This window comes from Pseudoalteromonas sp. Isolate6, assembly GCF_022398435.1.
Lineage (GTDB): Bacteria > Pseudomonadota > Gammaproteobacteria > Enterobacterales > Alteromonadaceae > Pseudoalteromonas > Pseudoalteromonas galatheae.
Map to the genome: position 1 here is coordinate 1 of NZ_JAKEVK010000018.1, position 46,233 is coordinate 46,233.

At 43.4% G+C, this 46,233-nt stretch carries 54 protein-coding genes; 8 read left to right on the forward strand and 46 right to left on the reverse strand.

Annotated elements, in window-relative coordinates; genetic code table 11:
• Positions 1 to 385: 385 nt before the first annotated feature.
• The 18 genes from rplQ to L1D50_RS04370 all read right to left on the reverse strand — a co-directional run bounded on the left by rplQ (position 386) and on the right by L1D50_RS04370 (position 10,085).
• The gene (gene rplQ, locus L1D50_RS04285; RefSeq protein WP_128725676.1) at positions 386 to 784 is read right to left on the reverse strand and encodes a 50S ribosomal protein L17; all 399 of its coding nucleotides are present in this window, start codon (positions 782 to 784) and stop codon (positions 386 to 388) included.
• A gap of 39 nt (positions 785 to 823) precedes the next feature.
• A complete protein-coding gene (rpoA, locus tag L1D50_RS04290) occupies positions 824 to 1,810 on the reverse strand; it encodes a DNA-directed RNA polymerase subunit alpha (RefSeq protein ID WP_010378288.1) in 987 nt (328 codons plus the stop codon).
• A 24-nt stretch (positions 1,811 to 1,834) separates the two neighbouring features.
• The gene (gene rpsD, locus L1D50_RS04295) at positions 1,835 to 2,455 is read right to left on the reverse strand and encodes a 30S ribosomal protein S4 (RefSeq protein ID WP_017218390.1); all 621 of its coding nucleotides are present in this window, start codon (positions 2,453 to 2,455) and stop codon (positions 1,835 to 1,837) included.
• Between the two features lie 21 nt (positions 2,456 to 2,476).
• Entirely contained in the window at positions 2,477 to 2,863 is a 387-nt protein-coding gene (gene rpsK / locus L1D50_RS04300; RefSeq protein ID WP_010378285.1) for a 30S ribosomal protein S11, read from the reverse strand.
• A 13-nt stretch (positions 2,864 to 2,876) separates the two neighbouring features.
• On the reverse strand, positions 2,877 to 3,233 hold the full coding sequence (gene rpsM / locus L1D50_RS04305) for a 30S ribosomal protein S13 (RefSeq protein WP_010378282.1): 357 nt from the start codon (positions 3,231 to 3,233) through the stop codon (positions 2,877 to 2,879).
• A 131-nt stretch (positions 3,234 to 3,364) separates the two neighbouring features.
• Positions 3,365 to 3,478: a 50S ribosomal protein L36 gene (gene rpmJ, locus L1D50_RS04310; RefSeq protein ID WP_002959476.1), complete on the reverse strand. Its 114-nt coding sequence runs from the start codon at positions 3,476 to 3,478 to the stop codon at positions 3,365 to 3,367.
• 22 nt (positions 3,479 to 3,500) lie between these two features.
• Positions 3,501 to 4,829 (reverse strand): preprotein translocase subunit SecY, encoded by a 1,329-nt coding sequence (gene secY, locus L1D50_RS04315; protein WP_010606805.1) that lies wholly within the window; start codon positions 4,827 to 4,829, stop codon positions 3,501 to 3,503.
• 11 nt (positions 4,830 to 4,840) lie between these two features.
• Positions 4,841 to 5,275 (reverse strand): 50S ribosomal protein L15, encoded by a 435-nt coding sequence (gene rplO / locus L1D50_RS04320; protein WP_128725677.1) that lies wholly within the window; start codon positions 5,273 to 5,275, stop codon positions 4,841 to 4,843.
• A gap of 4 nt (positions 5,276 to 5,279) precedes the next feature.
• Positions 5,280 to 5,459, reverse strand: coding sequence for a 50S ribosomal protein L30 (gene rpmD, locus L1D50_RS04325; protein WP_010378276.1), 180 nt, complete (start codon positions 5,457 to 5,459; stop codon positions 5,280 to 5,282).
• Between the two features lie 6 nt (positions 5,460 to 5,465).
• Positions 5,466 to 5,972 (reverse strand): 30S ribosomal protein S5, encoded by a 507-nt coding sequence (gene rpsE / locus L1D50_RS04330; protein WP_010606806.1) that lies wholly within the window; start codon positions 5,970 to 5,972, stop codon positions 5,466 to 5,468.
• 9 nt (positions 5,973 to 5,981) lie between these two features.
• Positions 5,982 to 6,332, reverse strand: coding sequence for a 50S ribosomal protein L18 (rplR, locus tag L1D50_RS04335; protein ID WP_010378271.1), 351 nt, complete (start codon positions 6,330 to 6,332; stop codon positions 5,982 to 5,984).
• Positions 6,333 to 6,341: 9 nt separating this feature from the next.
• Positions 6,342 to 6,872 (reverse strand): 50S ribosomal protein L6, encoded by a 531-nt coding sequence (gene rplF, locus L1D50_RS04340; RefSeq protein WP_102057674.1) that lies wholly within the window; start codon positions 6,870 to 6,872, stop codon positions 6,342 to 6,344.
• Between the two features lie 13 nt (positions 6,873 to 6,885).
• A complete protein-coding gene (gene rpsH, locus L1D50_RS04345) occupies positions 6,886 to 7,278 on the reverse strand; it encodes a 30S ribosomal protein S8 (RefSeq protein WP_010378266.1) in 393 nt (130 codons plus the stop codon).
• Between the two features lie 20 nt (positions 7,279 to 7,298).
• On the reverse strand, positions 7,299 to 7,604 hold the full coding sequence (rpsN, locus tag L1D50_RS04350; RefSeq protein ID WP_095728862.1) for a 30S ribosomal protein S14: 306 nt from the start codon (positions 7,602 to 7,604) through the stop codon (positions 7,299 to 7,301).
• Positions 7,605 to 7,614: 10 nt separating this feature from the next.
• Positions 7,615 to 8,154, reverse strand: coding sequence for a 50S ribosomal protein L5 (rplE, locus tag L1D50_RS04355; protein WP_010378262.1), 540 nt, complete (start codon positions 8,152 to 8,154; stop codon positions 7,615 to 7,617).
• Between the two features lie 15 nt (positions 8,155 to 8,169).
• Positions 8,170 to 8,484, reverse strand: a complete 315-nt coding sequence (gene rplX / locus L1D50_RS04360) for a 50S ribosomal protein L24 (protein WP_010378260.1) — start codon at positions 8,482 to 8,484, stop codon at positions 8,170 to 8,172.
• Between the two features lie 10 nt (positions 8,485 to 8,494).
• Positions 8,495 to 8,863, reverse strand: a complete 369-nt coding sequence (gene rplN / locus L1D50_RS04365) for a 50S ribosomal protein L14 (RefSeq protein WP_010378257.1) — start codon at positions 8,861 to 8,863, stop codon at positions 8,495 to 8,497.
• A gap of 382 nt (positions 8,864 to 9,245) precedes the next feature.
• Positions 9,246 to 10,085, reverse strand: a complete 840-nt coding sequence (locus tag L1D50_RS04370; RefSeq protein ID WP_239965598.1) for a polysaccharide deacetylase family protein — start codon at positions 10,083 to 10,085, stop codon at positions 9,246 to 9,248.
• A gap of 167 nt (positions 10,086 to 10,252) precedes the next feature.
• Between L1D50_RS04370 and L1D50_RS04375 the strand changes: the two genes are divergently transcribed.
• Positions 10,253 to 12,805, forward strand: coding sequence for a serine/threonine-protein kinase (locus L1D50_RS04375; RefSeq protein ID WP_239965599.1), 2,553 nt, complete (start codon positions 10,253 to 10,255; stop codon positions 12,803 to 12,805).
• Here L1D50_RS04375 and L1D50_RS04380 read toward each other — a convergent pair.
• The 3 genes from L1D50_RS04380 to L1D50_RS04390 all read right to left on the reverse strand — a co-directional run bounded on the left by L1D50_RS04380 (position 12,802) and on the right by L1D50_RS04390 (position 16,331).
• Positions 12,802 to 13,266, reverse strand: a complete 465-nt coding sequence (locus L1D50_RS04380) for a hypothetical protein (protein ID WP_239965600.1) — start codon at positions 13,264 to 13,266, stop codon at positions 12,802 to 12,804. The genes L1D50_RS04375 and L1D50_RS04380 overlap by 4 nt on opposite strands.
• Before the next feature lie 433 nt (positions 13,267 to 13,699).
• Positions 13,700 to 14,158 (reverse strand): hypothetical protein, encoded by a 459-nt coding sequence (locus tag L1D50_RS04385; protein WP_239965601.1) that lies wholly within the window; start codon positions 14,156 to 14,158, stop codon positions 13,700 to 13,702.
• 229 nt (positions 14,159 to 14,387) lie between these two features.
• Positions 14,388 to 16,331, reverse strand: coding sequence for an AsmA family protein (locus L1D50_RS04390; protein WP_128725682.1), 1,944 nt, complete (start codon positions 16,329 to 16,331; stop codon positions 14,388 to 14,390).
• Between the two features lie 199 nt (positions 16,332 to 16,530).
• Between L1D50_RS04390 and L1D50_RS04395 the strand changes: the two genes are divergently transcribed.
• Together L1D50_RS04395 and L1D50_RS04400 are read left to right on the forward strand one after the other, a co-directional pair.
• Positions 16,531 to 17,697 carry a hypothetical protein gene (locus L1D50_RS04395; RefSeq protein ID WP_239965602.1) on the forward strand — a complete coding sequence of 389 codons (1,167 nt, stop codon included), beginning with the start codon at positions 16,531 to 16,533 and terminating at the stop codon, positions 17,695 to 17,697.
• Positions 17,698 to 17,965: 268 nt separating this feature from the next.
• Positions 17,966 to 18,637 carry a TorF family putative porin gene (locus L1D50_RS04400; RefSeq protein ID WP_239965603.1) on the forward strand — a complete coding sequence of 224 codons (672 nt, stop codon included), beginning with the start codon at positions 17,966 to 17,968 and terminating at the stop codon, positions 18,635 to 18,637.
• Positions 18,638 to 18,777: 140 nt separating this feature from the next.
• On the opposite strand, the gene L1D50_RS04405 is transcribed toward L1D50_RS04400, so the two are convergent.
• The 3 genes from L1D50_RS04405 to L1D50_RS04415 form a co-directional block, all read right to left on the reverse strand.
• On the reverse strand, positions 18,778 to 19,671 hold the full coding sequence (locus tag L1D50_RS04405) for an aldo/keto reductase (RefSeq protein ID WP_239965604.1): 894 nt from the start codon (positions 19,669 to 19,671) through the stop codon (positions 18,778 to 18,780).
• Positions 19,668 to 20,855 carry a formate-dependent phosphoribosylglycinamide formyltransferase gene (gene purT, locus L1D50_RS04410; protein ID WP_239965605.1) on the reverse strand — a complete coding sequence of 396 codons (1,188 nt, stop codon included), beginning with the start codon at positions 20,853 to 20,855 and terminating at the stop codon, positions 19,668 to 19,670. Before purT ends, L1D50_RS04405 begins: the two co-directional genes overlap by 4 nt.
• 147 nt (positions 20,856 to 21,002) lie before the next feature.
• Positions 21,003 to 21,665 carry a fumarylacetoacetate hydrolase family protein gene (locus tag L1D50_RS04415; protein ID WP_128725686.1) on the reverse strand — a complete coding sequence of 221 codons (663 nt, stop codon included), beginning with the start codon at positions 21,663 to 21,665 and terminating at the stop codon, positions 21,003 to 21,005.
• A 163-nt stretch (positions 21,666 to 21,828) separates the two neighbouring features.
• Between L1D50_RS04415 and L1D50_RS04420 the strand changes: the two genes are divergently transcribed.
• Positions 21,829 to 22,506 (forward strand): nitroreductase family protein, encoded by a 678-nt coding sequence (locus L1D50_RS04420; RefSeq protein ID WP_128725687.1) that lies wholly within the window; start codon positions 21,829 to 21,831, stop codon positions 22,504 to 22,506.
• 17 nt (positions 22,507 to 22,523) lie between these two features.
• Here the strand turns inward: L1D50_RS04420 and L1D50_RS04425 are convergent, their stop codons facing one another.
• From L1D50_RS04425 to L1D50_RS04435, 3 genes are read right to left on the reverse strand one after another with little or no spacing between them, the layout of a single operon-like run.
• Positions 22,524 to 23,570, reverse strand: coding sequence for an efflux RND transporter periplasmic adaptor subunit (locus L1D50_RS04425; RefSeq protein WP_128725688.1), 1,047 nt, complete (start codon positions 23,568 to 23,570; stop codon positions 22,524 to 22,526).
• Positions 23,560 to 26,865 (reverse strand): efflux RND transporter permease subunit, encoded by a 3,306-nt coding sequence (locus tag L1D50_RS04430; protein WP_128725689.1) that lies wholly within the window; start codon positions 26,863 to 26,865, stop codon positions 23,560 to 23,562. The genes L1D50_RS04425 and L1D50_RS04430 overlap by 11 nt, the downstream gene beginning before the upstream one ends.
• A 15-nt stretch (positions 26,866 to 26,880) precedes the next feature.
• Positions 26,881 to 27,186, reverse strand: a complete 306-nt coding sequence (locus L1D50_RS04435) for a metalloregulator ArsR/SmtB family transcription factor (protein ID WP_128725690.1) — start codon at positions 27,184 to 27,186, stop codon at positions 26,881 to 26,883.
• A 95-nt stretch (positions 27,187 to 27,281) separates the two neighbouring features.
• On the opposite strand from L1D50_RS04435, the gene L1D50_RS04440 reads away from it, so the two are divergent.
• Positions 27,282 to 27,473: a DUF2892 domain-containing protein gene (locus tag L1D50_RS04440; protein WP_045987806.1), complete on the forward strand. Its 192-nt coding sequence runs from the start codon at positions 27,282 to 27,284 to the stop codon at positions 27,471 to 27,473.
• Positions 27,474 to 27,510: 37 nt separating this feature from the next.
• Positions 27,511 to 27,855 carry a rhodanese-like domain-containing protein gene (locus L1D50_RS04445; RefSeq protein ID WP_128725691.1) on the forward strand — a complete coding sequence of 115 codons (345 nt, stop codon included), beginning with the start codon at positions 27,511 to 27,513 and terminating at the stop codon, positions 27,853 to 27,855.
• Positions 27,856 to 27,890: 35 nt separating this feature from the next.
• Here L1D50_RS04445 and L1D50_RS04450 read toward each other — a convergent pair whose 3' ends face one another.
• Entirely contained in the window at positions 27,891 to 28,517 is a 627-nt protein-coding gene (locus tag L1D50_RS04450; RefSeq protein WP_088532029.1) for an OmpA family protein, read from the reverse strand.
• 83 nt (positions 28,518 to 28,600) lie between these two features.
• Complete coding sequence (locus L1D50_RS04455; RefSeq protein ID WP_239965606.1) at positions 28,601 to 29,398, reverse strand: transporter substrate-binding domain-containing protein; 798 nt, start codon at positions 29,396 to 29,398, stop codon at positions 28,601 to 28,603.
• A 96-nt stretch (positions 29,399 to 29,494) separates the two neighbouring features.
• On the opposite strand from L1D50_RS04455, the gene chrA reads away from it, so the two are divergent.
• On the forward strand, positions 29,495 to 30,625 hold the full coding sequence (chrA, locus tag L1D50_RS04460; protein WP_138522828.1) for a chromate efflux transporter: 1,131 nt from the start codon (positions 29,495 to 29,497) through the stop codon (positions 30,623 to 30,625).
• Positions 30,626 to 30,649: 24 nt separating this feature from the next.
• Here the strand turns inward: chrA and L1D50_RS04465 are convergent, their stop codons facing one another.
• The 4 genes from L1D50_RS04465 to speA all read right to left on the reverse strand — a co-directional run bounded on the left by L1D50_RS04465 (position 30,650) and on the right by speA (position 35,678).
• On the reverse strand, positions 30,650 to 31,879 hold the full coding sequence (locus tag L1D50_RS04465) for a mechanosensitive ion channel domain-containing protein (protein ID WP_128725694.1): 1,230 nt from the start codon (positions 31,877 to 31,879) through the stop codon (positions 30,650 to 30,652).
• Positions 31,876 to 32,796, reverse strand: a complete 921-nt coding sequence (locus L1D50_RS04470; RefSeq protein WP_138522830.1) for an acetyltransferase — start codon at positions 32,794 to 32,796, stop codon at positions 31,876 to 31,878. The genes L1D50_RS04465 and L1D50_RS04470 overlap by 4 nt, the downstream gene beginning before the upstream one ends.
• A gap of 15 nt (positions 32,797 to 32,811) precedes the next feature.
• Positions 32,812 to 33,687 (reverse strand): acyltransferase, encoded by an 876-nt coding sequence (locus tag L1D50_RS04475; protein WP_138522832.1) that lies wholly within the window; start codon positions 33,685 to 33,687, stop codon positions 32,812 to 32,814.
• A gap of 110 nt (positions 33,688 to 33,797) precedes the next feature.
• Positions 33,798 to 35,678 (reverse strand): biosynthetic arginine decarboxylase, encoded by a 1,881-nt coding sequence (gene speA, locus L1D50_RS04480; RefSeq protein WP_017218363.1) that lies wholly within the window; start codon positions 35,676 to 35,678, stop codon positions 33,798 to 33,800.
• A gap of 220 nt (positions 35,679 to 35,898) precedes the next feature.
• On the opposite strand from speA, the gene speE reads away from it, so the two are divergent.
• On the forward strand, positions 35,899 to 36,759 hold the full coding sequence (gene speE / locus L1D50_RS04485; protein WP_138522834.1) for a polyamine aminopropyltransferase: 861 nt from the start codon (positions 35,899 to 35,901) through the stop codon (positions 36,757 to 36,759).
• Positions 36,760 to 37,060: 301 nt separating this feature from the next.
• Here the strand turns inward: speE and L1D50_RS04490 are convergent, their stop codons facing one another.
• From L1D50_RS04490 to L1D50_RS04550, 13 genes are all read right to left on the reverse strand, one after another.
• Entirely contained in the window at positions 37,061 to 37,759 is a 699-nt protein-coding gene (locus L1D50_RS04490) for a hypothetical protein (protein WP_138522836.1), read from the reverse strand.
• A 119-nt stretch (positions 37,760 to 37,878) separates the two neighbouring features.
• Positions 37,879 to 38,283 (reverse strand): molecular chaperone DnaJ, encoded by a 405-nt coding sequence (locus L1D50_RS04495; protein ID WP_138522838.1) that lies wholly within the window; start codon positions 38,281 to 38,283, stop codon positions 37,879 to 37,881.
• A gap of 112 nt (positions 38,284 to 38,395) precedes the next feature.
• Positions 38,396 to 38,767 carry a hypothetical protein gene (locus L1D50_RS04500; RefSeq protein WP_138522840.1) on the reverse strand — a complete coding sequence of 124 codons (372 nt, stop codon included), beginning with the start codon at positions 38,765 to 38,767 and terminating at the stop codon, positions 38,396 to 38,398.
• A gap of 117 nt (positions 38,768 to 38,884) precedes the next feature.
• Positions 38,885 to 39,361, reverse strand: a complete 477-nt coding sequence (locus L1D50_RS04505; RefSeq protein ID WP_138522842.1) for a YfbM family protein — start codon at positions 39,359 to 39,361, stop codon at positions 38,885 to 38,887.
• 428 nt (positions 39,362 to 39,789) lie between these two features.
• On the reverse strand, positions 39,790 to 40,086 hold the full coding sequence (locus tag L1D50_RS04510) for a hypothetical protein (protein WP_239965607.1): 297 nt from the start codon (positions 40,084 to 40,086) through the stop codon (positions 39,790 to 39,792).
• Positions 40,087 to 40,407: 321 nt separating this feature from the next.
• Positions 40,408 to 41,238 (reverse strand): transposase, encoded by an 831-nt coding sequence (locus L1D50_RS04515; RefSeq protein WP_235956586.1) that lies wholly within the window; start codon positions 41,236 to 41,238, stop codon positions 40,408 to 40,410.
• A gap of 120 nt (positions 41,239 to 41,358) precedes the next feature.
• Entirely contained in the window at positions 41,359 to 41,931 is a 573-nt protein-coding gene (locus L1D50_RS04520) for a transposase (protein WP_239965608.1), read from the reverse strand.
• A gap of 239 nt (positions 41,932 to 42,170) precedes the next feature.
• Positions 42,171 to 42,632 carry a hypothetical protein gene (locus L1D50_RS04525; RefSeq protein ID WP_138522846.1) on the reverse strand — a complete coding sequence of 154 codons (462 nt, stop codon included), beginning with the start codon at positions 42,630 to 42,632 and terminating at the stop codon, positions 42,171 to 42,173.
• A complete protein-coding gene (locus L1D50_RS04530; protein WP_138522848.1) occupies positions 42,629 to 43,054 on the reverse strand; it encodes a hypothetical protein in 426 nt (141 codons plus the stop codon). Before L1D50_RS04530 ends, L1D50_RS04525 begins: the two co-directional genes overlap by 4 nt.
• A 152-nt stretch (positions 43,055 to 43,206) precedes the next feature.
• Entirely contained in the window at positions 43,207 to 43,524 is a 318-nt protein-coding gene (locus tag L1D50_RS04535; RefSeq protein ID WP_138522850.1) for a HigA family addiction module antitoxin, read from the reverse strand.
• A gap of 10 nt (positions 43,525 to 43,534) precedes the next feature.
• Entirely contained in the window at positions 43,535 to 43,732 is a 198-nt protein-coding gene (locus L1D50_RS04540) for a type II toxin-antitoxin system RelE/ParE family toxin (protein WP_235956670.1), read from the reverse strand.
• A 684-nt stretch (positions 43,733 to 44,416) separates the two neighbouring features.
• On the reverse strand, positions 44,417 to 44,707 hold the full coding sequence (locus L1D50_RS04545) for a hypothetical protein (protein ID WP_239965609.1): 291 nt from the start codon (positions 44,705 to 44,707) through the stop codon (positions 44,417 to 44,419).
• A gap of 147 nt (positions 44,708 to 44,854) precedes the next feature.
• Positions 44,855 to 45,898 carry a lysozyme inhibitor LprI family protein gene (locus L1D50_RS04550; protein ID WP_138521483.1) on the reverse strand — a complete coding sequence of 348 codons (1,044 nt, stop codon included), beginning with the start codon at positions 45,896 to 45,898 and terminating at the stop codon, positions 44,855 to 44,857.
• Positions 45,899 to 46,233: the final 335 nt, after the last annotated feature.

The following is a 46,233-nucleotide window of genomic DNA, read 5'->3' on the forward strand; positions in this document are numbered from 1 at the left end:
CATTTATACCAGTTGTATTAAGTAAATGATCTATCTTGAAGCGGGGAAATAGCTTTAGTAGCAAGGCAAAAATTTTGCTATTTAGTTGTTCTAAATGAGAAATTTTTAACGAAGCTAATATGCTATTTCACCCTTCAAATTGATTAGATAATTAATTCAATTGGTATTAAATATACCCAATCAAAGCTTGAACTTAGATAGTGCTTGGTGGGAGGTTAATTTCGTAGAGTTTGAGTATTAAGGTGTGGGTCTACTTACTTCTGTTCATCCGCATCTTTACGAAGAGAATCTGTAGTTTAAACCTAAGAGAGATTGTACTGTGCGGGTTATGAAAAAGAAAAAGCCGAGCTGTGCTCGGCTTTTTTTGTGTCTTTAATAAGACTAATTACTCTGCAGACTGTGCGTCTTCTTGAACTTCTTCAGCCGCTGGGCGATCTAGTAGTTCAATGTAAGCCATTGGTGCATTATCACCTGTACGGAAGCCACACTTAAGAATACGAGTGTAACCACCTGGACGATCCGCGAAACGTGGACCAATCTCAGTGAACAATTTACCAACTACTTCTTTATCACGCGTGCGAGCAAACGCTAAACGACGGTTTGCTACGCTGTCAGTCTTAGCCAGTGTGATTAAAGGTTCAATTACACGGCGCAGCTCTTTTGCTTTAGGCAAAGTAGTTTTGATGATTTCGTGCTTCACCAAAGAACCAGCCATGTTGCTAAACATCGCTTTGCGATGGCTGCTGTTACGGTTTAATTGACGACCACTCTTACGATGGCGCATGACCCTATCCTTCTAACTAAACTAATATAGTAACTTAGATTACTCAGCCAGACTTGCAGGTGGCCAGTTTTCCAGGCGCATGCCCAGAGAAAGACCACGTGAAGCTAGCACGTCTTTAATTTCAGTTAGAGACTTCTTACCAAGGTTTGGTGTTTTCAGAAGCTCAACTTCAGTACGCTGTACTAAGTCACCGATATATTGAATTTGCTCGGCTTTCAGACAGTTTGCAGAACGTACAGTTAGTTCTAAGTCATCAACTGGACGAAGTAGAATCGGATCGAACTCCGGCTTCTCTTCTTTCTCTTCTGGCTCAGAAACATCACGTAGGTCTACGAATGCATCTAATTGCTCAGCAAGGATTGTTGACGCACGGCGGATCGCTTCTTCAGGATCTAAAGTGCCGTTCGTTTCCATATCAATGATTAGTTTATCTAAGTCTGTACGCTGCTCAACACGAGCTGACTCAACCGAGTACGCAATACGCTCAACCGGGCTGAATGATGCATCTAGCAACAAACGGCCGATTGGGCGCTCATCGTCATCAGAGGATAAACGACTAGACGCCGGTACATAACCGCGACCACGCTCAACACGAATGCGCATGCTGATTTCGCTATTGTCAGCAGTTAAGTGACAAATGACATGCTCAGGGTTGGCGATAGTCACATCTCCGTCGTGCTGGATATCAGCCGCAGTCACAGGGCCTACACCAGACTTAGTCAGGGTAAGAAAAACTTCATCTTTACCTTCTAGAGATACCGCTAGACCTTTAAGGTTTAACAGAATTTCAATGATGTCTTCTTGTACGCCTTCTTTCGCGCTGTACTCGTGCAATACACCGTCAATTTCAACTTCTGTCACAGCACAACCAGGCATAGATGAAAGAAGTATACGACGTAGAGCATTACCTAGTGTGTGGCCAAAGCCACGCTCTAGAGGCTCTAAAACAACTTTAGAACGCGTTGAGCTTACAGCGTCGATATCGACTAATCTTGGTTTTAGGAATTCGGTTACAGAACCCTGCATTTTATCCTCTCTTAACTCTTAACTTTACTTCGAGTAAAGTTCGACGATTAGTTGTTCGTTAATGTCCGCAGACAGATCAGAACGCTCTGGTAGACGCTTGAAAGTGCCTTCCATTTTCTTACCGTCAACTTCAATCCAAGTTGGCTTTTCACGTTGCTCAGCCAACTCTAGAGCAGCGATGATACGCGCTTGCTTTTTAGACTTCTCGCGAATTACTACTACATCTTCAGGAGTAACTACGAAAGAAGGGATATTAACAACACGACCATTAACCATAATCGCTTTGTGGCTTACTAGCTGACGCGCTTCAGCACGTGTGCTTGCAAAACCCATGCGATATACAACATTGTCTAGACGTTGCTCTAGAAGCTGTAACAAGTTTTCACCTGTGTTACCTTTAAGGCGAGCAGCTTCTTTGTAGTAGTTACGGAATTGCTTCTCTAGTACACCGTAGATACGACGAACTTTTTGCTTTTCACGTAGCTGTAAACCGTAATCAGATAGACGACCTTTACGTGCGCCGTGCTGACCAGGTGCTGTTTCTAGTTTACACTTAGAGTCAATTGCTCTTACGCCGCTTTTAAGGAACAGGTCAGTACCTTCACGACGACTCAGCTTGAGCTTAGGGCCCAAATATCTTGCCATGTTCTTTCTCCTAACCTATTGTTATACGCGACGTTTCTTCGGTGGACGACAACCATTGTGTGGAATTGGCGTCACGTCAGTGATGTTAGTGATACGGTAACCAGCAGCATTCAATGCACGAACAGCAGACTCACGGCCTGGACCTGGACCTTTGATGAATACTTCTAGGTTCTTAAGACCGTACTCTTGTGCAGCAACACCTGCACGCTCCGCAGCAACCTGTGCAGCGAATGGAGTAGACTTACGAGAACCACGGAAACCTGAACCACCTGCAGTCGCCCAAGAAAGAGCATTGCCTTGACGGTCAGTGATGGTCACAATCGTGTTGTTGAAAGATGCATGAACGTGAGCCATGCCGTCAACAACCTGCTTTTTGACCTTTTTACGACGAATTGGTGCTTTTGCCATAACTTACCCCACCTTATTTCTTGATAGGCTTGCGAGGACCCTTACGAGTACGCGCGTTAGTCTTAGTACGCTGACCACGTAGTGGTAGCGAACGACGGTGACGTAAGCCACGGAAACAACCAAGGTCCATAAGACGCTTGATGTTTAGTGTAACTTCACGACGAAGATCACCTTCAACAGTGTACTTGCCAACTTCTTCACGAAGGATGTCAAGTGTTTCGTCATTTAGCTCGCCGATTTTAGTAGTTTCAGCGATACCTGTCGCAGCTAAGATCGCCTTAGCGCGAGTTTTACCTACACCATAGATGCTTGTTAAACCGATAACAGCATGCTTATGATCAGGAACGTTAATGCCTGCGATACGGGCCACTAACATATCTCCTATAAATAAACTTGATTATCATCTTGCTGGAAAGCCCGTATAGGATACCCAACCGACATTCAAGTTTTACCAAAGAAACAGGCTAAGTAAAGTTACTCAGCCTGCACGACTTAATTTGCTTAGCCTTGCCTTTGCTTGTGCTTTGGCTCACTGCAGATCACACGTACAACACCTGCACGCTTGATTACTTTGCAGTTACGGCAAATTTTCTTAACGGAAGCACGTACTTTCATTACTCAACTCCGTAAACTGACCTTAACGGCCGTAGCCTTTAAGGTTCGCTTTTTTCAGCACAGAATCATATTGATGTGACATCATATGAGTCTGTACTTGTGCCATAAAGTCCATGATGACAACAACGATAATCAGAATCGATGTACCGCCGAAGTAGAATGGCGTTTGCCATGCCATAGTCATAAACTCGGGCACCAGACAGATAAAGGTTATATACAAAGCACCTGCCAATGTCAGGCGTGTCATCACTTTATCAATGTATTTAGATGTCTGCTCACCTGGACGAATGCCTGGAATAAAAGCGCCAGATTTTTTCAGGTTATCTGCTGTCTCACGCGGGTTAAATACCAACGCAGTATAGAAGAAGCAGAAGAAGATAATAGCCGCAGCTAATACCATCGCATACAGTGGTTGACCTGGAGTCAATACTGCTGAGATAGCTTGTAGCACATCAGCGACCGGACCTTCACCTTGGCCAAACCAGCTTGCTATTGTACCAGGGAACAAAATGATACTGCTAGCAAAGATTGGTGGAATAACACCCGCCATGTTAACTTTTAGTGGTAAGTGCGTGCTTTGAGCAGCAAATACCTGACGACCTTGTTGACGCTTCGCATAGTTTACAACGATACGACGTTGACCACGTTCGAAGAACACAACTAGGTAAGTTACAGCGAATACGATTACCGCAATCAATAACAATGCTAAAATATGCAGATCACCTTGGCGCGCCATTTCTGCTGTCGAACCAATTGCAGACGGCAGGTTAGCTACAATACCAACAAATATTAGAACTGAGATACCGTTACCGATACCACGCTCAGTGATTTGTTCGCCCAACCACATAAGGAACATCGTTCCCGTGACTAAGCTCACTACAGCTGTGAAATAGAAGCCGAAGCCTGGATTCACAACTAGGCCTTCCATCATATTAGGTAGACCAGTAGCGATACCTATCGATTGGAATGTAGCAAGCACAAGCGTACCATAACGCGTATACTGGCTGATTTTCTTACGCCCTTGCTCACCTTCTTTCTTAAGCTCTATCATCGCAGGATGTATGTGCGTTAATAGCTGCATAATAATCGAAGCCGAGATGTACGGCATAATACCTAGCGCCAATACCGATGCACGCTCAAGCGCACCACCGCTGAACATGTTGAACATCTCAACAATGGTGCCCTTTTGTTGCTCGAAGAATTCGGCAAGTACAGCGGCGTCAATCCCAGGGATTGGCACAAAAGAGCCCAGACGGTAAATAATGATAGCACCCAATACGAATAGTAATCGGCGCTTCAGTTCCGCAAGCCCACTTTGTGCACTTTGCATATCTTGACCTGGTTTAGCCATAGCGTACTTCCTTAGTCTTCTACCTTGCCTCCGGCAGCTTCGATAGCTTCGCGTGCACCTTTAGACACTTTCATGCCTTTAACAGTAACAGCGCGTGAAACTTCGCCAGATTTTACAACTTTTACGAACTGGATGTTCTTTTTAACGATACCAGCTGCCTGTAACGCGTTTAGATCTACCACATCGCCTTCAACTTTAACGATTTCGAATAGATTCACTTCTTTAGACACAAGAGACTTGCGTGAAGTGAAACCAAACTTAGGTAGACGACGTTGCATAGGCATTTGACCGCCTTCGAAACCAACGCGTACTTTACCGCCAGAGCGTGATTTTTGACCTTTGTGACCACGGCCACCAGTCTTACCAAGACCAGAACCGATACCACGGCCAACACGCTTACCAGCTGTTTTTGAACCTGCAGCAGGTGAAAGTGTATTCAAGTTCATCGAATTACCCCTCAACCTTAACCATGTAAGAAACTTGGTTGATCATACCGCGAACTGCTGGCGTATCTTCTAGCTCAACAGTGTGATTGATACGACGTAAACCAAGGCCACGTAATGTAGCTTTATGCTTCGGTAAACGACCGATTGAGCTACGTACTTGAGTTACTTTTACTGTGTTTGCCATGGTGTCTTACCCCAAGATTTCGTCAACGCTAAGACCACGCTTCGCAGCAATACCTTCTGGAGAATTCATATTCTCTAGCGCTGCGATAGTTGCGCGAACGATGTTGATCGGGTTAGTTGAACCGTATGCTTTAGATAGTACGTTCTGTACACCAGTTACTTCTAGTACTGCACGCATCGCACCACCTGCGATGATACCTGTACCTTCAGATGCTGGCTGCATGTATACTTTAGAACCCGCGTGGCGACCCTTGATTGGGTGCTGTAGCGTGTTACCTTTTAGTTCAACAGTGATCATGTTGCGACGTGCTTTTTCCATTGCTTTTTGAATAGCAGCAGGAACTTCACGTGCTTTACCATAACCAAAACCTACTTTACCAGCGCCATCACCAACTACTGTTAGTGCAGTGAAGCTAAAGATACGACCACCTTTAACCACTTTAGACACACGGTTTACCGCGATTAGCTTTTCAGCCAATTCAGGCTGTTGTGCTTTTGCTTCTACGTTAGCCATTGTCTACTCCTAGAATTGCAGACCGGCTTCGCGCGCAGCATCAGCTAGCGCCTTCACACGGCCGTGATATTTAAAGCCACTGCGATCAAAAGCGATTTTTTCAACGCCTTTGTCAGCTACGCGCTCAGCGATTGCTTTACCAACTGCTTGAGCCGCTTCGATGTTGCCTGTGCCTTTAACTGTTTCAACAATTGCTTTTTCAACAGTAGAAGCAGCAGCCAGTACATTACCCTCAGCATTGATTACTTGAGCGTAAATGTGACGTGGCGTGCGGTGGATAACAAGACGTGTTGTGCCTTGTTCGATAATATTTCTACGAGTGCGCTTAGCACGACGTAGACGAGCTGTTTTCTTATCCATCGTCTTACCTTACTTCTTCTTAGCCTCTTTACGACGCACGTGCTCATCAGCATAACGTACACCTTTACCTTTATAAGGCTCTGGTTCACGGTATGAGCGGATGTTAGCAGCTGTTTGACCAACTAACTGCTTGTCTGCGCCTTTAACAACAATTTCAGTCTGGCTTGGAGCTTCGATAGTGATACCTGTTGGGATCTCGAAGTTCACTGGGTGAGAAAAGCCAAGGGTTAAATCTAATGTATTACCCTTAACTGCCGCACGGTAACCAACACCTACTAGCTGTAGTTTCTTCTCATAACCATCGTTAACACCAACAATCATGTTGTTGATTAGCGCGCGTGCAGTACCAGCTTGAGCCCAAGCATTAGCAACTTCACGAGGAGCTGTAGTGATAACGTTGTCGTTTAGTGAAACTTCAACCGCATCGTTGATTGTGCGAGTTAATTCACCGTTCTTGCCTTTAACTTTGATGTCCTGGCCGTTAATTGTAACTTCAACACCGGCAGGAACATTGATTGGAGCCTTCGCTATACGAGACATAGTTCCCCTCCGATTAAGCTACAAAGCCAATGATTTCACCACCAACGCCAGCGGTACGCGCAGCGCGGTCTGTCATCAGGCCTTTAGAAGTTGATACGATAGCGATACCTAGACCACCCATTACCTTAGGTAATTCGTCACGTCTCTTATAGATACGTAGACCAGGGCGGCTAACACGCTGGATGTTTTCGATTACAGCTTTGCCTTCGAAGTACTTAAGTTCGATAGTCAATTCTGCTTTTACGTCACCAGATACTGCGAAGTCAGTGATATAACCTTCGTCTTTAAGTACCTTAGCTACAGCTACTTTCAGCTTTGAAGTTGGCATTGAAACAGATACCTTCTTCGCAGACTGACCGTTACGGATACGTGTGAACAAATCCGCAATTGGATCTTGCAAGCTCATGTCTTACTCCCGTGATTCTATTACCAGCTAGCCTTTTTAAGGCCAGGAATTTCACCGCGCATCGCTGCTTCGCGAACTTTGATACGGCTTAAGCCGAACTTGCGAAGATAACCATGAGGGCGGCCCGTGATGTTACAACGATTACGTTGACGTGAAGGGCTAGAATCGCGTGGTAAAGACTGTAGCTTTAACACTGCATCCCAACGCTCATCATCAGATGCATTAACATCGCTGATGATAGCTTTTAACGCAGCACGCTTTTCAGCATACTGAGCAACTAATTTAGCACGTTTTACGTCACGTGCTTTCATTGAATTCTTTGCCATAACCCTACCCTTACTTTTTGAATGGGAAGTTGAACGCTTCTAACAACGCACGGCCTTCGTCATCTGTTTTCGCAGAAGTAGTGATTGTGATATCCATACCGCGAACGCGGTCTACTTTATCATAATCAATTTCTGGGAAGATGATTTGTTCACGTACGCCCATAGAGTAGTTACCGCGACCGTCAAAAGACTTTGCGCTAACACCGCGGAAGTCACGAATACGTGGCATCGCGATAGAGACTAAACGCTCTAGGAAATCCCACATACGCTCGCCGCGTAGGGTTACTTTACAGCCAATTGGGTAACCTTCACGGATCTTAAAGCCAGCAACTGATTTGCGTGCTTTAGTCACTAGAGGCTTCTGACCAGAGATTGATTCTAGGTCTGCTACTGCGTTTTCTAGAATTTTCTTGTCAGCTAGGGCTTCGCCCACACCCATGTTAAGTGTGATCTTTTCGATCTGAGGGACTTGCATGACAGAGCTGTAACCGAACTTCTCTTGAAGCTCTTTTACCACTTTGTCTTTGTACACTTCATGCAGTTTCGCCATCGTCTACTCCAACTATTAAATAGTTTTACCGGTAGACTTGAAGAAACGGACTTTTTTACCGTCTTCAAATCTAAAACCTACACGATCCGCTTTGCCAGTTTCGGCATTGAAAATCGCTACGTTTGATACGTCGACTGACGCTTCTTTCTCAACAACACCGCCAGCTTGCTGTAGTTGTGGTACAGGCTTCTGGTGTTTCTTGATGATGTTAACGCCTTCAACAAATACTCGGCCAGTTTCAGTAACAACTGAAAGCACTTTACCGCGCTTACCTTTGTCTTTACCGGCTAGTACGATTACTTCGTCATCACGACGGATTTTTGCTGCCATGATCGACTCCTTATAGTACTTCTGGTGCTAGTGAAACGATCTTCATGAACTTTTCAGTACGAAGTTCACGAGTCACAGGGCCGAAGATACGAGTACCAATAGGCTGTAAGTTATCATTTAAGATAACAGCCGCATTGCTATCGAAACGGATTAAAGAGCCGTCTGGACGACGTACGCCTTTTTTAGTACGCACTACTACTGCGTTTTTAACATCACCTTTCTTCACTTTGCCGCGAGGAATCGCTTCTTTAACAGAAACTTTAATGATGTCGCCAACCGCTGCGTAGCGACGGTGCGAACCACCAAGGACTTTTATACACTGCACTTTGCGAGCGCCGCTGTTATCAGCAACGTCCAGCTGAGTTTGCATTTGGATCATCTTAATGACCTCCGGTGTAGTTACAACTCGCCTAGATTTCGTTCAAAATCAAGGCATTTAGGTTAAATTCCACTCAAAAAACTGTGATTATGTCTTTCAAGGGCGGGCAATTGTACCAGCAATGTCGCATCAAAGATAGTTCAATTTTTAATTAATTTAACGCGTTAACATGACGTACCAATTACAGTTTGGGGATATGGCGACAAGCAATCGAGAATTCAACCACTTGCGCATATATTGAACAAATTTTACAGCGGAAATTTTGTTTCGATTATTATTTACTCAGATGCTTTGAGCAAAAACATCTCGAATTTTATATCTGAGAAACTCAAAATTTAATCAAAAACGATATTTAAAGAAAATAGTCGAGATAAATCTCGACCTACGGCTCCCTCTTACTTTTGATGTAATCACTCACATTGCTTACGGTGTCTAGCCAATAACCATTTTTAGGGTCCTGTAAATAAGGAATAAGCTGGTCTAACATTTTGGTATCGACGGTGTACATGCCTTTTTCACCCACTTCATGTCCAGCAAGGATGATCCAACTGTTATTTGCCCTAAGATGCTCCAGCAGCCCTTTTAGTTCTTCAAAGCTAACGCCGTCCATCCTGATTCCGGTGAGTTGCGCAAAGTCAGTATAAGTTGGGTGGTTAGCGGTTTCATCTAACCACGTACGGCCACTGTCAAAGTGCTTCGCAATCACCGGTACATAACTTTTTACTTCAGCGCCGCGACCAACAAAGGTATTACCACAAGGGTATGCAAAGCTTCTGGGGGTTACGCCCAAATGCTTTTCAATATATTTTGTGGTGCTTACTACATCGCGTTCTATGTAGGCCAAATCAACTTGTTCCAGCCCTTTGTCCTTTTCCCTTAGCCAGGCAAAGTTACCCGTACATAAGTGTTCACTGGTGTGGTTGCCTATTTCATGCCCCTGCTTCACCGCCGCTTGCCACAATCCGAGCTTTTCCTCCACCTGTGATGGCATAACATAAAATGTGCCCTTCACCTTATGGCGATTAAGTAACGGCACTCCCACCTCAACTTGACTTGGCCTTGCATCATCAAACGTAAGGCTTATTGCGTTACGAGCATTATTAGGATAATTAAAGGTTTGGTTGCTATCAGCCGCTATACTAGAAGTATTTACGAGCAGAGCGCTTGCCATCATGGCAGCTAAACTGAAGTGAGAAACTAAATTAGAAGATAACTTTGCCATTTGTTTGTCCTTATTGTTATTTATCCTTATAACCTATATGAGGCTGTGAGTATGACAAAGTGTTAAATTTTCAACTTGTTATTTGCGACTAAGGCCAACGCAAATGGTACTAATTTAGTATTTTTAGCGATACACTAATCCCAATAATAAAAGAGAAAGACAGCGCTGTGTTGAAGTTAGAAGAATACTATCAGGACGTGATCTTGCTCGCCGAAGGCGGAATGAGCAAAGTGTACCTTGCTACCGACAAAAAATTAGGCCGCCGAGTAGCGGTAAAGGTGATATCACTAACTCAGCACACGCAATCAGATGCACTCAACGAAGCCCGCCTGTTAGCGCGTTTTAACCATCCAAATATAGTACAAATTTATGATGTATTTGAAAGCGATGGCCAAATGGCTTTGGAAATGGAGTATGTGCAAGGTGCAACTCTACAGCACTACACAAAAACACACGTATTAACTAGCGAGCAAAAAGTCGAACTATTAAGCCATATTGCCGATGGCCTGGCCTCAGCTCATGGCCAGAACATTCTTCATTTAGACTTAAAACCTGGCAATATACTGGTGAATGAACAGAGCATAGCCAAAATTGCCGACTTTGGTATTTCACAATTAGAAGACAACCAAGCCTCTCGTCCACATACCAGTTACGGTAGTCTTACAGCAATGTCACCAGAGCAACTGCGTGATGAAACACTAGACAGCCGCAGTGACTTATTCTCATTTGGGCTAATCGCTTATCAACTGTTAGCTGGGCACCATCCTTACTTCGAGCAAGCTGACGATGGCAGTGACAAGTCTATTGCTGAGCAGATCAAGTTCCAACCGTTAAAAGCAAGTGCTAAACGTATTTTAGATATTCCCCCTGCACTGGCACAGCTTATTGATCGCTTATTGCAATACGACAAAAACGCTCGTCCAAGCTGCGCGAATGAAGTCAGTCAGCAGCTAAAGCAAATTTTACACACCTTTAGCTACGATAACAGCGAAGCGACAGTGTCACTTGAACAAATAGAGCTACGAGATAGAGCTAGAGAGAAAGCCAAAGCACGTAAAAAGCAACTAGGTATTGCAGCATTTTTCACCTTTTTAGTGTGTTTAGCCGTTGGTGGGTATTGGTATTGGCAGGAAACCAAACCCAAGATCTATATTGCAGCGCTACCGATAAAATTCACTAACTCTTTTCAACTACTTGAAGCGCATCAACAAAACATCGAGCTAGCAATTAACGACGCACTTAAACAACATTTTTTAAGTAATAATGATTACGTTTTCATTTCAGACAGTGAAGTAGATCAAACACAAAAATTTATTGGTGTTGACGCACCATTAAAAGCATTGGGGCGAGCGTTAAATAGTAATGAGCTTATTACGATAAAACTAGACTGTAATATTCAAAGCTGTGACATCGTTATCGACTTAGTTGATGCGTCTAATGGAGCCTTAATTAATAGTGCGCGAACAATGACGTCGAGTGAAAACTACAGCCATGTTTTTGCTATTACAGCCTCGGCCTTCTCTTCATTAACCGGACGCTCAACTGATTTAGCCACTAGCAATAAAACATTACTGAATAACTACGCCACACTGCATGATGCTAGCTTAGTAAAAGGGGCTGACCGCGCTGCGATATTAAAAGAGTTAACAACGCTGATTGATACTGCGCCGGACTTCTTGCCGCTGTATTCACTTTACTCTGAACTCGCGCCGCAGTTATATAGAGATAGTTCGAATGACCAAGTACTTCAAAACTGGGAACAAGTATTACAGCAAGCCCCCAAGAGATTAAAAGGAAGTACAATTATTCAAGGGTCCTATCTCAAGTTTTATGCTCTTGTAAAAGACAAGAGCCATGCCAAAGAAACCTTTTTAGCAATTCAGAATTCAGCCAAGGACGAGTATCAAAAGCATGCTTTGATCAGCATCTACTATCATTTAATAGACGATTACGCTTCGGCACTTCATCACACTGAGCTTGCCTATAAACTTAGGCCAACCTTAAAAGTCATCCGCAATGCAGCCTTGTTCAATATGAAGCTTGGCCAATATGAAGAAGCCTTGCCGTACTTACGAGCAGCCAGCCACTACGGCCCAGATAACCTGAAAACACTAAAGGCCATTGCCGATATCTCTCTTCTACTTGGTAAACTCCATGAAGCTAACAAATCTTATCAAGCTTTAGTTAAGCGCTCATATACAAGTACGGCTACCTTTAACAATTATGCCATTGTATTAATGCTCTTAGGTGATTTAGAACGGGCACTCGAGTTTGCTGAGCGAGCCACTCAGTTGGCGCCCAGCAATGTAGAAATCTTACTTAACTATGCAGATATTTACTCCCTAATGGGTGAGAAGACGAAAGCCAGTGAAGTGTATCTGCAAATTTTAACCAGTGCTCCAACAAGCCAAGTTGAAGTCGTGCGTATTCAAGCTTTGGCACACCTAGGTCGGAACCAAGAGGCATTAATAGCAATTGATGAATATTTGGCAGAGTACCCCGATTCAGCTGAGGCTTTTTACGTAAAATCGTTAATTCAGACACTGATAGAAGAAAAGTATTCCGCAATGGCTTCACTGAAAAAAAGCATTGATTTAGGCTGGAGTCCGTCTTTTTATCGCTTGTCATGGTTCAAGACACTATGTCACTCGCCATCACTTGAATTAAGAATTGGCACAGAACACTTTACCTATCTGTGCCAAGTGCAAATTACGAATTAACTTGGAACATCTGGGTCGTCAATTATCACCCTTGGATCTTGAGAAAAATAGCGGATTACCCCATTAGCAGTCACATTCTCAGCAACCAGGCGGAAGTCCACTTTGGAATTATGGTCATGCGTCAACTCAATTGGCATGGCGATCGTTGGTTCTGCTATCAGTTTCTGTAATTGCTCTGATGAAATAGTGTGTTCGAGGTTTATTGCTTGGATTGTCACAGTCACAGAGAGTCTATCTTCAGAAACATCACTAATTAGATTGTAATTAAAGTTGTCTTGCGCCTCAGTAAAAAAAGTACCGTTTTCAGAAAAATTCCAACCATCAGGAACAATCTTATAAGTTATCTTGGCGCTTTCACCCTTAGCTAATTTAAGTTCAACTGGTTTATCTTCGTTAGAAAATACCCAATTACCATCCGCTTTTGGTGCCACTGTAATTTCTAGTAAAATAGGATCACTCATTATTTTATCCTTCGTTGGTTTGTAGAGCTGTTCGCATCTATCTAAGCACATGAATAGCAGTAATTCTATTACAGTTGGTTACAGCTTTTAGGCATAAGCCAGTCTTAAGCTCACTGATAGAACTTTTAGGCACCCCAAATAAGCCAATTGATAAGTTAATAAAAGTGCAGGCTCTTGTGCATCTAAGTTGTAGTACTGAGGCACTAAGGTTGATTCAACTCGTAAAATCAGAAGCTTCTGAGCTATATGAGCTGCCTTTTGTAAGCTCACTTATCATGACCTTAATAGGGGGGAGAGTTTAACAGTTATACAAATAGAAGCTAACTTGGATTCAAGCTGAGTTGTATAGTTTTTAATTTGAAGTGGTTTGATCCGTTGTGCGGGCTAGAGAATCACAACTATTCAGAGCGCTGCAGCGCTCTGAATCAGCTCTCTAGTTTGGCTCTGTATCCTCGATGACAATCGTTGGATCTTGAGAGAAATAGCGCACGGCACCATTTGCAGAATCATTTTGAGCAACAAGTCTGAACTCAATATTTGAGCTGTTATTTCTCACTAGTGTAACAACCCTCGCACCGGGGTCAGCTGAAAGCCCTTTGATATCATTTTCACTTAGCGTATTCGCAACATTCAATGCCTCAATCTTAACCTCAACTGTTAACTCATCTTTTAATGTGCTTGTAAGGTTATAATTGAAGTTATCTTGCGCCTCGATAAAGTAAGTACCGTTTTCAGCAAAGCTCCAGCCAGCTTCATCGGTAACGAGCTTATAAGTTAGAACAGCGCTTTCACCCTTAGCTAATCTAAGCCTAACTGGCTTATCGTCATATATCCAGTCACCCTCAGCTTTTGGGGTCACCGTGTATTCGAGCAAATAAGTAGGTGTACTCATTATTTTATCCTTCCTTTGTTTGTAGAGCTATCCGCATCCATTTAAGCACATGAATAGCAGTAATACTATTGCTGTAGATTACAGCTTATAGGCATAAGCTCACTATAACTGCATATAGATAATTAACTCGCGATGAATATAGAACAAGGGCTACCATCGGCAAGCTCTTGTTAAGCTGAAATTGATTTAAAACAAGCAGATGAGCTGTTTATTGAAGCGTCATAAAGATCTATCCACCAAACAAACCTTTAAGTTTGTCTTTTACCTTATCCTTAACCTTGTCTTTGGCTTTGTCTTTTGCCGCTTCTTTTAGGTCTAGGCTAGTTTCAACTTTGTGGAATGGGCCTTTGATACGCACCGGAATTTTAAAACCGGTACTGTCATCGCTACTGGCTTGCCCTTCAATGGTATCAACAATTCCAGTCACCACACGGTAATCAACTAAAGTTTGTGGTAAATTAACGGTGCCCTTGCCTGTCACTCGTAGTAACGGGCTTGCCAACGAGAAGTCATCGTTTTGACCTACGCCTTTGGTAAAGACAAAGGTGCCAGTCATGGCTGAGAAGTCGGTTTTTTGATCCGGGTCGAAATTAGCATTGAGTCCTTGCGATACCGAAGAGAAATCGCCTTTGAGCATCTCTTTGCCCTTACGGATCATCTCAGCAAGGTTTGCGCCTTTTACGCCACCATCTTTGAACTCAAAACCTAATTTACCATCAAGAGCATTCACAAATTGCTTTTGACTGACACCTTGTGTGTTTAACGCCCAATTAAGACTACCTTTACCCAATACTTTGTCAAAACCAATGGCATCGGTCAGTAGTGGCTCAGCGTTAATTGCCGTTAATGCAAAGTCAGTACTGATGGCATAAGGTTTTGCTGCTGCATTTACAACGACCTTACCTTTACCCTGGCCTTCATAGGCTTGGAACTTATCTAGGCTCAGTGTCGCCTTACCTGAGTTAAGTACTAAGCTGATTTGGTTTTCGCCAAGCTTAATTTCTCTCGCACGTAGCCCTGTTGAGGTGATCTTCACATTCGCATTGAGGCTATTAAGTGCTGACAAATCAATTGCAGTGTCATCCCACACGATAGGCTGTGCTGGTGCGTCTTCTGGCTCAGGTTGCGTTTGTGGCTTTTCCACAGGCTCTGGCAAATAAGGGTTAAGATCTAACATGCCAAGGTCAACGCTCGCGGTAATATCAGGCTTACCTGAGAGGGTGACTTTACTTTGACCTTTTATTACCAATTCGTCCAAGGTTGCCTCTAAGGCATTGAGAGTAAAGACTTGCCCTTGCATCGTCATTTTAGCGTTTAGGCCAAAGTCGTTGAACGCATTTTCTTTGGCTTTTAGGTCAACACCCTGCCACTTAGCTAGCGCTTTTACCGAGTCGCCAGTCAAGGCTAATTGACCGCGAATGGTTTTACCTTGCTCTGCAATTTCACCTTTATAGTCAAGGTTGAACAGCGCTGATTTTACTTGTTGTTCAACATTAAAGGTTTCACCTTCGATCGCCTTTGCGGGGTTATCGAGTGTAGTAACTAGGTTAAAAGTTTGACCTTGAAAAGTCAGCTTACCGTCGACTTCTAATGGTTGGTAAAGTGACGATAACATCACGCTAATGTCTAAATCAGTTACCTGATATTCAGCGCCTGTCACACCATCAAGATAAGTCACCGAGCCACCATAAATCGCCACTTCGCCAAGGCTAACATCTAAGCCCTCCGGTAACTGCATATTACCTTTTGAGCTGGTTTGCGCCGTTGGCGTGTTTTCTGCACTGGTGGGTAGCAACTGCCAATTAGCATTACCTTGTTTGTCGGTTTCTAGGATAATTTTAGGATTATTGATCACAAAGCGCTCAAGCTTAGCTTCACCAGACAACGCACTTAACCACGGAATATGCACAGCAAGTTGCTCCATGGCGAACATATCTGGGCGACTGCCCGTTGCCATGTTGGCAAATCGCACTTGGTTTAGCTCAATGTGCAGCGTTGGGAAAATACCGATGTCAGAGTCGCCATCAATCGACAGTTTTCTACCTGTCACTGACTCAACCTGTGACGTGACTTGGTCAATAATTGCCTGCTTAGGGATTAAAAAAGGGGCTGCGATAACAAGAATAATAATAAGCGCGACAATGGCGCCTACGATTTTAACTAGCCGGTTCATTGCTTTTCCTTCGTAAGGCTTGGTTCTCTTTATGATAACGGCTGTAATCGAATATACCATGAATAAAGGCAAATAATTTGTACTGAGCGATTGCAACCTTTTGACTAATCGGTATGATCCTCGCCCTTGCCAGTTTTTAGCGTCATTAGCTATATTTTACTGGTTGGTTTATTAATCAAACTTGGAGTATCTAACCCGCATGAAGAAACTGCTCATATCACCGTCAAACATGGCCTTGGGCGAACAAGAAAGTCAGATTTATCAAAATATCCTCAAACAGGCCACGGAGATCAGCCTTAATCTGATGGCGGTTAAGGTGGAAAATCACCCTGAAGATTTTCTTGGTTGGTGTTATGAACTGCTTGATGTGGCGAAAAATCGTATCAATTTTGATTTACTGGATGACCATCAATTACCCACAGTGAAAAAGCTACAAGATCTGCTCATCGCAGCGATTAGCTATTTACAACTCAAGACGTTGCGCATTGCGCCTTGGCCTATGGTGACTGCATTTATTACCAGTCACAAAGAAGTGATTGCACTAGATGAGCAATTAAAACTGATTGAATACCTTAAACCAATGCGCAGCACTCCACTTAAAGACATGATCAAAGAAGATCGTCTCGCCTTTAGCGGTAAGCATGCTGCAAATTTAGATACCAGCGTGTATCAGTTTGACGTGGAGTGGTTTGCCTCCACCAAAAGTGCAAAAGGCTTTCACCAGTTATTAGACGACCTTCCGGGTGCTTTTGATGAAGCGCTAGCCGCAATCCCGGCAGAAGGTGACGTAACGCTCGAACATTACCAGTCATTTATGGTGGGGTATTTAAGTGCCTTTTCTGGCAGCGAGGAAAAGCCAACGCTTGCACCAGCCACTCGCCTATTAGCAATGCGTCGCCCAGATGTGTTCACACCAATAACCTCGAGCAAGCTTGACGCTTTATGCCAAGCGCTTGGTGTTGCTAAGCTAAACAATCGCGATTTTGAGCGTTACTGGACCGATGTCGTCAGCACCATTAAAGCAATGCCATGGTATACGATGGCTGCACCTGTTGATGAATTTGAAACACAACTTGCTGAAATTAAAGCGCTGCTACCATGCTTTTTTTATTACGCGGATAAAGACACCGCCACTAACTCCAATTACTTTAAGCTACTGCATAAGCCTAAGCGCACCGGCACCAGTGGTGGCAAAAAGACCGTACGCCGCGGTAAAGAATCTGCAGAAGTGTTAGTCGACCGCGCCCTTGCGGATAAGTCTATTCCAGAGCATATTCGCGCCAAACGTGACTCGATAGTCGCTGAAGTAGAAAAAGGCCGCAGTGTTGATGAAACCATCAGCCTAATGCGCACCATCTTTGGATAACTAACCTAAACTTCAATAACGGCTAGCGCAATCCATAGCTTGCATTAATACTGTGCAAGCTATGGTACTTTGCACCAGCCATGTGCAGCATTTATGCAAATCACTCTGCCCTACTTTCGAAACACAGAAATTAAATTCCAATATTTTTAACAACATAGAATAAATTCTCCGCTATTTCCTGACATTGGCCTCCCCCTTGCACTTACTCTTGGCAAAAATGCAATGACAACAACCGAATAATAACTCAGCGTTCAATGGGGAAAACAGAATGAAAAACAAACCTTTGCTTATGCTACTCGGCGGCCTGACTGCGTGCTTTTGTGTCTCTGCTCAGGCGGAAGTGACAGCAAATATTGCGGCAAGCTCAAATTATTACTGGCGTGGTATCACCCAGACTGATGATGGCGCAGCAGTGTCTGGCGGCTTGGATTATAGCAATGAGTCGGGGTTTTATGCGGGCACTTGGGTCTCTAACATCGACTTTGGCGACTCCGCCAGTTACGAAATGGATCTATACGCGGGTTACGCTGGCGAAATCAAGGGCATGAGCTTTGATTTCGGTTATATCCACTACGCCTATCCCGATGCCAGTGGAGATATTGATTTTGGCGAGATTTACGCCGCGCTTGGCTGGCAATACTTTACGTTTAAACTTAGCCACCTAGCCACAGCACAAAACGACTCAAGCACAGAAGAAGACATGCTATATGCCGAAGTGTCGGCCAGCTTCCCCATTTTTAAAGACAGTGAATTAACTCTACATATTGGTCGCTCCAGCGGAGACACAGTGCTTGAGTGGACAGGAGAAGACGACGCTTATATGGATTACGGCATGAGCTTATCTACGCAAGGCTTTACCTTTGGATTAGTAAAAACCGACCTAGACAGTAGCGACGATATAAAAGCATACGTAAGTTATGGATTAGATTTTAATCTGTGATGACCAAAGGTGAGCGGTCCTGTGACAGCCGTATCACCTTATTTTTTACTTGCTGCAACACGTAGGGCCGAAAGGCCCTTTTTTGTGGCTAAATCTGTAAGACTGTGCGTAAATTGGCTCCAATCCAAACACATACTGCTTTATGGTACGCTATGCCCAGTAGACGCCGTCCAAATGCGATACCACTGCTCGCGACTCATGCTAAGTGACTGTGAAGTAAACGCGCTGGCAACTCGGGTGATATTTCCTGTTCCAAGCACAGTGGCAGGTTTCGATGGGTGCATGGCAAGCCATGCGTAGATCACTTGATCAATTTCAGTGCAACCAATCTCTTCACCCACTTGCTGTAATACCGCACGCAGGCGTTTGGCTTTTTCATCTTCACTGGAGAATATTCTGCCCCCTGCTAGCGGCGACCACAGCATAGGGTTCATACCTAGATGTTGGCACTGATCAAGCGTGCCATCGTCAAGCGCTTTCATCTCATAAGGTGAAAACTCAATTTGGTTAGTCACTAAAGCGAAATCGAGTCTCGATTGTAATAAGGCAAGCTGGCTGGGTGTAAAGTTCGAGACCCCAAAATGCAGCACATCGCCGTTTTGTTTGAGGGTATGAAACGCATCGGCAACTTCATCAGCATCCATCAGATAATCCGGACGATGGATCAACAGCACATCTAGCCTATCCGTGCCGAAATGCTTTAGTGATTGCTGCGCTTGGGCAATGATATGCGTCTTACTCGAATCGTAGTGGTTCGCCTTTCCCGCTAATCCCAAGCTCGGAAATGCGGGCTTAATGCCACATTTAGTGATGATCCGAATGTGCTCTCGAATACTAGGCTCAAGCGCTAAGGCTTTGCCAAACTCCGCCTCACACTGATACTCACCGTAAATATCAGCATGATCTGTATCGCGTATTCCAAGCTCAATCGCTTGCTTTAAAAAGCGTAAATTTTCTTGCGGCGTAATTTGCCAATCTAATAGCCGCCAAAACCCCAATACTAATGGGTCAAGTACGCGGGTGTTTGCGTTCATAACGTAATTCCTACTTTTGCAACCACTTGCTTGGCTTTCTCGACAGCACTTTCAGCCGAGTCTGAACGCGCTAGCGCCACACCCATTCTGCGCTTGCCACTCACCTCTGGTTTACCAAACAAACGAATATCCGTTAGTGGCTCTGCAAGCGCCGGTGCAAGATTGTTGAACTGTAATTGTGTTGATTCCCCTTCGACAAGGATCACGCTAGATGCTGATGGCCCATGGAAGTGAATGGTGGGGACAGGCAAACCTAAAATTGCCCGAGCATGCAGCGCAAACTCACTTAAATCTTGCGAGATAAGCGTGACCATGCCGGTATCATGAGGCCTTGGTGAGACTTCGCTGAAGTACACTTCATCACCCTTAATAAAGAGTTCAACGCCAAACAGACCCCGACCGCCCAGTGCTGCCGTGACTTTTTCAGCCATCGCTTTGCTGCGCTCTAGCGCGAGTGCTGACATCTGCTGCGGCTGCCAGCTTTGCTGATAATCACCGTCTTGTTGCACATGTCCAATTGGCTCACAAAAACTCGTGCCATCGATATGGCGTACGGTTAGCAGCGTAATTTCGTAGTCAAAATCAACAAAACCTTCCACAATCACTCTGCCCTGACCTGCACGCCCACCTTCTTGAGCATAGTGCCAAGCCGCTTCGATATCCGCGGCACTTTTAATCACACTTTGCCCTTTACCTGACGAGCTCATGATAGGCTTAACCACACACGGCATGCCAATGTGCGTGACAGCGGCATTAAAGTCTGCCAAGGTGTCAACGAATTGGTAGGGTGAAGTGGCAAGCCCAAGCTTTTCAGCAGCAAGACGGCGGATCCCTTCACGGTTCATGGTCAGCTGAGTCGCTTTGGCGGTTGGCACCACTGTGTAACCTTCAGCCTCTAATTCCACCAGCTTATCCGTCGCAATGGCTTCGATTTCCGGTACGATATAATCAGGTTGCTCTTGCTCAATAATCGCTTTGAGCTTTTCACCATCCAACATAGACAAGGTATAGCTGCGATCTGCCACTTGCATCGCTGGCGCATTGTCGTAGCGATCTAAGACAATTACTTCAGCACCTAAGCGCTTAAATTCGATAACGACTTCCTTCCCTAACTCGCCACCACCGCAGAGTAATACTTTGCAAGCAGTTGCCGAAAAGGGCGTGCCCAGAGGTTTGATTTTCATGATGATTCCTTGGTTGGTTTGATGCCCCATGGTAGCGACTTTTTGTCATATGCAAAAGCTGAGAAGACAGCAATTCAACTAAAAGCCCAAATCCCTTTACAAGCTTTTACCACTCAGCTCTATCAACAAACCAGTGCCTGCAGCTACTTATTTTAAGATAACCTCACTATACCAAGCAGGATGCTGATCCAATTGTAATTTCAATTTATCACCTTGAGCCAGACTGCCAACTCCTTTAGGTGTGCCTGTCAGCACAATATCTCCGGGCTGAAGCGTAAAGTAACGAGAAACTTCTTTTAGCAGCTCAGTTATTGGAAAAATCATTAGGCTAGAATCGCCATGCTGTTTCAGCTCACCATTTTGCCAAAAACGATATTCAATACTCTTAGCAAAAGTGTTTTCATCGCATGGAACAAAAGGCGTTATTGGGCAGCTATTATCATAGGCTTTGGCCCGCTCCCAAGGGTGTCCTTGGGCTTTTAGCTCACTTTGTAAATCTCGTAGCGTAAGGTCGAGTGCCAATCCAACACCTGCAATATGCATTAATGGTTCTGAGGTATCTGCATCAATTTTCGTGCCGATCAATAGTGCAAGTTCGGCCTCATAATGATGCTCACCAAGCGCAGCATTTAATGTCACTTCGTTGCCAAATGGTACCAAGCTAGTCGCAGGTTTGATAAACAACAGCGGGCTACTCGGAATGGGATTATCTAATTCTTTGGCGTGTTCTACATAGTTCCTACCAATACAAACCACTTTTCCCATTGGTAGATCGATACATTGCTCGCTTTGCCACTGATGCATATACATTATTTCCTCTGAAACTCCATAATCTGAACAACTTATAATATCAGCTGTAAAGAAAATTACCCATAGCTGCAGCGGTAACATGATATTGTCAATTGCAAATAAAACTAAACACTGAAAGACTAACTATTACAACGATAATGAACAACAGGTAAGGAATTCTAACATGCAAGATCACGCCAACCACCCACTGACGGATTTCATTGAATATCCTCATGAAGAAATGCTAAGTCGTGCGGAAGCATTCTTGGAAAACAGTAAGAGACGCCATAGTATTCGTGCTTTTAGCGACCGCCCAGTGCCGCAAAAAATCATCGAAACTTGTATCAAAGCAGCAGGCACTGCCCCTAGTGGTGCGAACCATCAGCCATGGCATTTCGTGGCGATTGGCAGCGCAGAAAAGAAAAAACAGATCCGAGCTGCAGCCGAAGACCTCGAGCGCTCGTTTTACCAAGGCCGTGCGGGAGATGAGTGGTTGGACGCGTTAAAACCTTTGGGCACAGATGCACAAAAACCCTACTTAGAACATGCACCTTGGCTTATTGCTATTTTTAGTCAGAAAAAAGGGGGGATCCACGCAGAAGACAAGAATACCAACTACTATGTCCATGAATCGGTTGGGATAGCTACAGGGTTTCTTATCCAAGCTCTGCATAATGCAGGACTTGCCACACTGACCCATACACCTAAACCTATGAGCTTTTTAACCGAGTTGTGCGGTAGAGATAAAGATAACGAACGCCCTTATATGTTACTGATTGCGGGTTATCCAAGTGATGATGCAAGTATTCCAGAGCACGCAACAGTGAAAAAGTCACTCGCCGAAATCGCTTCGTTTATTTAAAAGTTCGGATCAGCTAACTATTGCTGTACAGCTAGCTGATCGCCTTCGTTTAGGCCACTGATAACAATCGTTTTATTACCAGTCTCTTCGCCCAACCTGAGGTAGCGTTTGTGAAGCTGGCCACTTTCTATTACTTCAACCATCGCCAATTGACCATACTTGCTGATCATATTCGTTGGAATTTGGATAATCGCCTGCTCGCCAAGCACAAGCTCAACCAGCGCGTACATGCCAGGCACCACATTTTGCAGCAAAGGCATATCCAATTTAATAATAAAGCTGCGCGCTTGGCTGTCGGCAATTGGCACCATTTCCGACACACGCGCGGTTTGGCTTATGTCTAGCGCAGGTATGCGCACCTTAATCTCGCTTCCTAACTGAATATGCTTAACTTGGCTCTCGCGAATTGGCGCTTCAATCTGCAATTGTAACGGATTGAATAGCGAAATAATGGCACCACCGGGGCTAACCATACTGCCCGGCTCTTGTAAGCGCGCTACCACTTTACCCGAAATAGGGGCTGTGATTTGCGTGTAACCCAGCGCGACTTCAGCGCTACGATACGCTTCTTGTAATGCCTTATCTTGCGCTTGTAACTCGTTCACTGTGGCTTGCCACTCATCCACTTGGTTAATCGCGATAAGCCCTTTTTCATTAAGAGATTTATTGCGTACTAATTGCTTAGTCGCTTGCTCTAGTTTGGCTGAATTCGCCGCTTGCTGCGCCGCCACTCTTTGCAGCTCTGCTTTAAGCTCGGCATCATCGAGTGTTGCTATCAGCTGTCCCGCAGTGACTTTATCACCGGCTCTGACGTTAAGCGTTTTAAGCTCCGCCAATAATCGACTGGACACTAACGTATTTTCTTTTGCGACCACACTCGCAGGCACTTGTTCAATCATCGCAATCAACGACTTTTGCACGGTATAACGTGCTCCTTGATAGGCGGGAAGTTCGGACTTATTGCCCGGAGCTAGCTTATTTTGGAATCCACCAGCAAGCCATACGACCATCAATAATAGGCAAAAAATAGCAAGAACAGGAATAGCGATTTTATTACGAGACATGAGAAGACTCCTGAACTGATAAGGCATTAAGAGATTGATTAGGTGTCGATGATGATTTGAATACTAAGTAGTAAACGATAGGCACGACCAACAATGAAAATAACGTTGAAGCAATGATCCCGAAGATAATAGCAAGGGCGAGGCCACTAAAAACAGGATCTAAGATAATCACCAAGTTGCCTAATAACGTCGTGCCTGCAGTAAGTAATACCGGTCGCATTCTTACACTTCCCGCCGCAATCAATGCGTCGATAAGTGCCATACCAGCCGCGCGAGACTGATTAATAAACTCCACCAAAATCAGGGAATTTCTCACCACGATTCCGGCCAGCGCTATCATCCCTATCATCCCGGTCGCTGTAAATAACACATGCTCTGGCGCACCTGCAACCACACGCTCACCAAATTGATTGAGTAACCAAAAGCCCGGCATAATCCCTATCATGGTGAGGGGAATTGCCGACATAATGATAAGTGATAAGCTACTAGATGCCGTTTGTATCCGCAGGATGATAAATATCGCCACCAATGCAAATGCAAATGCGATCCCCATATCTCTAAACACATCAATGGTAATACGCCACTCACCTTCACCTTTAAAGGTATAATGAGTTCCTTCTAACATTGACCAAGTGACTCCTCCGCCACTGTGTAAAAAGGTGCGAGATGCCCAATTGCTTGGTGTTATCTGTTGGTTTTCATCCGCAACCACATCGGCAATCACCTCAGCTGGGGTGCGGCCATTTAGCTCCGCAAACACATAAATCACTTCTTGTAGGTCTTTTCGGAGGATCACGGGAGCCGTAGGGATGGATGTTAATTCGCCCAGTTCACCAATCGCCACAAGGGGCCTCGCAGCCTGCTCTAAGCCATATTCTTGAGTGGTTTTAGCCAACTCCTGACGACCACGAACTTGCATCGCCAATACGTTTTGCCATTGATTACGCTGCGCGTAACTCACACCCAACTCGATGGGCACCGTTGCGACCTCACCTTGAGTATATAAAAAGCCTGCTGACATGCCGCTGCTTGCAACCACTAAAGATTGATTAATATCCTCTGTGGCCACACCTGATAACGCGGCCTTTTGTTTATCAACCACAAACCGCTTTAACCATGTTGGCGAAGCCATTGAGGTGTCAACCTCAACCACATGTGGCTCCTGCCTTAAACGATGCGCTAACCTTTGGGCTGCTTGCTCTTGCGTTTCACGAGCAACAAACGGATCTGCATAAACCTCAGCAACGAGTGTACTTAATACCGGAGGTCCCGGCGGCACTTCCACCACTTTTACTTGCGTCAAAGTTTGGTTAAAAGGCTGAAGCTTTTCACGCAGTCGCATGACGATGGCGTGAGATTGATGTTCGCGTTCACGCTTATCCACCAGTAAAACTCTAAGTTCGGCAAGATGCGTACCACTACGACGATAATAGCCTCGCACCATACCATTAAAATCCATACTGGAAGGCTTACCGACAAAAGCGGCGATGTCGGTCACTTCAGCTTCTGACCAAACGATTTGCTGTACTTGCCTCGTCATTGCGGCCGTTTGCTCAAGGCTGGTTCCCTCGGGCATATCTATCAATACTTGGATTTCACTTTTATTGTCAAACGGCAGCAATTTCAGTGGTACGGCTCTAAAAATAGGAAGGCTCACACTCGCAACAAATAACCCTAACACACCCCATAATAACCACTTGGCTTTACGTGGGTTTTGTAAAATTGGCAGCATGATTTTGCTGTAGTACGAGTCTTGAGGCGCGACTTCACTTGTTTTTGCATCCGCTTTGAGTAACTTTTTAGACAGCCAAGGCGTCACTAAAAAAGCCACTAACGTCGAGGCAATGACACTAATGGGGACGTTAAATGCCATAGGTGCCATATATGGGCCCATCATGCCAGTAATAAACGCCAATGGAATAAACGCCATGATGATAGTTAACGTTGACATCAAAAGCGCAGATTTGATCTCGACCATAGCAGCGACAATGTTGTGATCTGTGTCAGCTGCCGCGCCGCGATGAATAAAGCGGCTAATATTATCAATCCCAGTGATTGGGTCATCGACCAACAATCCCAGCGACAAAATAAGCGCAAACAAGGTGACCCGATTAATGGTGTAACCAAACGCAAAGTCCAACCCAAGTGTAATGCCATAGCAAATTGGCACTGCAAGACCAACAACGATGGCAGGCCGCCAACCTAAAAATACACCGACAAATATCACAACGGTAAATACCGCAAAGGCCAAGCTAGAGGTAAGATTATTGACTTTGTCATTGGCCGTCTCACCATAGTTTCTTAGTACTTTTACCGATACCTCAGCGGGAAGGATCTCCTGTTGTAGCTGGGTTACAAGCGCTAAACTTTGCTCTGCAACCGTTACCGCATTACTTCCCTTTTGCTTCGCCACGCCAATCGTCACTAATGGTGCATCAGCCTGACTGTCGCTGCTTGCTAACCACTGATAGCTATCGGGTTCACTAGGACCATCAATAACCTGAGCAACTTCTTTTAAAACAATGGCACGGCCATTGATTACGTTCACCGTGAGACCTTCAAGTGCCGACTTATTACGAAGGACATCACCAGACTCAAAGGCAATCGTGTTACTGCCTGCCGTCACTTGCCCGACTCGTGTCACTAGATTACTACTTTGGATAGCACCTAAAACATCCATTGGTGTTGTTTGATGTGCAGCAAGCGCAGCTAAGTTCAACTCAACCCTAAGTACTCTCGTGCGCCCGGTAATAACTGAAACCTCGCTGGTGTCTGCGATGCTCTGTAACTGGATAGCTAGCTCTTGTGCAAAGCGCGTTAGCGCGTAGTCATCATATAGTTGCGGCTTGGAACTTGTCAGTCCAAGCATCAAAATTGGAACGTCATCGACTTCTATTGGACGGATCTGCCACTGAGTGACAATTCCCGGCATAGTATGCTGATTGGCATACAGCTTAGTGTAGGTGTTGAGAATGGCTTTCTCTCTGTCTTCACCCACATGAAATCTTAAAGTAACAACCGTGCCGCCGGTTTGGGTCGTAGAATAGACGTGCTCAACGCCTGGAATTTGCAGCAGTAACTTTTCAAGTGGAGTGGTGACCAATCGTGCCACTTCTGGTGAGGCAGTATTTGGTACCGACACATGAATATCCAGCATAGGCACCACTATTTGTGGTTCTTCCTCTCGTGGTGTCATTTGCAATGCAAATAATCCAAGTACCACAGCGCACAAGAAGATAATCGTTGGCAAGCTGCCTTGTAGAGCATACCGAATGACACCATCTAACTTTTGCATCTCAGTCGTTCCTAGTTACTCTGCACTTGAGGCGCAGAACAGCTGATATAAACTCTCGAGTAGTACAGCGACTCGGCTATCTTTAACCTGATAATAAATCGTCGCCCCCTCACGCCTAGTCGCTACGATTTGTGCCTTTCTCATGCTGGCTAAATGTTGTGATAGGGCAGACTGCGCTAATGGCACCATTTCATTAAGCTGGCTAACACTGAGCTCTTGCTTTTGCAATGCACACAAAATCATCAAGCGATTTTTATTCGCCATAAGCTTTAACAAGGCTTCTGCCTGTTCGGCATTTTGCGCCATTTGCTGCAGTTCCATGTTGACTCCCAAAAAATAAATGTACTTAAAGTATAGACACAAACATTAGCAATGTCTAATATTAGAAATATCTAATATTAAAGGTGACACTCATTATGACCTTACATCCTCTACTTAGATTAATCGCTGGTGTTATGTTTGCCATTTCTTTACTGCTCACACATTTTGTCAACCCACATTGGGTTTGGTTTAGTGTGTTTATTTGTGTCAATTTAGTGCAGTCTGCTTTTACTAACTGGTGCCCTATGATCGTTATATTGAAGAAACTTGGCATTCAGGAAAGGTGAGTCATAATAAAACCGATAACCCAATAAGGAGCTATATATGCTGATATCTGCCCAAGATGTATTAAAGACAGTAAAGCCTAATCAACGCTGCATTGACGCGGTACAAGCAAAATCGGAGATTGCACAAAACAATGGTCTGGTTATCGACGTGAGAGAGCCGGCTGAACATAGTCAAAAGGCAGCCAACGGCGCGGTAAATATCCCAAGAGGATTGCTAGAATTTAAGCTTCCTGAGCTGGAAAAAGACGCAGACAGGCCAATTTATTTACACTGTGCTGCCGGTAGCCGTGCTATTTTTGCCGCAGAGCAACTAACACGTATCGGTTACACCAATGTCAGCGTAATTACCTGCAAAGCCGAAGTGGTGTGTGACACCTTATAAAAAAGGAGTGCTGTGCAGCACTCCTAGCACTTTTCTTATGCGCGGTTTGGAATAATTTTTATTTCTACTCGGCGGTTTTGTGCCTTACCTTGCTCAGTATCGTTGCTCGCGATTGGCTGAGACTCACCCATACCCTCTGCGTATAAACGCGCAGGAAGTACCTGCTGCGATAACAGGTATTGCTTTACGCTATTGGCACGTTGTTCAGATAAAGTCTGATTGAAGCTTGCTGAACCAGTAGAGTCCGTATGCCCAACAATCGTTAAAAAGGTCTTATCGTATTGCTGCATCACGCGTGCGATGCCTTGAAGTGTATTGTAAAAACTAGGACTGATGGCTGACTTACCTGTTGCGAAGGTGATGTTTGATGGTAACACTAAGCGCATTTGATCGCCTTCGCGTACAACCTCAACACCCGTTCCTGCGAGCTCTTGATTAAAAGCGGCTTCCTGCTTGTCCATATAGTTACCAATTGCGGCACCTGCAATTGCACCAACCGCAGCACCAATAGCAAGACGTTTATCTTTGTGGTTACCTGTCGCTTTACCTAACACCGCACCGGTTGCAGCACCAATCGCCGCACCTTTACCTGTGTTATTCATTTCACATCCAGACAAAGCAACCACAACAGCTGCACCAATTAACATATTTCTTGCAATCATCTTCCCACCTGAGTTCGTTTCAACTTGATTGTCTATATTATTGCAATAAACAATTAACTCTGGCTGAAGCCTTACTGGTTTTTTTAAGGATGAACAGGCACTAAGTCACTTATGTGATCTGAGACTGGTGGCAGTTTATATTTTGCAACCACAGCATCAAGTTGTTTTTTTTCAGCTAATTCTCTCATAGTTAAGCGAACTTTTTCTGCAAGCTGAGTACCGCTGAAGTCTTTACTCATCGCCATATGACCATAAATTGGCTGGGCGTGATGGTAGGAGACCTTTTTTAACTTTTCAATAGGCTGACCAAGCACTTCCATCGCTATCTCTGCGGTGTCTTCCACTGCGATAACTAGATCCACGCGTCCTTTAAGCAATAGGTCAAACGCCACTTGCTCACTAAAAACAGGAACCTTATTAAGTTGGCGATCTTCATCAAAACGAGGATAAAAAACGCCCCCGCGCATCACTGCAATTCGCTTGGTATAAAGATCCGTATATTGTTCCACCTGAATGTCGCTGTCTTGCTTAGCATAGAATACAAAAGACGACGTCAGAGCCATATAGGCAGGTTCCACAAAATCGATTAATTTTTCTCGTCGAGGTGTACGGATCAAGCCACCCATGACGTCTACCTCGCCTTGCGCTAGCATCCGTATGCAGCGTGAAAAAGGACAGGGAACGGCGTTTATTTGATAATTAACACCAGCCTGAGCCTGTACCGTTGCTAATATATCTAAGATTAAGCCTTGCACTTCACCATTGTCTTCAATAATGCTATATGGTGGCGCGTGATCTACCGCAACATTTATTTGCTGAGCAAAACTAGAGAAACATGCAAACAAAAAAAGTAAACACGGCGATAAACAAGTCATTCGCATAATACTTATCCAACTGTGGTGCACCAGCACCAAAAGTCATAAATATGTCATATAAAATTGTAAAGATATGGGGTTAACAATATCACAAGGTACACTATGTTTCTGAAAATATTTTATCAGTTTTTGTTATTAGGATGTACGAGCTTTGGGGGACCCGCGGCCCACCTTGGGTTCTTTAAAAAACACTTTGTCGATAACTTAAAATGGCTGAGTAACGAGCGCTACGCCAGTATGATCAGTCTGTCACAAATACTACCAGGACCTGGCTCTAGCCAAGTTGGATTCGCGATTGGTTTAGAAAAAGCAGGTATTTTAGGAGGGATCGCCGCCTTCTTAGGATTTACACTGCCGTCATTTTTGCTCATGATCATGCTGGCATTAACGGCTGAGCAGCTCTCAGGCACTGCGTTGAATGTCATTGATGGGTTGAAGTTGTTTGCTGTAGTTATCGTTGCCGATGCGGTACTGAGCATGGCGAAAAGCTTTTGTAAAACCACGGCACTCAAATTCGTCGCATTTTTCGCCACATTCACACTGTTGATGCTACCTAACTTGAGCGCACAATTGGGTGTGCTTATGGTGCTTGTCGTTGCTGGTTACTTTTACTCATTCAGCAATGCGCCAAGTAAACCGAGTCAATCAAAAAGCCAAATCAACTGGTTTGTATTTGCGCTATTTATTGGCCTCTTTGCGTTAACCTTTGCCGCGCTACCAAATCAACTATTTGCCGAGTTTTATCAAGCAGGTGCTTTGGTTTTTGGTGGCGGTCACGTCGTGCTTCCGCTACTACAAACCAGTGTTGAGGGAGTCGCGCAAGAAACCTTCTTAACAGCTTATGCTGCCGCGCAAGCCATTCCTGGTCCGATGTTTACCATCGCAAGCTTTTTAGGCGCCGTTGTCGACAATACGCATCCCATTTTGGGCGCGGCGATTGCAACGCTCGCTATTTTCTTGCCGGGCCTACTGTTAATGTGGGCGTTTAACCAGCAGTGGCAATCACTTATTTCGTTGCCAAGGTTTGCAAGCATTAGCGCGACCTTAAATGCCGGTGTTGTGGGGATTCTAGCCGCTGCGTTTTATCAACCAATTTGGCTTTCTGCGGTGCATAGTTTGCTCGATATCACCGCGGTGATATTAGGCTTTATAGCACTAAAATGGCTAAAGCCCGCAATATGGCAGTTGCTTATTGCCTTTATGGTGTTTGGGGTTATCGCTGGAAGTGTGTAGGCCACACTTGAGTGGCCTTGATGATTATTCTGAAGTTGCATCAGGTTTGCTACCGGCGCGCACTTTCACGCGGTGTGCGCCAAAGTAATCACTCACGCTTTGGTATGGACGTAGCCCAAATGCAGGCATTACACTTAGCATATAGTCCAAAATATCGGCTTGTAAGTGCTCGTAAAACACCCAGCGTTTATCGCGACTAAAACAGTAAAACTCTAGAGGCAAGCCATGTTGCGTGGGCGCAAGTTCCCTTACCATGCATAAACAATCTTGATTGATGGCATCATGCTGCTTCAAGTAGGCCTCTGCATAGCGTCTAAATAAGCCTAAATTGGTGATATCGCTCGGTACATCGTCAAGCTTTTCCAGTAGTGGATATTGCTCGGTGAGTGACGCTCGCTTTTGCTCAGCCAACGGCTCAATGCTAGTAAAATCAATATGGATGGCGCGTTTGATGCGACGTCCTGCTGACTCTTGCATGGCACGCCAGTTTTTAAATGAATCAGAGATCAACATATAGGTTGGTATGGTGGTGACGGTGTTATCCCAGTTACGTACCCTAACGGTATTTAAACCAAGATCAATCACCTCGCCGTCGGCACCAAATGCGTCAACTTGGATCCAGTCGCCAGTGGTTACCAGTCGATTGGCTGCTATTTGAATACTCGCAACCAATCCCAAAATTGTATCTTTAAATACCAAAATAATGACTGCCGCGATAGCACCAAAACCGGAAAGAATATAAGTTGGTGATTTATCCACCAAGATACTCACCACCAATATAGAGCAAACTATAAATATCAGTAGCTTAATTACTTGAATAATCCCTTGGATCGGCACTTCTTTGGCGAACGGAAAGAGGTTATAAACGCCATTACCTAAATTGACTAAACTGCTAAATAAAAACCCTGACGCCACCACCAACATGACATACACCAGTGTCTCCATCACTACAAATACCCAAGCAGGTGCGACGAAGAGGCGCTCATGGTAGGCGGAAAAGACCAGTAAACACAATACAAAGGCAAAGCGACCGCTAAATTTACTTAACTGAGGGGCAAGGTGACCAATTTTACGCGGTGAAATATGGCGCGCGAGGTTTTCTACATTGGGTAGCACTAAACGGCGGATCACCCAATATAAAAACAATAGCCCAACAACCGCGACACCGTTGGTGAATAACGCACTGATCACAGTGCCTTGCGGTAACTCTTTTAACCACGGTTGAACGACATCATGAAGGTGATCAAACTTCATAGCTGTTTTAGCTCCTCATTGAGCGCATCACTTGGCTCAGTCGAATTCAATCGATGCGCTTCGAGTTGGCAATCTTTGCGTTGCCAGACTTCATTCATAAAAGACTGAAACTCTACACGATAAGCTTTATCAGCTTGATAGTTACCAAGAGGCACTTTTTCCATCGCAATGTAGTCTATTTTTACATCAATTGCATCCAAGCGTCCAAGCGTAAATGCACGGCAAATATGCTCACCCTCTAACTCATAAGCCAAAGTCGCATTGAGCATGCCGTCAAGTTGCTCTGATAGCACTTCTAGAGCGAACGCTACACCACCCGCCTTTGGTTTGAGCAGGTACTTGAACGGGCTATTTTGATGCGCATGTTTAGCTTTAGTATGACGAGTACCTTCCACAAAATTAATTACCGTTGTGGGGTGATCTCGAAAGTTGCGACAACTGGCTTTGGTACGTTCTACATCCATCCCTTTAAGCTTAGGGTTTTTGGCGATCTGCGCTTTACTCGCACGTTTCATAAATGGCATGCCCATTGCCCATGCACCGGTGCCAATGAAAGGCACGTATTTTAATTCATCTTTTAAGAAAAATTTAGGTGCAGGTAGTACCTCCATGGCACTAAGCACAACGATATCAAGCCAGCTAAGATGATTGGAAATTAACAAATACCACCCTTGAGCGTGTAATTCTTTTGGCAAGCTCACTTGTATTTTGTCGCACGCGATGCGCAAACCTAGATAGTTGCCTTTACACCACATACCGTAAAAGAAGTGCAGTGCTGTAGAGATAAACTTAACTGGCACAAGCAATTTTATGATGCCAAACAATAGCACCAATAAACCACATACAAAGGTATTCACCAGCAGCCACACACTGGCCGATAGCCCGAGAAACCACTTAGGTAGTATTTGTTTTAACATCACCACATCCTTCTACTACTTTTTATCGGCAAGCTCCACAAGTTGTGCGTCTTTGGCTTGCCACAAGGCGTTTAATTCGGATTGGAAACGCACTCTAAATTCGGGATCATTCATGTAGTCGCCGACCAAGTTTGCACTGACCGGCATTACTTCCACCTGAACATCTACTGACTTCACTTTACCAGCGATAAAGTCTGCGAAAGTTGGTACACCATCGGGATAATGGATGGTGACATTCACCACTTTGCTGATTTGCTCACCCATGGCTTGCATCACAAATGCGATGCCTCCCGCTTTTGGTTTAAGCAGATGCGTAAATGGGCTTTTTTGCTTACTATGCTTGGATTCGGTGTAACGCGTACCCTCAACGAAGTTTACAATACTCACTGGCATTGTTTTAAACTTTTCGCATGCTTTTCGCGTCGTTTCTATGTCTTTACCACGCAATTTAGGGTTTTTCTTTAATTGCGACTTGCTGGTTCGCGTCATAAAAGGAAAGTCGAGCGCCCACCAAGCAAGACCTAGCACAGGTACGTAAAGCAGCTCTTTTTTCAAAAAGAAATTCAAAAACGGGATTTTGCCATGAAGCACTCGCTGCAACACTAAAATATCCACCCAACTTTGGTGATTGGCGATAACCAAGTACCAGTCTTTGCGTTTTAGCTCATCCAATCCGCTAACATTAAGCATATACGGCGCAATGAGGTTTTGGCTCACTGAATTACACGCGACCCATTTACTTGCGCACGCCTTAGCAATATAGCTCATGGCTTTTTGCAATGGTGGGATGGGCAGTAGCTTAATCAAGCCACAAATAAAGATCGGTATAAACCAAAATATAGTGTTAACGGCGTACAGCAAGATGCTGATCACTTTACGAATAAACGACATTCATTCCCTCATCGTGTTTTACGGCAGAGCTGTATCATACCTTGAAAATCACACACAATTAAGCCGACCAGTTGGTCGGCTATAATTTATTCCATTTCACTATCTAAAAATCAATCTTCGAAGTAAGTATAACCTTCAAGTCCAGCGTTTAACTCTTGTAAATACTGAGCTTTAATTGACTCCGGCAACGACAAGGCCGCAACCTGTTGTGCATAATTCTCAGATAGCACCGCTTTGTCATAATGAACAAAGCGCAGTACATCTTCAACACTGTCGCCCTTGATTGCATTGGTGAGTTTATAACCCTCATCACAAAGCTCAACGTGTACTGAGTCTGTGTCACCAAATAAGTTATGGAGATCACCCAATATTTCTTGATAGGCCCCTACCAAGAACATTGCAACGTGATATTGCTCTCCCGGCACATACTCAGGAATGGGTAGACTTGACTCAATACCTGCGCCCTCTACATAACTGTTGATTTGACCGTCCGAATCACAAGTAATGTCCTGAATAATCGCTCTTTGCGTCAACGGCTGATTGAGCTTGTCGATAGGCATCACCGGAAATAGCTGGTCAATACCCCAAATATCCGGCAGTGATTGGAACAACGAGAAGTTTACAAACAGTTTATCAGCTAGCTTTTCATTGAGGTCGTCTAGTACTTCTCGGTGTGCTCTCGCATTCTCATTTAAGCACTCACGCACTTTATGAAGTGTCGTGAAGTAAAGCTGTTCAAGTTGCGCCCACTCTTGCATGCTAATCAAACCATGTACGTATTGGTCGTGTGCGTCGCTGAACAAGTGCATAGCGTCGTGGTAGGTTTCTAAGGCCATGCGAGGAGTCAGTTGTGACAACGAATGCCATAACTCTTGTAATACCAGTGGACTGGTATCTTGTGGTTGCACCGGTTCGACTTGATTTGGTGCTTTTTCTACGTCGATCACATCCGTGATCAGCATCGCGTGATGGGCAGTTAATGCTCGGCCAGATTCAGTAATAATATCCGGATGCGGAATGTTATTGAGCTCCGCAATATCATGAAAAGCATGCACCACATTTTTCGCGTATTCCGCCACCGTATAATTCATTGAACATGAACTACGAGAACCTGAGCCTTCATAATCCACTCCGAGGCCACCGCCAACATCAACGATACGCAGCGGAACTCCTAGTTGATATAGCTCAGCATAGTGGCGCGCACACTCTTTAAGCGCACGTTGAATATCGCGAATATTGGCAACTTGCGAGCCGATATGGAAGTGTACCAACTGCATTAAGTGCAAACGATTATGCGACTTAAGTAACTCAACCGCTTGCAGAACTTGACTGGCAGTAAGACCAAACTTACCTTTTTCACCACCGGTATTCTGCCACTTGCCTTTACCAACAGAATTAAGACGAATACGAATACCAATCGACGGTTCAATGCCTAAATCGTCGATTTCTTGTAATAAAGTATCCAGTTCAGAGAGCTTTTCAACGACTATATTTACTTGGTGACCCATCGCTTGACCGATGCAAGCTAAGCGCAAGAACTCACTGTCTTTGTAGCCGTTACAGACAATGGTAATAGGTTGATGTGCCACACCCAAAATTGCCATCAGCTCAGGCTTAGAACCGGCTTCAAGACCAACAAGACCGCTTGGGTGAGCCAATAACTTACTGACAACCGAGCGCTGCTGATTCACTTTTATTGGATAAACACAGGTGTACTGGCCTTGGTAATCACGTTGAGTTCGTGCAGCAGTAAAGGCTTGAGTCAAGGTATCGACACGATGTTTTAAAATATCGGTAAAACGTACCAAAACTGGCAAAGTTAGCCCCTGCGCTTTAAATTGCTCAGTTAACTCTGGAAGAAGAATTGGTGGCTTAGTGCGATCACCATCAGGAAACGCCACTAACTGGCCCTGTTCATTGATATCAAAATAGCCGTCACTCCAGTGGGTAACGTTATAGATAGAACGTGCTGTTTGCAGACCCCAAGTCATTGCTGCTCTCAATTAATTCTTTATAAAGCTTCATTCTAATACGCGAGGCAAGTCAATGCGACCTAAAGTTGCGTTTTCATTAGCTTACAAACCTTATAAATAGCCCATGCTTGATTAGGGCTAATATGAGGCAAAGTACAAAATGTTGACTAAAATTGATTGAGCAAAGACGCAAGCACTGGCAAAATTGCCTCAATTTTTATCAAGTGTGAACACAATCATGGCAAACTTAGAAGCAAACCGTTGGTTTACAGAAATTAGCGACCGCGATGGCAGCGCTTTTTCACTTAGAGTCAACAAAAAATTAGACGAAATCCAATCACCATTTCAAAAAGTAGAAATGTTTGAAACAACGGATTTTGGTAACCTGATGATCATTGACGGTTGCACTATGGTGAGCACGCGTGAAAACTTTTTCTATCACGAAATGATGAGTCACCCGGCGCTATTTTCGCACCCTGCACCTAAAAATGTTGTGATCATTGGCGGCGGCGACTGTGGCACATTGCGTGAAGTATTAAAGCATCCTGGCGTTGAAAAAGTAACTCAGATTGATATCGACGAAGTTGTGACGCAAATGTCTTTGAAATACTTCCCTGAGCTTTGTGAGTCTAATAACGATCCTCGCGCAACTGTAATGTTTGATGATGGCATCAAATTTATGCGTGAAGCCGAAGCAGAGTCTATCGACGTTATCATCGTTGATGGCACCGATCCTGTTGGCCCAGGTGAAGGTTTATTCAATCACGCATTCTACAAGAGCTGTTTAGCAGCGCTTCGTACTGGTGGTATCATGATCCAGCAAAGTGAATCACCACTGATGCACATGCCGTTGCTACTAGAAATGCGCGATGCAATGTTGGAAGTGGGCTTTGTTGACCTGCAAACCCTGCCTTTCCCACAGCCAATCTACCCAAGCGGCCTGTGGTCAGCAACAATGGCACGTAAAGATCAAAAGTTTGCCGGATTCCGCGAGCAAGACGTTGATAACGCAACATTTGATACTGAGTACTACAACACAGGTATTCATAAGGGTGCATTAGCAACACCTAACTTTATGAAGCGTGCTTTCGAAAAGTAGGCCGAATCAGAACATAAACTCAATTGTTAAAGTGTAGTGACTCATATATGACTCTACAGCCTTGATGATTGGGTTAATACTTCACCTGGCCTGAAGTTATGAGCGAACAACAGATGTTCGCTCTAGCTCGTTTTTGGACAAAACGTTTTAGGTCGGCGGCTATATTCGACTAGTTTCGCATAAAAATTTCTATGGGCTAACGCCGCAAATAAACGGCGGAAAATAGCAGGCTAAACTAAGCGAAGAATGAGCGCAAGCCTGCTGTTTTGCGTCCACTGTTTAATTAATTTGTTATACCCCGTTACGGTAAATCATTTCTTTTTGAATAGCAGCAATCACCATCTAGAAGCCTAAAAACATCATCTTCAAGCTCAACATAGAGCTTCTCAGATAGTTTAGCCTTGTCAGTAATAGTGGGAGTAGCCTTATTTTTTGGTAAGTAGATTGGTCTCATTGAATTTACAGAGCTTACATGTCTAGACTGTATATGCTGTAAAGTTTGAGCATTAAGAAGATGAAGTTGAACGTTAGAGTCAAGTGCATATTCTAAATCAGAGTAACCAACTTCAACGCTTACCATACAACGTTCTAAATCATATAACCAAGGTAAGAGAATATAATCAACTTGGTTTGATTCAAGCAAGCTCTCAATATACTTGCGACCATCCTTAGTAAGAGTAATTGAATGATCCCACTCTTTACGCTCAAAATAACTTGAGATCTTATGGGCAGGTAATTTGCCTAGGGATACTGGTATATTCCCCGACTTTGTGATGCCCTTACCCACAGATGCGTTAAAACTGTTAGAAAAGTTAGGGCTAAGTTCCTCACGTGCTGACTCATTATTGAAAACTGTCACGCCTTTGTAGAGGTAGCAGAATTGATTATTGTGCGATTCAGGTGTTAACACACCAATTCTTTTAGAAGTTAATTTTTCATTTTGTGTACTTGCACATCCCGATAAAATAACAATTAGAGAAACTAATATAGTGCGTAACATCTAAACTCCTTTAGGGGTATAACGCCCGCATAAATTGCGGATAACAGTTGACTAGAATAAGCGAAGAATGAGCGCCAGCCAACCGTTAGACGTCCATTTTTATGCGATTGTTATACGCACTATTGCATAGACAGTCTGACTTTATCGTTTAGCGCTACAAATTGCTGAACTAGTTTGTCACAAACATCTTTTGTTGCTCCACATTTTGCTGTCATATTAATATGGATAGAGCCATCTTTTTCGACAATTTCTCGTTTTACAATCGATGGATAAGCTGGATGAGATTCAGGTGTAAATGAATAAATTGATTTTTCTTGTTCATTATCAACATTGATAATTGTCCAGCCATTTTGAGTTCGAAAAACAGCAGAAGGATTACTTTTTAGAGACTCTAATACCTGCAAAGCATTTGGTGATTTTGGGGATGACTTTTTATTGCCTTGGTATCCAAGCTCATCATTATTAGTATTAGAAGCGCAACCAACTAAAAACGCGATAAAAATTATAGATGTTAAATTTTTCACCGAAACTCCCTTTGTGTATAACGCTTGCCGTAAACGGCACAAAATAGCAGGCTAAAATTGGCGACGAAGGAGCACAAGCCTGCTGTTTTGTGTCCTTTGTTTGACGGTCTTGTTAGGAGCCGTAAGTTTCAAGTAATTTAATTAAGTGTGGTTTTGTATACTTTTCAATTGGGCATGTACCATCTGAATCTCCCGAATGCTGATATTCACCTGCATCAAATGCATCATAAATATCAATGGCAGGACTTGGAATAAAATTACCACTGAAATTCATAAAGATATCATCCGTCATGAAACCAAAAATATAATTCATCGCACCATCAGCCAACTCAAACTCAATTTCACTTTTCATATAAAGTTTTGCAATATTAAGTGAAAATAAATTGACTAAGTCAATCAAACCTCCCTCTTCGCTAAGACAAGCAAAGTCTTCAAATGAAATAGTATATTCATCTGCTTGTTTAATTAGCTCAAGAGTTTCCAATTTCTTAAAGGCTCCTAACGCTTGCCGTAAACGGCACAAAATAGCAGGCTAAAATTGGCGACAAAGGAGCACAAGCCTGCTGTTTTGTGTCCTTTGGTTTAGGCACTTGTTGTCTAATTAGCACATATAGCTAATTAGACAACTATCAGCTTTTGCAAGCTCAGCTAAAAACTCTTTTAAATGAATAAAGTTCTGGGTGATATACTTTCTATCTTCCTCTATGTCTTCAAAGCCTGGGTAAATTTCAGCTTCATCAACCAGATTAAGAAAATTCTCTAACAATTGATTTTCAGATATTTTCGATAATTCGGACGAAATTTCTTTAGTTTGTTCAGTCGAGAAATATCTAGCTGGGCCATAACCAACATCTTCATCAGAAATAGGTATTCCCCCTAAAAATACAGAACCGCCCAGAGAAGTAGCTTCCCAAACACTTTTATTTAGTAAGAAATGAATTGCATGCCACGCTTTATCGACGTCACACGCTTTGCCACTGTCGTCTTCATATAAATACGATACTAGCTTTGACGGCTCTGCCAATATCTCGTTAAGCCGTTCTTCACTCACGCTTTTTAATGACGCTATCATTGACATATTGTGAACTCCTTGATTAAGAAAACATAACGCTTGCCGTGAACGGCACAAAATAGCAGGCTAAAATTGGCGACAAAGGAGCGCAAGCCTGCTGTTTTGCGTCCCTTGGTTTAGGCCCTTGTTAGGCTTAAAGTTCTACTTAACCTCGAATTTCTGTGCGGAAGTCCAAAGCCCATACTTCATTGGGCTTTTATCTTCACCGACCGTTAAAATTTCATTTTTATAAGTGATATTTCCTGAGTATCTGTCACCTAATCCAATGTGACCTATTGAATGTAAGAGCACTCTTTCTCTTTTAGTAAAACCTTGAGAGTAACCATCTAAGGCATTGTCTGCTCGCAAAGATAAAAGCATCAAAGTTTTGAAGACACCTGAACCACTCCCATGATCTATACATAGAATTATATTTACTCCGGAAGGCGAAGTTCCTATGTACTGATAAAAAAAGAACCTTCACCTTTTTCTCTGGTGTAACCGACTAATTCTTTTCCATCCACTTTCCGGTGCTCTATATCAACAAAAAACCTATTACTTTTATTTGCTGATACTAAGTCAATTGAGGACGTTGTTGCTGAGGAGTCACTAATCCAACCTAGAAGCTCTTCAATAACCCTAGGGTTTATGTATTCCTCTCTAACAAAAGAGAAATTTAAATGCTTCCAGTACTGGCCAATATTATCGCTCGTATCACCAACCTTATAAATAATTTGCTTAGGTGGCTCCATATTTTTATTAACGTAAGCCGTTCCGAGAATGCCTACTATGGTTCCTACAATTAGACAGATGCCACCAATGAGTGAACTTTGATTACCATCTTTTTCATACCATTACTGAGTCAAGATTGAACCTTATGTTTAAAGAAGCCTAACGAGCCTGTAGAATAACTCGTTTCAAATTTGTTTTTGTAATCAACAAACGATAACTGAGTTCCTATTTTGATTCAATCGTTTAGTTGGGTGTGAGTTGTTATTTTAGGGCGTTTTTTTAAGCTGGTTTGTTGTGGTTTGAGAGGCGTTTCGGAGCTGTTAGGTCAGGTTGTTCTTAGCTTACGACACCCTTTCTCGTAACTTTTCGATATTGTGAACAAGGCAGTATAGCTGCCATTGAGCATTGACTTTTACTTGGCCGCGTAATGTGAGCTTATTCGTCCCTTTATTCACCGTGATGTTGCCGAATAGTGGTTCGATACATCCAAGTCGTTCGCTGTATTGTCGTCGTCCTATTGGGCTGTCTATTTTTACTTTCATTTTGTCGATGTAACTGATTTTTTTGCGAGACTCATCACTCTTAAACTGTACTTGTCGGCCTGTTTTTATCGGTGGCTTTCGCATGCACTGCTGTTGTAGTGGGCATACTTTGCAATCTTTTAAGTAACCACAGAATCGCGTGTATTCTTGGTTGTAGCTTTTTACATTGATACCGCTTCGCCACATCTCGTTCCCTGCGGGGCAGTGGCAGGTTTGTGTTGCTTCATCATAATGGAAGTCGTCTGAGGTAAATAAGCGTGGCTTGCCTTTACTGCGTTTTAATCGGCGCTTTTCTTGCTCTGTTTCGTAGGTTTCGCTCTCTTTAAACAGTGGGTTGCGTTTTCTAAATTGGTTATCAGCTATGTAAGTATCAAAGCCACTTTGCGCCATGAATTCAAGGTTCGCTTCACTATTAAATCCACTGTCTGCGGTAAATTTAATGGCCTGTTTGTGAGAGAATTTATCACTGTTCAGTTTTTCAAGTTGTCGTTTTAATTGCTCAACGGCTGGCTGCAGTGTTTGTTGCTCGCCCACCGAGCCCCATGCCTGTGCTTGTAGTATAATTTGATGTTTCTCATCGTTTATCGCTATCCCGTTATAGCCTTGAATTGTGCCTTTTGACGTGGTCATTTTCGCGCTGTCTGGGTCGGTAATATTACTTTTAACCGGCTTACCTTTACTGCCTGTTTTCTCTTCGTGAGTAGCTAAGAACTCGGTGATTTTATCTGCACTTTTATCTAGCTTTTCTTTTTACTTTAAGTCTTGAGTGACCAGCTCTTCACTTAAGCCATCTTGCGCTTGATGGCGCTCAATTATGCGTTTGCTTGCGCGTTCTAATTTGGCTTTTTTACGGCCTAGCTCATCGAATGTACCGCTCCACTCTTTACTTGTGCACCCATCAATGGCAAACATGTTGCGTCCTATCAAGCCTTCTTCATCACATATCATCAGCACTTGCGTAAATAGCGGTTCAATCTGTTCGTGCATTTTAGCCACAAAACCCGCTATTGATGTGTAATGCGGCTGAATATCACCCGACACACTCATAAATAAAATGTTTGTTTCACACGCTTTAGCAATTCGCCGACTACTGATTAAACCATGTGCATAGCCCAGTAAAATAACCTTTAACATCACCGCGGGCGGATACGCCGCAGCGCCTGTTTTGTCGTTGTTATACCAAGCGTCAAAGCCCAACAAGTCAAGCTTATTTTCGACAATATAACAAAGCGCATATTCAAAGGTTCCCGGCAAAATTTGCTCAGCGAAATTGATTGGAATAAATTTATTTTGGCGGGATAAGTCTGGCTTATAGTTGGCCATAACAGATTACCGTGGGTGAATAATAGCTATTAGATCACAGTAACCAACTCGATTCAAGGTTAAGAAATAGTCAATCCAAAACCAACAATCCAGTACCTGGAAAGAGTAATTCTACAGCCTCAACGCCGCGTTAAGTAGTGAGCAACGCCACCACGAAACCTAACCATACCACCGTAAACACAAAACCCAACGGTAGAATGAAAAATGCCAAGCGTTGGGAATCTGTCTTAAACGCTTTGTTATGCCTTTAGTGTGCGGTATAGCCTTTTGTATTCCGATATCACATGAGGCATATTTATTGGAGATGTAAAGGTCCCACCATGACCAATTGCATTGCGTTCTTTATAATAATCTGCAACGATATTGAAGTCGGATTGCCCTTTAGGCGTCAATAAAGCCAACCGATTTTTGAAGTTCATTTCTGCACTCGCATTTGAGGGCAAAATATCCCACGCAGCTTTGTTTTTCCATGAAATAGTCGAAGCTTTCTTTTTAACTATTTTTTTTGCTGACTCTTGGCGAACTCTGTCTTCTAAACGAGTAAACATAAACAAAAAATATGCTTGGTCATTTAGCTCACGTTTTCTAGCATATTTTTGCGCTTTTTTATTCCAACCTTTTGAAATTGCATCAAATTCGATAAAGGAGTAATCATTGTCGATTTCGAAATATTGTTTTTCAAGCTCATCAAAAATAGTCATAGTTTAGTAGCTAACTCCAAAAGAAGCTCTGGTGTAAAATTTTCACCTTGTCTTCTTTGTGTCGGTGAAAACAATTTCCATTTAGACTCCTTGTCTCCAAACTCTGAAAAGTCAACTAGAATGTATGCACCTTTTTTAGTCATTATGTCTAATCGACCATTTCCACCAATTATCCATAAACCCACTGGTTTGATTGACATTAGAAGTTTAGTTTTTCTATAAATATTCAGCTTTGGAATTGACGTAGAAGGTACATTGAACTTAACCATTAACTCTTCGTTCATCGACACACTGTCATTACTCTCTACAGAAAAATCATCTTCTGAAGCCAATCTACTTTCAACCGAATGGTAAAGTTTAGCAACCCTTTCTTTCCAGTCACTGACTCTCAACTCAATATGTTTTTGATCTATTTCAGCCATGTATACACTCCGTTTTAAACGCTATTCTAGCACCTTTGTATTGAGAGTGAACTCTGCTAGAGACATAACGCCGTGTTAAGGCGTGGAATAACGTTTGCACACTTGAGCGAAGCGAAATCGGCACACGTTATGGAATCGCTCTTAAACGCTTGTTATGTACGTAGTTCGATATCTTGCGTTGAAAACAAAGGTTTTACTTGCTTGGCTTCATCTTGATAACGATTTCGTGTATCCCACAAGTCCACAGCATGTTGAATGTTAAGCCAAAACTCAGGTGTATTCCCAAATGCAGCCGCTAACTTGATTGCAAGTGGAGCAGTCAGAGTACCACCATTAATTAAGTTACTGATGGTGTTCCTATGTACACCCATAGCTTCAGCTAATGTTTTTGATGTAATCTCCATTGGCTCCAAGAATTCAACTTTGAGCATTTCTCCTACACCAACTGGACGACGTTTAGTTATGCGCATTATCCTGACCTCAGTATTTATGAGGGTCTAAATAGGTGTCTTCTGCTACACCGTCAACCCACTTAAAAATCAAACGATACTGTTTATTCACCCGTATCGAACACCAACCTTTCAGATTACCTTCAAGATGTTCAAACCGATTACCCGGTGGAACTCTTAGATCTGATTCAGCTTTTGCTGCATCTAGGATTTCAAGCTTCCGATACAGCGCATTCTATATAATTTTAGGAATCAAGCGATGACGCTTATCTTCCTCATAAAATGCTTCAAGCCAATCATCTTTAAAATTTACTGACATATCCTCGCACTGTCTTACTGTGCATCAATAGTGAAATACTATCGCACAAAAGAGATGTGCACAAGTTGTGCAGGACAAGAAAGTACATAACGCCGCAATTAAACAGCAAAAATTAGTTGGTTAAAATTTGTGAGGCACTAACAAAGCCAACTGATTTTTGTCAGTACTTATTAATGTGCTTTGTTAGGTGCACTATTGCATACAGATAACTTGGTCTGATTGATAAGAGCCATTAGCTTGCTTAAAGTACATTTCGAACTCATGTCCGCAGACATTGTTACCAATAAACCGCTTACAGTAAAACAGGTCTCCATCTTGATTTTTATACCAAGAATCGATATCAGCTTTATATTTCGAGCTTAAAACTTTGGGAATGCTGCTTGTTTTCTCCCAGTGATTTAAGTCGAAAGTACACCCATTTATCGGTTTAGCCGAACAACCTGATAGAAGCATCAATATTATAATCACACGCCACATTCTAAATGAGCACCTAACGCCGCAAATAAACGGCAAAAATTAGTTGGCTAAACTTGTGAGGAACGAACAAAGCCAACTGGTTTTTGTCCACCCTTTTTGATTTGCCTTGCTATATGCCTATGGCCCCCAATAATCGAACTTAAAAACCACACCCTTGGGAATAACAAATCTAATGGAAGATCCACAGTGAATAATATGCTCACCAGACTCTATTTCTGATACTTCACCGAGAGGTAACTCCCAAGCTTTACCATCTAATAGTAACGGCCCACAATTTCCACCATTATTATCAATTACACCAAAGTATGTGTTACCGTCTTGCGATGGTTCTACTTCACCTCTAAGGTATCCATCACCCTTGCATGCAATAAGAGCAAAAATTAGTGAAACTATGAATAAATACTTCATGATTTCCTTGGCATATAACGCCGCGCGCACCGGCGCACAAGGCGTAGTTTGTTTTGTGTTAGAATAGAGCGCAGCGGAATGACACAAAACAAACGTAGCTTTTTGCGTCCTGTTGCCGCGCTTTGTTATACGCAACCTCTTATTTTATTAGTATGTTTTAGATGAGTTGCCAGCGCAAAGTCCCATGGAATAACTACCTTGTGCATATATGCAGCCATCAAATTTAAAGCCCTTATTGTTTTTAAACGCTCGATAACTCTCGGTGACAGCTTGTCTTCTTTCAAAAGGAATATCGCCACCTATACATGCTAGTTGCAACACCAATCGAGGATTGTGTGATTTTTTTGATATCAGTCGTGCTTGTTTCCAAGGGCTGTCTTCCCGAGTAAGTTTTCTCGACTCTAAGAACGATGTTGTATCAAGGTCTCCGGCCTCAGAGCACATAGCGAGCTCTTTAACTATTTCAGATTCACCGTAGAATGTTAAATCTGGGTTAGCCTTCTTACCTAGAAGGTAATATTTATATGCTAAGCTAGGCTTCTTATCTAATTTAAAATCATCATCCACACTATAATAGTGTGTGTCGATTAACCACTTAACAGCTTTAGCACTTCCATTTTCTGCTGCGAAATATACTTTATCGTTTTTGCCGATAGCATACTTATTAGCCAGTACAAAAACCGCATCCATGTCACCTTTTGATGCTTCTTCTTTAAGGACTGGAATTATGTCATTTCTTTTTTTGTGGAATAGTAACGCAAGTCCATATAGAGCTCTTTTATCATTTTTTTCTGCAGCTCTTAGAAGAAGTTCTTCACCCAGACTATAGCCTAAAGAATTTTTTAGTTTTTCAGCTGACTTATAAATATCATCTCCAGCACTGATAAAATCAAGCATGGAAACTCTTTCCTTATATACCTTCTCTAGGCATGAGGTTGTTTTACATTTATTTCTTGTGTTTTTAAGCCAATCACGTTGCCCTTGCTTAAGCGAGGTTGAAGAAAGCTTATTTGCAGCTTTATAGGCGCTGCTTAAATCTCGGTCGAGCCTAGAGATATTGTCTTCTGAACAGATCATCTTCTCTACGTGAGTTCGGGCTTTCCCGCAATCAAAGCTTGCAGAATTCACATTGAGACTGACCGCAACTAGAGAGATTGCACTTAGGTAACGAAGACTACATATTCCTTTCATGGGAAATCCTAAAATTTATTTTCATGGCATGATCTACCAAACTGCATAACAACGCCGCAAATAAACGGCAAAAATTAGTTGGCTAAAATTTGTGAGGCACGAACAAAGCCAACTGGTTTTTGTCCGCACTTTTAATTTGCTTTGTTATATGTACAGTAGCTCTAGTTCCGCATCATTGGGCCCAAATATCTCTAGCTAAATAGTGACTCCATTTTTGTCACTGCACTCGATATAAAAATCGTCACCGTAAACTTCAACGATTGTTCCTTCGTCTCCAACTTGAGGAGCCCTAGAACCAAAGCTTTGGTCCGAATGTTTAAATTCTGTATATAGAG

What these genes read in the sequence shown, in the direction of transcription:
- rplQ (WP_128725676.1), bottom strand. Translation starts at nt 784, where the DNA reads ATGCGCCATCGTAAGAGTGGTCGTCAATTAAACCGTAACAGCAGCCAT.
- rpoA (WP_010378288.1), bottom strand. Translation starts at nt 1,810, where the DNA reads ATGCAGGGTTCTGTAACCGAATTCCTAAAACCAAGATTAGTCGATATC.
- rpsD (WP_017218390.1), bottom strand. Translation starts at nt 2,455, where the DNA reads ATGGCAAGATATTTGGGCCCTAAGCTCAAGCTGAGTCGTCGTGAAGGT.
- rpsK (WP_010378285.1), bottom strand. Translation starts at nt 2,863, where the DNA reads ATGGCAAAAGCACCAATTCGTCGTAAAAAGGTCAAAAAGCAGGTTGTT.
- rpmJ (WP_002959476.1), bottom strand. Translation starts at nt 3,478, where the DNA reads ATGAAAGTACGTGCTTCCGTTAAGAAAATTTGCCGTAACTGCAAAGTA.
- secY (WP_010606805.1), bottom strand. Translation starts at nt 4,829, where the DNA reads ATGGCTAAACCAGGTCAAGATATGCAAAGTGCACAAAGTGGGCTTGCG.
- rplO (WP_128725677.1), bottom strand. Translation starts at nt 5,275, where the DNA reads ATGAACTTGAATACACTTTCACCTGCTGCAGGTTCAAAAACAGCTGGT.
- rpmD (WP_010378276.1), bottom strand. Translation starts at nt 5,459, where the DNA reads ATGGCAAACACAGTAAAAGTAACTCAAGTACGTAGCTCAATCGGTCGT.
- rpsE (WP_010606806.1), bottom strand. Translation starts at nt 5,972, where the DNA reads ATGGCTAACGTAGAAGCAAAAGCACAACAGCCTGAATTGGCTGAAAAG.
- rplR (WP_010378271.1), bottom strand. Translation starts at nt 6,332, where the DNA reads ATGGATAAGAAAACAGCTCGTCTACGTCGTGCTAAGCGCACTCGTAGA.
- rplF (WP_102057674.1), bottom strand. Translation starts at nt 6,872, where the DNA reads ATGTCTCGTATAGCGAAGGCTCCAATCAATGTTCCTGCCGGTGTTGAA.
- rpsH (WP_010378266.1), bottom strand. Translation starts at nt 7,278, where the DNA reads ATGAGCTTGCAAGATCCAATTGCGGATTTGTTCACACGTATCCGTAAC.
- rpsN (WP_095728862.1), bottom strand. Translation starts at nt 7,604, where the DNA reads ATGGCAAAGAATTCAATGAAAGCACGTGACGTAAAACGTGCTAAATTA.
- rplE (WP_010378262.1), bottom strand. Translation starts at nt 8,154, where the DNA reads ATGGCGAAACTGCATGAAGTGTACAAAGACAAAGTGGTAAAAGAGCTT.
- rplX (WP_010378260.1), bottom strand. Translation starts at nt 8,484, where the DNA reads ATGGCAGCAAAAATCCGTCGTGATGACGAAGTAATCGTACTAGCCGGT.
- rplN (WP_010378257.1), bottom strand. Translation starts at nt 8,863, where the DNA reads ATGATCCAAATGCAAACTCAGCTGGACGTTGCTGATAACAGCGGCGCT.
- L1D50_RS04370 (WP_239965598.1), bottom strand. Translation starts at nt 10,085, where the DNA reads ATGGCAAAGTTATCTTCTAATTTAGTTTCTCACTTCAGTTTAGCTGCC.
- L1D50_RS04380 (WP_239965600.1), bottom strand. Translation starts at nt 13,266, where the DNA reads ATGAGTGATCCTATTTTACTAGAAATTACAGTGGCACCAAAAGCGGAT.
- L1D50_RS04385 (WP_239965601.1), bottom strand. Translation starts at nt 14,158, where the DNA reads ATGAGTACACCTACTTATTTGCTCGAATACACGGTGACCCCAAAAGCT.
- L1D50_RS04390 (WP_128725682.1), bottom strand. Translation starts at nt 16,331, where the DNA reads ATGAACCGGCTAGTTAAAATCGTAGGCGCCATTGTCGCGCTTATTATT.
- L1D50_RS04395 (WP_239965602.1), top strand. Translation starts at nt 16,531, where the DNA reads ATGAAGAAACTGCTCATATCACCGTCAAACATGGCCTTGGGCGAACAA.
- L1D50_RS04400 (WP_239965603.1), top strand. Translation starts at nt 17,966, where the DNA reads ATGAAAAACAAACCTTTGCTTATGCTACTCGGCGGCCTGACTGCGTGC.
- L1D50_RS04405 (WP_239965604.1), bottom strand. Translation starts at nt 19,671, where the DNA reads ATGAACGCAAACACCCGCGTACTTGACCCATTAGTATTGGGGTTTTGG.
- purT (WP_239965605.1), bottom strand. Translation starts at nt 20,855, where the DNA reads ATGAAAATCAAACCTCTGGGCACGCCCTTTTCGGCAACTGCTTGCAAA.
- L1D50_RS04415 (WP_128725686.1), bottom strand. Translation starts at nt 21,665, where the DNA reads ATGTATATGCATCAGTGGCAAAGCGAGCAATGTATCGATCTACCAATG.
- L1D50_RS04420 (WP_128725687.1), top strand. Translation starts at nt 21,829, where the DNA reads ATGCAAGATCACGCCAACCACCCACTGACGGATTTCATTGAATATCCT.
- L1D50_RS04425 (WP_128725688.1), bottom strand. Translation starts at nt 23,570, where the DNA reads ATGTCTCGTAATAAAATCGCTATTCCTGTTCTTGCTATTTTTTGCCTA.
- L1D50_RS04430 (WP_128725689.1), bottom strand. Translation starts at nt 26,865, where the DNA reads ATGCAAAAGTTAGATGGTGTCATTCGGTATGCTCTACAAGGCAGCTTG.
- L1D50_RS04435 (WP_128725690.1), bottom strand. Translation starts at nt 27,186, where the DNA reads ATGGAACTGCAGCAAATGGCGCAAAATGCCGAACAGGCAGAAGCCTTG.
- L1D50_RS04440 (WP_045987806.1), top strand. Translation starts at nt 27,282, where the DNA reads ATGACCTTACATCCTCTACTTAGATTAATCGCTGGTGTTATGTTTGCC.
- L1D50_RS04445 (WP_128725691.1), top strand. Translation starts at nt 27,511, where the DNA reads ATGCTGATATCTGCCCAAGATGTATTAAAGACAGTAAAGCCTAATCAA.
- L1D50_RS04450 (WP_088532029.1), bottom strand. Translation starts at nt 28,517, where the DNA reads ATGATTGCAAGAAATATGTTAATTGGTGCAGCTGTTGTGGTTGCTTTG.
- L1D50_RS04455 (WP_239965606.1), bottom strand. Translation starts at nt 29,398, where the DNA reads ATGCGAATGACTTGTTTATCGCCGTGTTTACTTTTTTTGTTTGCATGT.
- chrA (WP_138522828.1), top strand. Translation starts at nt 29,495, where the DNA reads ATGTTTCTGAAAATATTTTATCAGTTTTTGTTATTAGGATGTACGAGC.
- L1D50_RS04465 (WP_128725694.1), bottom strand. Translation starts at nt 31,879, where the DNA reads ATGAAGTTTGATCACCTTCATGATGTCGTTCAACCGTGGTTAAAAGAG.
- L1D50_RS04470 (WP_138522830.1), bottom strand. Translation starts at nt 32,796, where the DNA reads ATGTTAAAACAAATACTACCTAAGTGGTTTCTCGGGCTATCGGCCAGT.
- L1D50_RS04475 (WP_138522832.1), bottom strand. Translation starts at nt 33,687, where the DNA reads ATGTCGTTTATTCGTAAAGTGATCAGCATCTTGCTGTACGCCGTTAAC.
- speA (WP_017218363.1), bottom strand. Translation starts at nt 35,678, where the DNA reads ATGACTTGGGGTCTGCAAACAGCACGTTCTATCTATAACGTTACCCAC.
- speE (WP_138522834.1), top strand. Translation starts at nt 35,899, where the DNA reads ATGGCAAACTTAGAAGCAAACCGTTGGTTTACAGAAATTAGCGACCGC.
- L1D50_RS04490 (WP_138522836.1), bottom strand. Translation starts at nt 37,759, where the DNA reads ATGTTACGCACTATATTAGTTTCTCTAATTGTTATTTTATCGGGATGT.
- L1D50_RS04505 (WP_138522842.1), bottom strand. Translation starts at nt 39,361, where the DNA reads ATGTCAATGATAGCGTCATTAAAAAGCGTGAGTGAAGAACGGCTTAAC.
- L1D50_RS04510 (WP_239965607.1), bottom strand. Translation starts at nt 40,086, where the DNA reads ATGGAGCCACCTAAGCAAATTATTTATAAGGTTGGTGATACGAGCGAT.
- L1D50_RS04515 (WP_235956586.1), bottom strand. Translation starts at nt 41,238, where the DNA reads ATGACCACGTCAAAAGGCACAATTCAAGGCTATAACGGGATAGCGATA.
- L1D50_RS04520 (WP_239965608.1), bottom strand. Translation starts at nt 41,931, where the DNA reads ATGGCCAACTATAAGCCAGACTTATCCCGCCAAAATAAATTTATTCCA.
- L1D50_RS04525 (WP_138522846.1), bottom strand. Translation starts at nt 42,632, where the DNA reads ATGACTATTTTTGATGAGCTTGAAAAACAATATTTCGAAATCGACAAT.
- L1D50_RS04530 (WP_138522848.1), bottom strand. Translation starts at nt 43,054, where the DNA reads ATGGCTGAAATAGATCAAAAACATATTGAGTTGAGAGTCAGTGACTGG.
- L1D50_RS04535 (WP_138522850.1), bottom strand. Translation starts at nt 43,524, where the DNA reads ATGCGCATAACTAAACGTCGTCCAGTTGGTGTAGGAGAAATGCTCAAA.
- L1D50_RS04545 (WP_239965609.1), bottom strand. Translation starts at nt 44,707, where the DNA reads ATGAAGTATTTATTCATAGTTTCACTAATTTTTGCTCTTATTGCATGC.
- L1D50_RS04550 (WP_138521483.1), bottom strand. Translation starts at nt 45,898, where the DNA reads ATGAAAGGAATATGTAGTCTTCGTTACCTAAGTGCAATCTCTCTAGTT.